This window comes from Nostoc sp. (genome assembly GCF_036919595.1).
Lineage (GTDB): Bacteria > Cyanobacteriota > Cyanobacteriia > Cyanobacteriales > Nostocaceae > Nostoc.
This window is the reverse complement of sequence record NZ_JBALCO010000064.1, coordinates 57672-115342: the sequence shown is the minus strand read 5'-3', so window position 1 is coordinate 115342 and position 57671 is coordinate 57672. Positions and strand designations below refer to the sequence as shown.

General features: G+C 41.3%; 45 protein-coding genes and 6 pseudogenes (2 of these 51 cut by a window edge). 23 read left to right on the top strand and 28 right to left on the bottom strand.

Annotated elements, in window-relative coordinates:
- From V7K21_RS08755 to V7K21_RS08740, 4 genes and pseudogenes are all read right to left on the bottom strand, one after another.
- Window positions 1-159, bottom strand: partial view of a CVNH domain-containing protein gene (locus V7K21_RS08755; protein WP_335173381.1) — the beginning only. It extends 240 nt beyond the left edge of the window; 159 of the gene's 399 nt are visible here — the first part of the coding sequence; the start codon lies at window positions 157-159; the stop codon falls past the left edge of the window.
- A gap of 278 nt (window positions 160-437) precedes the next feature.
- Window positions 438-736: pseudogene (locus tag V7K21_RS08750) on the bottom strand (actin-binding WH2 domain-containing protein); the annotation flags it as partial.
- Window positions 737-760: 24 nt separating this feature from the next.
- The gene (locus V7K21_RS08745) at window positions 761-1465 is read right to left on the bottom strand and encodes an actin-binding WH2 domain-containing protein (protein ID WP_335173379.1); all 705 of its coding nucleotides are present in this window, start codon (window positions 1463-1465) and stop codon (window positions 761-763) included.
- A 23-nt stretch (window positions 1466-1488) separates the two neighbouring features.
- Window positions 1489-3036 (bottom strand): FAD-binding oxidoreductase, encoded by a 1548-nt coding sequence (locus V7K21_RS08740; protein ID WP_335173377.1) that lies wholly within the window; start codon window positions 3034-3036, stop codon window positions 1489-1491.
- A gap of 83 nt (window positions 3037-3119) precedes the next feature.
- On the opposite strand from V7K21_RS08740, the gene V7K21_RS08735 reads away from it, so the two are divergent.
- Both V7K21_RS08735 and V7K21_RS08730 read left to right on the top strand, forming a co-directional pair.
- On the top strand, window positions 3120-3434 hold the full coding sequence (locus V7K21_RS08735) for a hypothetical protein (RefSeq protein ID WP_335173375.1): 315 nt from the start codon (window positions 3120-3122) through the stop codon (window positions 3432-3434).
- On the top strand, window positions 3435-3896 hold the full coding sequence (locus tag V7K21_RS08730; RefSeq protein ID WP_335173373.1) for a type II toxin-antitoxin system VapC family toxin: 462 nt from the start codon (window positions 3435-3437) through the stop codon (window positions 3894-3896).
- Between the two features lie 108 nt (window positions 3897-4004).
- Here V7K21_RS08730 and V7K21_RS08725 read toward each other — a convergent pair whose 3' ends face one another.
- The 3 genes from V7K21_RS08725 to V7K21_RS08715 form a co-directional block, all read right to left on the bottom strand.
- On the bottom strand, window positions 4005-4439 hold the full coding sequence (locus V7K21_RS08725; protein ID WP_335173371.1) for a hypothetical protein: 435 nt from the start codon (window positions 4437-4439) through the stop codon (window positions 4005-4007).
- Window positions 4440-4652: 213 nt separating this feature from the next.
- Window positions 4653-5090: a hypothetical protein gene (locus tag V7K21_RS08720; RefSeq protein ID WP_335173369.1), complete on the bottom strand. Its 438-nt coding sequence runs from the start codon at window positions 5088-5090 to the stop codon at window positions 4653-4655.
- Window positions 5091-5478: 388 nt separating this feature from the next.
- A complete protein-coding gene (locus V7K21_RS08715; RefSeq protein ID WP_335173368.1) occupies window positions 5479-7695 on the bottom strand; it encodes a hypothetical protein in 2217 nt (738 codons plus the stop codon).
- Between the two features lie 550 nt (window positions 7696-8245).
- Here V7K21_RS08715 and V7K21_RS08710 point away from each other — a divergent pair.
- From V7K21_RS08710 to V7K21_RS08700, 3 genes are all read left to right on the top strand, one after another.
- A complete protein-coding gene (locus tag V7K21_RS08710) occupies window positions 8246-9418 on the top strand; it encodes a glycosyltransferase family 4 protein (RefSeq protein ID WP_335173366.1) in 1173 nt (390 codons plus the stop codon).
- A gap of 63 nt (window positions 9419-9481) precedes the next feature.
- The gene (locus V7K21_RS08705; RefSeq protein ID WP_335173364.1) at window positions 9482-10627 is read left to right on the top strand and encodes a glycosyltransferase family 4 protein; all 1146 of its coding nucleotides are present in this window, start codon (window positions 9482-9484) and stop codon (window positions 10625-10627) included.
- Between the two features lie 389 nt (window positions 10628-11016).
- The gene (locus V7K21_RS08700) at window positions 11017-13155 is read left to right on the top strand and encodes a bluetail domain-containing putative surface protein (RefSeq protein WP_335173362.1); all 2139 of its coding nucleotides are present in this window, start codon (window positions 11017-11019) and stop codon (window positions 13153-13155) included.
- A gap of 22 nt (window positions 13156-13177) precedes the next feature.
- Here the strand turns inward: V7K21_RS08700 and V7K21_RS08695 are convergent, their stop codons facing one another.
- Entirely contained in the window at window positions 13178-13549 is a 372-nt protein-coding gene (locus V7K21_RS08695) for a hypothetical protein (protein ID WP_335173361.1), read from the bottom strand.
- A 605-nt stretch (window positions 13550-14154) separates the two neighbouring features.
- Here V7K21_RS08695 and V7K21_RS08690 point away from each other — a divergent pair.
- Window positions 14155-14778, top strand: coding sequence for a M10 family metallopeptidase C-terminal domain-containing protein (locus tag V7K21_RS08690; protein WP_335173359.1), 624 nt, complete (start codon window positions 14155-14157; stop codon window positions 14776-14778).
- A 199-nt stretch (window positions 14779-14977) separates the two neighbouring features.
- Here the strand turns inward: V7K21_RS08690 and V7K21_RS08685 are convergent, their stop codons facing one another.
- Window positions 14978-15247: a hypothetical protein gene (locus V7K21_RS08685; RefSeq protein WP_335173357.1), complete on the bottom strand. Its 270-nt coding sequence runs from the start codon at window positions 15245-15247 to the stop codon at window positions 14978-14980.
- 425 nt (window positions 15248-15672) lie between these two features.
- On the opposite strand from V7K21_RS08685, the gene V7K21_RS08680 reads away from it, so the two are divergent.
- A complete protein-coding gene (locus tag V7K21_RS08680; protein ID WP_335173355.1) occupies window positions 15673-16971 on the top strand; it encodes a cation:proton antiporter in 1299 nt (432 codons plus the stop codon).
- A gap of 180 nt (window positions 16972-17151) precedes the next feature.
- Here the strand turns inward: V7K21_RS08680 and V7K21_RS08675 are convergent, their stop codons facing one another.
- Window positions 17152-17541, bottom strand: coding sequence for a hypothetical protein (locus V7K21_RS08675; RefSeq protein WP_335173353.1), 390 nt, complete (start codon window positions 17539-17541; stop codon window positions 17152-17154).
- Between the two features lie 274 nt (window positions 17542-17815).
- Between V7K21_RS08675 and V7K21_RS08670 the strand changes: the two genes are divergently transcribed.
- The gene (locus V7K21_RS08670; protein ID WP_335173351.1) at window positions 17816-18130 is read left to right on the top strand and encodes a cupin domain-containing protein; all 315 of its coding nucleotides are present in this window, start codon (window positions 17816-17818) and stop codon (window positions 18128-18130) included.
- Between the two features lie 243 nt (window positions 18131-18373).
- Here the strand turns inward: V7K21_RS08670 and V7K21_RS08665 are convergent, their stop codons facing one another.
- The 3 genes from V7K21_RS08665 to V7K21_RS08655 all read right to left on the bottom strand — a co-directional run bounded on the left by V7K21_RS08665 (window position 18374) and on the right by V7K21_RS08655 (window position 23550).
- Window positions 18374-19480 carry a saccharopine dehydrogenase family protein gene (locus V7K21_RS08665; RefSeq protein WP_335173349.1) on the bottom strand — a complete coding sequence of 369 codons (1107 nt, stop codon included), beginning with the start codon at window positions 19478-19480 and terminating at the stop codon, window positions 18374-18376.
- Between the two features lie 176 nt (window positions 19481-19656).
- The gene (gene crtD, locus V7K21_RS08660) at window positions 19657-21168 is read right to left on the bottom strand and encodes a C-3',4' desaturase CrtD (protein WP_335173347.1); all 1512 of its coding nucleotides are present in this window, start codon (window positions 21166-21168) and stop codon (window positions 19657-19659) included.
- Window positions 21169-21672: 504 nt separating this feature from the next.
- A complete protein-coding gene (locus tag V7K21_RS08655) occupies window positions 21673-23550 on the bottom strand; it encodes a pentapeptide repeat-containing protein (protein WP_335173345.1) in 1878 nt (625 codons plus the stop codon).
- Between the two features lie 725 nt (window positions 23551-24275).
- Between V7K21_RS08655 and V7K21_RS08650 the strand changes: the two genes are divergently transcribed.
- Together V7K21_RS08650 and aspS are read left to right on the top strand one after the other, a co-directional pair.
- The gene (locus V7K21_RS08650; RefSeq protein WP_335173343.1) at window positions 24276-24749 is read left to right on the top strand and encodes a DUF29 domain-containing protein; all 474 of its coding nucleotides are present in this window, start codon (window positions 24276-24278) and stop codon (window positions 24747-24749) included.
- 292 nt (window positions 24750-25041) lie between these two features.
- Window positions 25042-26829, top strand: a complete 1788-nt coding sequence (gene aspS, locus V7K21_RS08645) for an aspartate--tRNA ligase (RefSeq protein WP_335173341.1) — start codon at window positions 25042-25044, stop codon at window positions 26827-26829.
- Window positions 26830-26854: 25 nt separating this feature from the next.
- Here aspS and V7K21_RS08640 read toward each other — a convergent pair whose 3' ends face one another.
- Window positions 26855-27211 carry a hypothetical protein gene (locus tag V7K21_RS08640; protein WP_335173339.1) on the bottom strand — a complete coding sequence of 119 codons (357 nt, stop codon included), beginning with the start codon at window positions 27209-27211 and terminating at the stop codon, window positions 26855-26857.
- A gap of 32 nt (window positions 27212-27243) precedes the next feature.
- On the opposite strand from V7K21_RS08640, the pseudogene V7K21_RS08635 reads away from it, so the two are divergent.
- Window positions 27244-27627: pseudogene (locus V7K21_RS08635) on the top strand (Uma2 family endonuclease); the annotation flags it as partial.
- A 167-nt stretch (window positions 27628-27794) separates the two neighbouring features.
- On the opposite strand, the gene pirA reads toward V7K21_RS08635, so the two are convergent.
- Window positions 27795-27950 carry an arginine synthesis PII-interacting regulator PirA gene (pirA, locus tag V7K21_RS08630; RefSeq protein WP_335173337.1) on the bottom strand — a complete coding sequence of 52 codons (156 nt, stop codon included), beginning with the start codon at window positions 27948-27950 and terminating at the stop codon, window positions 27795-27797.
- A gap of 111 nt (window positions 27951-28061) precedes the next feature.
- Between pirA and V7K21_RS08625 the strand changes: the two genes are divergently transcribed.
- The gene (locus V7K21_RS08625; RefSeq protein ID WP_335173335.1) at window positions 28062-28865 is read left to right on the top strand and encodes an SAM hydrolase/SAM-dependent halogenase family protein; all 804 of its coding nucleotides are present in this window, start codon (window positions 28062-28064) and stop codon (window positions 28863-28865) included.
- A gap of 315 nt (window positions 28866-29180) precedes the next feature.
- Here V7K21_RS08625 and V7K21_RS08620 read toward each other — a convergent pair.
- Window positions 29181-30153: pseudogene (locus V7K21_RS08620) on the bottom strand (ATP-binding protein); the annotation flags it as partial.
- Window positions 30154-30185: 32 nt separating this feature from the next.
- Window positions 30186-31457, bottom strand: coding sequence for a DUF4255 domain-containing protein (locus V7K21_RS08615; protein ID WP_335173331.1), 1272 nt, complete (start codon window positions 31455-31457; stop codon window positions 30186-30188).
- A 570-nt stretch (window positions 31458-32027) separates the two neighbouring features.
- On the opposite strand from V7K21_RS08615, the gene V7K21_RS08610 reads away from it, so the two are divergent.
- Window positions 32028-33941 carry a protein kinase domain-containing protein gene (locus tag V7K21_RS08610; RefSeq protein WP_335173329.1) on the top strand — a complete coding sequence of 638 codons (1914 nt, stop codon included), beginning with the start codon at window positions 32028-32030 and terminating at the stop codon, window positions 33939-33941.
- Between the two features lie 749 nt (window positions 33942-34690).
- Here V7K21_RS08610 and V7K21_RS08605 read toward each other — a convergent pair.
- Window positions 34691-36292, bottom strand: a complete 1602-nt coding sequence (locus V7K21_RS08605; protein ID WP_335173319.1) for a peptide ligase PGM1-related protein — start codon at window positions 36290-36292, stop codon at window positions 34691-34693.
- A 730-nt stretch (window positions 36293-37022) separates the two neighbouring features.
- Between V7K21_RS08605 and V7K21_RS08600 the strand changes: the two genes are divergently transcribed.
- On the top strand, window positions 37023-37886 hold the full coding sequence (locus tag V7K21_RS08600) for an SDR family oxidoreductase (RefSeq protein ID WP_335173317.1): 864 nt from the start codon (window positions 37023-37025) through the stop codon (window positions 37884-37886).
- Between the two features lie 432 nt (window positions 37887-38318).
- Complete coding sequence (locus V7K21_RS08595) at window positions 38319-38576, top strand: hypothetical protein (RefSeq protein WP_273768621.1); 258 nt, start codon at window positions 38319-38321, stop codon at window positions 38574-38576.
- A 69-nt stretch (window positions 38577-38645) separates the two neighbouring features.
- Here the strand turns inward: V7K21_RS08595 and mgtE are convergent.
- A pseudogene (mgtE, locus tag V7K21_RS08590) lies at window positions 38646-39968 on the bottom strand (magnesium transporter).
- A gap of 1175 nt (window positions 39969-41143) precedes the next feature.
- Between mgtE and V7K21_RS08585 the strand changes: the two are divergent.
- Complete coding sequence (locus tag V7K21_RS08585) at window positions 41144-44170, top strand: PA14 domain-containing protein (RefSeq protein WP_335173315.1); 3027 nt, start codon at window positions 41144-41146, stop codon at window positions 44168-44170.
- 46 nt (window positions 44171-44216) lie between these two features.
- Here the strand turns inward: V7K21_RS08585 and V7K21_RS08580 are convergent, their stop codons facing one another.
- The 3 genes and pseudogenes from V7K21_RS08580 to V7K21_RS08570 form a co-directional block, all read right to left on the bottom strand.
- Window positions 44217-45770, bottom strand: a complete 1554-nt coding sequence (locus tag V7K21_RS08580) for a mercuric reductase (protein ID WP_335173313.1) — start codon at window positions 45768-45770, stop codon at window positions 44217-44219.
- Window positions 45771-46130: 360 nt separating this feature from the next.
- Window positions 46131-46367 (bottom strand): annotated as a pseudogene (locus V7K21_RS08575) (glycosyltransferase); the annotation flags it as partial.
- Window positions 46364-46762, bottom strand: coding sequence for a CU044_2847 family protein (locus V7K21_RS08570; protein ID WP_335173311.1), 399 nt, complete (start codon window positions 46760-46762; stop codon window positions 46364-46366). The gene V7K21_RS08570 and the pseudogene V7K21_RS08575, both read right to left, overlap by 4 nt.
- A gap of 134 nt (window positions 46763-46896) precedes the next feature.
- On the opposite strand from V7K21_RS08570, the gene V7K21_RS08565 reads away from it, so the two are divergent.
- From V7K21_RS08565 to V7K21_RS08550, 5 genes and pseudogenes are all read left to right on the top strand, one after another.
- On the top strand, window positions 46897-48099 hold the full coding sequence (locus tag V7K21_RS08565) for an nSTAND1 domain-containing NTPase (protein WP_335173309.1): 1203 nt from the start codon (window positions 46897-46899) through the stop codon (window positions 48097-48099).
- A pseudogene (locus V7K21_RS30620) lies at window positions 48032-48190 on the top strand (pentapeptide repeat-containing protein); the annotation flags it as partial. The gene V7K21_RS08565 and the pseudogene V7K21_RS30620, both read left to right, overlap by 68 nt.
- A gap of 370 nt (window positions 48191-48560) precedes the next feature.
- The gene (locus V7K21_RS08560) at window positions 48561-48896 is read left to right on the top strand and encodes a hypothetical protein (protein ID WP_335173307.1); all 336 of its coding nucleotides are present in this window, start codon (window positions 48561-48563) and stop codon (window positions 48894-48896) included.
- Between the two features lie 24 nt (window positions 48897-48920).
- Window positions 48921-49382 (top strand): cupin domain-containing protein, encoded by a 462-nt coding sequence (locus V7K21_RS08555; protein ID WP_335173305.1) that lies wholly within the window; start codon window positions 48921-48923, stop codon window positions 49380-49382.
- 249 nt (window positions 49383-49631) lie between these two features.
- Complete coding sequence (locus V7K21_RS08550) at window positions 49632-50210, top strand: Uma2 family endonuclease (RefSeq protein ID WP_335173304.1); 579 nt, start codon at window positions 49632-49634, stop codon at window positions 50208-50210.
- Window positions 50211-50385: 175 nt separating this feature from the next.
- On the opposite strand, the gene V7K21_RS08545 is transcribed toward V7K21_RS08550, so the two are convergent.
- The 3 genes from V7K21_RS08545 to V7K21_RS08535 form a co-directional block, all read right to left on the bottom strand.
- A complete protein-coding gene (locus V7K21_RS08545) occupies window positions 50386-50805 on the bottom strand; it encodes a Uma2 family endonuclease (protein ID WP_335173303.1) in 420 nt (139 codons plus the stop codon).
- Window positions 50806-50965: 160 nt separating this feature from the next.
- A complete protein-coding gene (locus tag V7K21_RS08540) occupies window positions 50966-51532 on the bottom strand; it encodes a DUF2808 domain-containing protein (RefSeq protein WP_335173302.1) in 567 nt (188 codons plus the stop codon).
- Between the two features lie 22 nt (window positions 51533-51554).
- Window positions 51555-51992, bottom strand: coding sequence for a DoxX family protein (locus V7K21_RS08535; protein WP_335173300.1), 438 nt, complete (start codon window positions 51990-51992; stop codon window positions 51555-51557).
- A gap of 204 nt (window positions 51993-52196) precedes the next feature.
- Between V7K21_RS08535 and V7K21_RS08530 the strand changes: the two genes are divergently transcribed.
- On the top strand, window positions 52197-54371 hold the full coding sequence (locus V7K21_RS08530; protein WP_335173298.1) for a DEAD/DEAH box helicase: 2175 nt from the start codon (window positions 52197-52199) through the stop codon (window positions 54369-54371).
- A 34-nt stretch (window positions 54372-54405) separates the two neighbouring features.
- Here V7K21_RS08530 and V7K21_RS08525 read toward each other — a convergent pair whose 3' ends face one another.
- From V7K21_RS08525 to V7K21_RS08515, 3 genes are all read right to left on the bottom strand, one after another.
- Window positions 54406-55311 carry an SMP-30/gluconolactonase/LRE family protein gene (locus V7K21_RS08525; RefSeq protein WP_335173296.1) on the bottom strand — a complete coding sequence of 302 codons (906 nt, stop codon included), beginning with the start codon at window positions 55309-55311 and terminating at the stop codon, window positions 54406-54408.
- Between the two features lie 204 nt (window positions 55312-55515).
- On the bottom strand, window positions 55516-56454 hold the full coding sequence (locus tag V7K21_RS08520; protein WP_335173294.1) for an NAD-dependent epimerase/dehydratase family protein: 939 nt from the start codon (window positions 56452-56454) through the stop codon (window positions 55516-55518).
- Between the two features lie 18 nt (window positions 56455-56472).
- A complete protein-coding gene (locus V7K21_RS08515) occupies window positions 56473-56607 on the bottom strand; it encodes a hypothetical protein (RefSeq protein ID WP_335173293.1) in 135 nt (44 codons plus the stop codon).
- Between the two features lie 136 nt (window positions 56608-56743).
- Here V7K21_RS08515 and V7K21_RS08510 point away from each other — a divergent pair, with 136 nt between their 5' ends.
- Window positions 56744-57671 carry the 5' portion of a glycosyltransferase gene (locus tag V7K21_RS08510; protein ID WP_335173291.1) on the top strand. It continues 227 nt past the right edge of the window, so only the first 928 of its 1155 coding nucleotides appear in the window; it begins with the start codon at window positions 56744-56746; its stop codon lies off the right edge, out of view.

Genomic DNA, 57671 nt, shown 5'->3' with positions numbered 1-57671 from the left:
ATTGCTTCGGCTACAACTAGCAGAGAGAACATTGCCATAAACTGAGATGTGGTTACAGCTTTTCTGATAACTGCTAGGTGTAGCATTAGCAGGGGTATTAATCCCAACTAAAGTAGATGTTGCAAAAAGAGCAATTACACTAAATAAATTTCGCTTCATGATTTTGTTTCTCTATGCCGACAAATTGTTCTACATCTTTGAATAAGCCGATTTCGGATGCAATCCCATAATTTTTTACTTTAGATGGGGTAAGTTCACGCCCAAACACTGTTGGCGAAAGTGTTACAAGTCATCAGAGAAACTTTTTACTAACGCTCTCTAATAAATGCAGTATTACCCAAGTCACTTATGATATCCTCTGTTAATGGCGCTCCTAGTTTTCGCGCTCAAATGTCAAAAATATCACTAACACCAAGCGTATTGGTATAAATCTTAAATTAGCGCAAACCTAAAATTTCGGAAATTGCCGCTACAATATCCAGATAGAAGTTGCCTTTGACTGTGCGAAACAATTCAAATTTAGAGTCAGGGGCACCAAAAAACAGTCTGAGAAACCATCCTAACTGTATACCAACAAAGGCATAAAGCAATAACCAGGATCTTAAAATAGAGGTGCGGGTTTTTTGCCAATTTCATCTTGTTGAGAAAGTAATTGCATTCCTTCATAAAGGAATTTAACGCCAAAGATGCCTGTAATCCCAAAAATTCACACATTCAAGAGTTTATGTTTTCTATATTTTGTTAAATTTCTAATAACTAATTAACGGATTCCCAAAAGATAACTAATAGCTTGAATTACACTTAAATAGAAATTACCTTCTCTTTCACGGAATAGTTCAAAGGCAGAACCAGGTGTGCCAAAAAATGGTCTGAGAGTCCATCCTAGCTGACTGCCTACGAAAGCGTAAAGAAATAGCCAAAATTGTAAAATCTTCTGGCGTGTCTTGCTACCTTCATTATCTTGTTCTAAAACCAAACTCGTGGCGTGATATAAAGACGAAACACCAATAAATCCAGTTATGGCAAAGATGAAGACATTTAACAGAATTAAAAATTGGTAATTATTGGTGGTAATCAAGAAAAACAGCGTGATTGGGGCAAAGCTAAATAAAAGTACACTTGTAACTGAAACAGCAGTTAAAACTAATGCTAAATGCTGTGCAAAAGTCCGCTTTGAACCAAAAATAATATTAGCAAAGTACAAGGTTGGGATACAAATCAGGAGTGTGATTAAATAAAGGGCTGGGAGTTTAATCGCGGAAGACAAAGCTTGCATCCAACTATGGTATGCACCAATGATTCCGCCATAAGCAGCGATAAATAAGGAACTACAAACCAGCAGAGAAATGATTTTATTTGGTAATCTCGTACCTTGGCGAACTTCCTCTAGAAATCCTTGGCGATCGCGCAGAAAACCAATCAACACCGCAAAGTATTTTATTCCTAAAGATTTCCGTTCAATCATATTCTCCTCACACAGGTAAAATTCTAAGTTTCATCTGAGTAATCACCGCCAGAACCATACTTCCAGGCATCAACCAAACGATACCAATAATATTGTTGTTCATTTGATTGATTCTTAATCCATGTTTCTAGCATTGGACTTAACCAAAACAAGGCAGTGTATACACCCAAATTACTGTAATGTAACAACCAATCTAACAAACTTCCTAAACCTACTTGGGGAATTATTTTGGCAACTAATCCCGGATGGTATAAACCAGTTTTTAACAGTGTTTGCGTTAGTGCCGAAAACTGCACTATATCCTGTAAAAATGGTTTTAGCACTGGTGTACCCAACTGTTGCATTTCCTGAAATACCGCTGAGAGGAGTTGGTTAATTTGATCTGGGGCAATTTTCTGATTTATACCAACACTCATCGCCCTTTGAAACAACCAGGTAACAGTCAAACTTGGCTGATAGGGTTGCAGCAGTGCGATCGCTTGTGCAGATAATTGTTCTGTTTCCAGCGCTTCATAAATGCCATAAGTTAAACGCTTCAGGTGACGCACCATTGCCCCAAAACCACCAAAACTCAAGGGAGATTGACTACCACTGCTATCTCCGGCTGGTAGAATGCGGCTCCAAGGGGTTTTTAGAGGACTTTGGCGATAGGTAGGAAAGAAGCCAAATAGCGCTCGTTGAAATTTCAGCTTGCTCAATTCCACTCCCTGATATTCTGGTAAAAGACGCAGATATTCTTCAAATAGAGCTTCTAAACTCAAGCGTTGGGGATGTGCATCCATGTAAGTAAACAAGTAAGTGGTTCTGCCATCCCTGGCTGGGAAGGCTTCCCAGAAGTACTGACATTGATTCTGCAAAGATGTAAATGATAATAACAAATCGCCTGAGTTATTTTCCGGAAAACCTTGGGCGCAACTTCCCACAACTAAGCAAAGGGCATCTGGTTTTTTTCCTTGGCGTGCTTGTTGGGTGATGGGTGAAAGATGTCCCATCGCGTCGATTAATAACCGAGTTTTGAATTGGTTATTTACCATCACCCCATCTGAATGAACCACCGCTTCAGTAAAAGGTGTATTTTCTAACAACTTTCCCCCAGCGGCGAGAAATCGCGTTTTCAAAGTAGCTAGTAGATAAACCGGATCTACGCCGATATTCAAGACATCCTCTACCCAAACTTCTGTACCGCCAGCAAAACTAACTCGTGCTGGGTTATATTTAGTAGCGATCGCAGTTTCTAATTCTTCCTCAGTTAGCAAGTTCAATTCCACAAACACATATAATTCTTTACGAGAGATATTCCACTCTTGATCCCTCCCCCGCAAAATTCCCCGTTCCATCAACGCCACCCGCAATCCTTTCACCGCCAAGGCGCAACCAATTAAAATGCCTAAAGTGCCACCGCAGATAACTACATCGAAGTCTACAACGCCTAAAAGCTGTGGACTTTCTTTAACTAACGTTGGGATAGGTGCGGTGTTTTCTCGCACAGATGTGAGGATGCGATCGCCTTGGCGCAATCCTCTTAAAACATCGCCGGGTAATTCGGAAAGGATTTCTTCAGTTAAAGACATTTTGGAAAAATTCAACTCTACATTCCAAAACTACCTGAGAATGAAGAAAGTAGATACGATATTATTTATGGAGAGCTACAAGCGTGGTCAACAATAACAATCAAATACTACCATTACCCCCCGAGGCTGACAGAGAAGAGTTAGAAGGCGTTGTGCAGGTGTTAGCAAACGTAACTAAGCTCCCTGCTGAAGTGGTTAAGCCACATTTAGATGCATTGCTTGAGCAGTTGATAAAATCAAAGCAGGAGCAACCATTTTACAAAACTGCAACGGCTCTTGAGTGGGTAACAGCTTTTCGGGAATGGGCAGAGAGCCATAGGCGAGATACGCCCTTACTATCAGAGTATGCTTTAAGTCGGGCAGGAATATACGATGATGAGGAGTCGGAAGATATTTAAGTGACTTATCTTGTCGATACCAACTTATTGCTACTAAGCGTACAGCCACACCACCCAATGTATGCAGATACACTGAACGCAATTTCAACTTTACGAGGAGCAGAGTTAGAGCTTTTTATTACCTCGCAAAACCTCATAGAGTTTTGGCGAAGTGCAACACGACCTGCCCAAAGGAACGGCTTAGGCTTAACCATAGCTGAAGCTAGGACGGAACTGGAGCGCTTAGAAGGTTTCTTCTTGGTACTGCCAGATGTACCTGAGATTTATCCAGAGTGGAAGCGATTAATTTTACAGTATGGGGTAATGGGGGTAAATGTCCACGATGCCAGGCTTGTAGCCTCAATGTTAGTCAACAAACTAACCCATATCTTAACTTTCAACGTTAGGGACTTTAACCGCTACGCTTCTGAAGTCACTCCTGTGAACCCAACTAGCTTTACACCACCATCTTCTGAGAGCTAATTGGGTTGTCACCTTGCACTCTTTCTTCTATTCTTTAATGTCTGGTTTCTCGGAATCCGGTGAATCAGGTAACTGATTTATTTCAAGCGTTGGAACAGATGGAGTAAATCAGTTCACTTTTTTCAAAGTAACAGTAACTACTGCATTTTTAGCGGTTGACAAAAGAAAGATTTCCTTCCCATTATCAACAATGACACCGCTAAAAGTATCACCACTTATTACTATCTGCACCGTACAATCTTGTTTAACACTATAGGTTCCTGACCCTGGGGTGTTTATAGATAGAGTACCGTTATAGCTATCAGAAGCTATTCCTTGAAGATTTCCCGTTCCATTAAACTTGAATAAACCAACTTGAGCTAGAGGGTATCCTAAGACCGTCCCAGTCAATATACTTCCATAGCTACCTTTTATGGTTGCATTATTACAAGAAGGCGTAGCTTGGGCGTTCACCTTTTGAGAGATAGCGTCTGAAATGGTCAATACTGACACAGTACCAATTATTAACGTCGTAAAAAAGCCTTGGATTTTAAAGTTCATCATATTCATGAAATCAAGACACCTTTGCATAAATATTGACATTAGAAGATTACTATTGAATAACTTAACTTGTAAATCCTAGTAGAAAGTAAAATTTTTTATACAAAATTTATTTGCACCCACAAAGTCTTGTCTACCTTTGAAGTTGCGTCCTCGGAGATTTTGACCGGAGAAGTATAAAGTAATGTTCAACTTTACGGAGGTGAGCAAATTTTACTACACGCTCACCCCTGTACATTCAGGAATGGTTAGATATTTTTCATTAATGGAGTTAAAAGACTCGTTCACGAGTATAAAAGACTCATTAACGGAGTTCAAAGACTCATTCACGAGTATAAAAGACTCATTAACGGAGTTCAAAGACTCATTCACGAGTATAAAAGACTCATTAACGGAGTTCAAAAACTCATTCACGAGTATCAAAGACTCGTTAACGGAGTTCAAAGACTCATTCACGAGTATCAAAGACTCGTTGACGGAGTTCAAAGACTCGTTTACGAGTATCAAAGGCTCATTAAGAGTAATCCAAGTAAAAAAATGCCCAATTATCATTGCGAATGGAGCAAAGCGGAATGAAGCAATCTCTTCATCTTTGTGATTGCAACTTTTGGAGACGCTGCGCGTAGCTTGCTTCCACAAAGTGGTATGCTCCACTGCGTTGCACTCGCAATGACAGACTTTGGATCATTTATTTATTGGAACACTCTAATGGAGTAAATCTTAAGTAGGGTGCGTTATAGCTTCTCTCTAGATAATTTAGATTATGTGTATTGTGCCTGTCCCATTGCAGACGGCACAAATTTTCTTTCTAACCTTCCCCATTTCCCAACATTTGAGGCACGTAAAAAGGCTTGCTCTAATTCCCTCGTTATTACTGTAAATACTCACCACGCCAGGGAGCATCCCAATTTTGTTTAACTCTCTTCCCTCACCCCCAGCCCCTCTCCCAAACATGGGAGAGGGGAGAAATTCCTCTTCTCCCATGCTTGGGAGAAGGGGTTAGGGGATGAGGGCTATCAAGGGAATGGCACATTTGGGATGTTCACCCCGCCAGCCGATACATAATCACTTTTCCTTTCCAATTTTCTTCCACAAATACTAGATACTCACCATTGGAACGCCGAAAAGCGCGGATACCGTAGGGGATATCAATCCAGCCACTTTCGCTACCAACTTCTGGGCCTGGTTTTAACTGTTGTACTTGCACTCCCGTCTTGGCATTGTAGACATATACCTCTGCGGTTTTAACTGTCACGGCGAATACATGATCTCCCGCCACACTCATTGCAGCCGTAGACACTTCATGTTTGCCAGTGGTGTCGTAGGGAATTACAATCCGCCAACGGGGAGTACGATTACCTTGACTCCAATTGTCAAAACGGGCAATCTCAGAACCAACAACTCCAGTATCGTCACCGAATGCAGGGTGATCTACTGTGAAGCCTGACAAATACATAGTATCTGTTTCCGGGAAATATTCGATCCGCCGCAAGTCGTTAAATATCTTGGGAGTAGTTTGCTTCTGCATCAAACTATACTTGTAGATGGGGTTGCCTTTAGCATCTATTCCCTGTAAAGGATAGTGGCGAATGCCATCTTGGGTTCGCAAAGCTTTCCAAACATCTCCTTTGCTGTCTACCCACCATCCGCCGATATAGGGATAATCTTTGCTGGTATCATATTCGTTCTTTTCAAATTTGCCATTACCGTTGCGATCGCGCCAGATCCATTCCCCTTTTTCTGGTTGATGCGGTGGCCAATTCCCGGTGAGAAATGGTTTATCTCCGCTATTGGTACCGACGAACATTCCGGCTGGTATGGCAATTTTGCCATCTGTGGCTGGATTAAAACGATATATTTGCAGAAAGCTGCTATACATATCTGTGAGGTACAAAAACGGCTTCCCTTGGATGCGGCGAACAAAGGTTCCATCTGGCGATGTATGCAGACGTGGATCTTGAGGATATTTGAAACCATTTAAAGTGTAGGCTTTGTAAGTCCATTGCTTACCAGCAGGCTTACTGTAGTCCATCAAATAGTGTTCTTGTTTGGTGAATAAATCTACACCATCACTTTTAGGATCGGCATCTGCATTATCGACGAATATCAATCCCAGCGATCGCCAGATTAGTTTTCCCGATGGCGAAAATTTCCGCAAATCTGTTCCTGATTTGTTGAAACCATCACTATTTATATAGATATTCCCTGAAGTATCTGTACCGACTCCGGTAAGTCCGTAAAGTTTCAAATCTTGAACTTCACCAGCAACTCCTGCATAGATACCACCTTTAGAGCCAAAACTACCCACCTGCACGGGCTTATCTTTGACATCATAAATCAACATTTGCTGACGCGGCCCATTCTCTGCCACCAATAGCTTACCTTGATGATCAATTGCGATCGCTGTTGGTTCAACAATATCTCCAATCTGTTGGGGCAATTGCTTTCCAGTTTGGGAATAATGGAGAATCTTGGCAGGATTACTACCATTTTTGCTTTGAACAATCCAGAGATTTTTCTGTGGATCAATAGTTATTGCTCCCGGATTAGCAACGGTAAAGCTGCGGAGTTCCTTCATCGTATCAGGATCATAGACACGAATCTGATTAGCAGCAAAATCACTCACATACAACTCGCTTTCCCCAGTTGCTAATCCAGTAACTTCATTTTTAGTGCTAGTAATTAACATACTTTTATCCCAGCCACGCCCATTGGGAAACGGCGCAGGTTTTCCCGACAAGTCATAGCGTCTAACGCAATGCCAAGTTGTTCCTTCAGGTGGGTAATCTTCATCTGTTTTGCCCCTCGAACCCTGAGTCATGGCAATGTAAATATATTTACTATTTGCTGTTACAGCTTTCCCACCTCCACGACTCCAGCCGTGAGTATCCCCAATAGCCCCAATAACTTTACCATCCTTATATATGGCTGCCTCCATTCCCGCCTCATCCCAATGACTGTTTGTATAAACTGTGCCATCAGGGGCAACATACATTGCCTCAATATTGTTTTGTACCCGCAGATTTCCACTGCCAAAAGTATTACCTATCCACGATGTTTTGTACGTGAGTGTGGGTGTTCCAGTTATCGCCCAGTCTGTTGTAATTCCAATGGTAGTAACAATTACTCCAGCAGTCAGACTGAGTAAAAAATTGAAAGTTTTACTTTTTTGTAAATATCTAATATTAGAGAATTTTTTGATGTACTGATTGAGTTTAATCCGAAATTTGACTAACCGCATCAATAATTTATTTATCATATAATTTTTAAGCTTTTAATTATTTATATACAATCACTATTTATAAAATCCGCACAAAATTTTACTGCTTTTAACTGGGTACAATAAAAATTATTTATGAATACGATATTTTAATTAATTATCAATAATCAATAATTTAAAAATGCTATTCATAGAAACTTTATCAAAAAAACATTATTTCAGCTAATATTTTTAAATGTATCAATTTTTACTTTTACCAATGCAAAAATTGTAGATATTAATACAAAATTATTTATTAATAAATTAATTTGTATTGGTTTTTTCCTTTCCCTGTCTACCACTCAGCTTGTTTTGTGGCAGGAATCATATATATCATCCTCAGTGTTATTTAGTTAATAAAAACACAGGTTTGAATTCATTGTTGACGTTCGCATATAAATAGTTTATAAATTGGTGTTCTATAAAAAACTCTTATTTTTAATGTGTATTCGTAAATTATAGTAATTCAGGTTGGGATATAACAAACACGCTGTTAGGGTAATTCATGAATTGACCCTACTATTTTAATACATTTATAGGAGACACATTGATGGAAGGTAATAAAGAAACAAGTTTTGCTTCATCATCTGCATCTATTCTCACCCTTGGATTAGGCTGGTTTCCCAAAAGCCCTGGAGGATTAGAAAGGTATATTTATGAATTAACTCATAAATTAGCAGCAAATAAAGACGAGGTTGAATTATGTGGAGTCGGTCTACCAGAAGCTGAAATAAATTCACCGATTAAGCTGACTAACTTGGCTTCTGTTGATAGTGCTATTTGGCAAAGATTATGGTCAATTCGTAATAACTTTCAAAAAACAAGAACAAGCAAACCAGATGCTATTAATTTGCACTTTGCATTATACAGCTTTCCTATTTTAGATATTTTACCAAAGGGAGTACCAGTTACTTTTAACTTTCATGGCCCTTGGGCTTCTGAGAGTCAGCAAGAGGTAGTTAATAAAAATCTCAGTCTTTTGATCAAACACTGGCTAATAGAACAAAACACTTATAATCGCTGCGATCGCTTCATTGTTTTGAGCAAAGCATTTGGTAAAATTTTACATGATAAATATCAAGTCCCGTGGAGCAAAATTAATATTATTCCTGGTGGAGTTGATATTAACTGGTTTCAACCAAATTTATCACCCCAGGAAGCTTGTACAAAGCTAGGCTGGCCTAGTAATCGCCGGATCATATTTACATCCCGCCGCTTAGTACATCGAACCGGAGTTGACAAATTATTGCAGGCACTGGCTATAATTAAGCCCAGAATACCAGATGTTTGGCTAGCGATCGCAGGTCGTGGTCACATCCAAGCTGCACTACAACAACAGGCTAGAGAATTAGGACTAGACGACAACGTTAAATTTTTAGGTTTTCTCCCTGATGAGCAATTACCTATAGCTTACCAAGCTGCCGAACTAACTATCATGCCTAGTCAATCTTTTGAAGGATTTGGATTAGTAATAATCGAGTCTCTAGCCTGTGGTACTCCCGTTTTATGTACTCCCGTTGGGGGAATGCCAGAAATTTTATCAGAATTTTCACCTGATTTAATTACTACTTCAACAGAAGCATTAGCCATTGCTGAAAAATTAGAACAAGCACTATTGGGAAATATCCCCATACCTTCACGATCAGCCTGTCGCCAGTATGCCACTACACACTATGACTGGAATCAAATCACCCAACAAGTACGGAATATTTTATTAGCTTAAACAAGTGATTGTAATAGATGTTAAAGGTGCTGCGTGAGTCAAATTAGATAAAATAGAGGTTTTATGAGAATTCTTTTCTTAGACCAAAGTGGTAAACCAGGCGGTGCAGAATTATGTTTAATAGATATTGCTAAACCATATGGCGATCGCGCTTTGGTAGGTTTATTTGCAGATGGCCCATTTAAACATCTACTACAGCAAAATCATATCCCAGTAGAAGTTTTTGCAACTCAAGCAATCGAAGTTCACAAAGAAAGCAGTTTGGTACAAGGATTAAAGAGTCTGGGACAACTTGTACCTTTGATTACTAAGGTAGTTAAAAAAGCGCGTGAATACGATTTAATCTATGCTAATACCCAAAAAGCATTAGTTGTAGGGGCATTAGCAAGTTTTTTCAGTCGTCGCCCTCTAGTTTATCATTTACATGATATTCTTTCTACAGAACATTTTAGCCAAACTAATCTTCGTATTGCTGTTAATTTAGCTAATCGTTTTGCATCATTAATAATTGCTAATTCACAAGCTAGTCAAACAGCCTTTGTGCAAGCAAAAGGACGCCCAGACATCATAGAAGTTGTCTATAACGGCTTTGATCCAAAAATTTATCAAACTGATGAGTTTGACATTAATAGATTACAACAACAGTTAGGATTGTCAGGAAAATTTGTAGTTGGACACTTTAGCCGTCTTGCACCTTGGAAAGGGCAGCATATTTTAATTGATGCCCTTGCCAAATGTCCGCAAGAGGTGACAGCAATTTTAGTGGGTGATGCATTGTTTGGCGAACAAGATTACGTCCAACAGTTACACCAACAAGTTAGCCAACTGGGATTAGAAAACCGCGTCAAATTTTTAGGATTTCGTTCTGATATTCCTCAGTTAATGGCAGCTTGTGATTTGGTAGCACATACCTCTACTTCCCCAGAACCCTTTGGTAGAGTGATTGTAGAGGCAATGCTATCTGGAAAACCTGTAGTTGCAGCAAAAGCTGGGGGTGTAATGGAATTAGTAGAACATGGACTTAATGGTTTTCTAGTGACACCAGGAGAACCCCAGGAACTTGCACAAGTAATTATCACCTGTTTTCAGGAGATGGAAATAACTGCAACTATAGCCAAGAATGCCAGGATTATTGCTAGTGAGCGTTTTGATATCGCAATTATTAATCAGCAAATTGCTCAACTGCTGTCTCATATCACGTCTGCTTAAATAGACATATAGCGGTTTTAAATTGCGTGGAGTACAGACAATTCGTAGGGGCGCACAGCTAGCTGTAATCGTGTGCCCCTACTAGGTTTCAAAGCCTCTCCACCCGTGGGGGATAAGTTTCCAGCGAATGCAATTTAAAAACTTTGCGTTTCCCTGGGAATGAGTATACCAAGTTGGTTAAGTTAGCAATAATGTATGTCATATAAATAATGTGATTAATAAGATTGACTTAAAAAATTCGTATAGTATCATCATTGTGACTGATGTAGCAAAAATACATTTAACTACCCAGACTTGGTAGATAAAAAGATTTTGCAGAACATAGCGATGTGTGATGAAAACACATCGCAGTACACAAGTGGAATCAAACAGATAAAAAACACCAATTTATGACATCAACCACAACTTACACTTACGATGTCGATGGCAAAGTGATATCTGAGAGGACAGACAACAACAGTGATGGGATAATAGACTCAGTTATTACCTACCGCTATGATCTGACATCCGATAGCTTTGACACCAACGGCGACGGCAAAGTTGATATTGTCCAAACCTATACTTATAATGCCAAGGGCAACCTGACATCCATAAGCACTGACAACAACGGCGACGGCAAAGTTGATTCTGTCCAAACCTATACTTATGATGCTAAGGGCAACCAGACATCCATAAGCACTGACAACAACGGCGACGGTAAAGTTGATTCTGTCCAAACCTCTACTTATGATGCCAAGGGCAACCTGACATCCAATAGCCGTGACGACAACGGCGACGGCAAAGTTGATTTTGTCCAAACCCTTACTTATGATGCCAAAGGCAACCAGACATCCATAAGCACTGACAACAACGGCGACGGTAAAGTTGATTCTGTCGCAACCTATACTTATGATGCCAAGGGCAACCAGACATCCAACAGCAGTGACAACAACGGCGACGGTAAAGTTGATTCTGTCGCAACCTATACTTATGATGCCAAGGGCAACCTGACATCCAATAGCCGTGACGACAACGGCGACGGCAAAGTTGATTTTGTCCAAACCCTTACTTATGATACCAAAGGCAACCAGACATCCAACAGCAGTGACAACAACGGCGACGGCAAAGTTGATATTGTCCAAACCTATACTTATGATGCCAAGGGCAACCAGACATCCAACAGCAGTGACAACAACGGCGACGGCAAAGTTGATTTTGTCCAAACCTATACTTATGATGCCAAGGGCAACCAGACATCCAACAGCAGTGACAACAACGGCGACGGCAAAGTTGATTCTGTCCAAACCTCTACTTATGATGCCAAGGGCAACCGGACATCCTATAGCGCTGACGACAACGGCGACGGCAAAGTTGATTCTGTCGAAACCTCTACTTATGATGCCAAGGGCAACCAAACATCCGATAGCAGTTACGACAACGGCGACGGCAAAGTTGATTCTGTCCAAACCTTTACTTATGATGCCAAGGGCAACCGGACATCCTATAGCACTGACAACAACGGCGACGGCAAAGTTGATTCTGTCCAAACCTTTACCTTTACTTATGATGCCAAGGGCAACCAGACATCCACGAGCAGTGATTACAACGGCGACGGCAAACTTGATTATGTCCAAACCTCTACTTATGGACGCGCATCCGCCAGTTATGACTTCAACAATGATGGTGTAATTGATGCTGTTGGCATCTACAGCTACGATTTTAACGGCAAGCTGACATCACAAAAAATTGACAAAAATAATGATGGCATCTTTGATGAAGTCACCGCTTATAGTTATGACGCTAACGGCAAACAGACTGCACAGGTAGCTGACAAAAATAATGATGGCATCCCTGATGAAATTACCACTTTCAACTACGATCGCAACGGCAAACTAATTTCCGCAGATATTGACAACAATAGTGATGGCATTACTGATGCAGTTGCCACTTATCTGTATGATACCAATGGTCAATTAATCAGCAAAACCACCACAGACGGAAATGTGCCAAAGATTACTTTAAACGGTGGTAACGGTGCAGATGAACTCAGTGGTGGGGCTGGTAATGATCAAATTTCCGGCAAAAATGGCAACGATAAACTCTTTGGATTAGCCGGAAATGACAAACTAGTTGGTGGTAATGGTAATGACATCCTCAATGGTGGTGCTGGGCGTGATACCCTCACAGGCGGTTGTGGCGCTGATAAATTTGTGTTCAGTAGTCTGAGTGATTCGCTGCTGTCTAGCTTTGATAAAATAACTGACTTGAATATTTCTCAAGATAAAATTGATGGGCTATATGCAGTTAGCGCTGCTAATCTAGTTCAACTTGGCACTGTTGCGAGTCTAAATCTCTCAGATGTACAACAGATATTGACTGCAACTGCTTTTGTAGCTAAAGGTGCGGCAACTTTTACCCTTGGTACAGGCAATCATCAGCAGACTTTTCTGGCACTCAACGATAACACTAATGGATTCTCTGCCCTCACGGATGCCGTGATTGAGATTAGTGGCTACAAGGGTAACTTAGCCTCCTTAGCAGTTGTATAATCAGACTACGGTTCAGATGTGACTATAAACCGACTAATTCTTTAGATTCAAAATCGGTAAGTTGTTGAGCGATCGCTAATCTTGCTTCCAACTTAGCTACACTAAACTGATTACGCAGATATTCCAAATGAGCGATGGCATTTGCTTTATCGAGAGTTAATCGAATCTGGGTGTCTATTGACTTTTGATATTCCTGATTCACAAGCAGCACCTCAAAGCGACGAGCCTTGCGTTGAGCATCATTTTTTAAATCTATCTCAAAAGCGGCGGTGCGGTCTGCATTGCCTTCAAATCGGTTAACTTGGTGCTGCACTGCCATCAACTGAGAGTCTATTTCATTAGCCCGTTGGGCAGCTTGGGCGATCGCAGCTGGATAATGACTCAGTTGCATCATTTAATAATTTTCCTCTCATGTCAAGAATCTAGTGTTTAAGCATAAGACCAACCCTGGAATCCATTTTCCAAAAGGCTGTCACAGAGCAGTTTTACACTTAACCAAGTTGGGTGGACGCTATATATCTATTATAGTCCAAATGTACTAAATTAGGGGAGAAAAGGCAATGTCTGAGGTGCAGATATAGCGATCGCTATTCACCAAAAACTTACAGTAACTTTACTGGATCACAGCAAAAATGAAGTTCAAATTAACTCTCAGTAAATTTTCAATTAGAATCTCCTATTTGTATATAATATTTGCTAAACAACTGTTTTGAATTTAAGTATATTTTCAAAACCCTCTAGAGTTTGAGAGGGTAATTCCTTAGAGATTTGGCTTTGAGAATCAATAGTTTTGGTTGAGTAGTCGCAAAACCCAATTCTATTTTGGGCAACGTACCTCACCAAATCCTGTGACTGATTTCTTGCACACTTGACACAGCGCTGTTTCCGGCAGTGTAGTGGTTTTTAGTGGTTCCTAAAATACTCGAACCGCTACAAGTGCGAGTTTTTAGCGGCATCTTTTAATTCCCCAAAGAATGAAAAAAAATCGGAGTAACATCAATGTCTACATTTACCGTCACTAACACCAGCAGCAGCGGTGCTGGTTCACTACAACGGGCAATACTAAATGCGAATGCTCTAACAAGGAAAGGACATCATTTTAATACCACAGATCAGGATGGTGACGGCAACATCACTGAACAAGTACCATTTGACCAACGTGGTTCTGGCTTCGCTCGCATCTCTGGCGGTAAGGTAGACATTGGTGCATTTGAGGCAAAAGTCAATGTCATCAATGGCAACTGTGGAAGCAATACTCTCGATAATACTGCTGGCGATGACATTATCACTAGCTACCACGGGAAAAATACCATCACAGGTGGTGCAGGCGCAGACTCGTTCGTTTATACAAATATCCAGGATGCGGGTGATACGATCGCTGACTTTAAAACAAGTACTGACAAGATTGTCCTACGGCAACTTTTCCAAAATTCTGGTCTAGCCAACCTGAATTTTGTCAGTGCGATCGCCAACGGCTATTTGCACTTTGAGACTAAGGGAACTAGTGCGATCGTTTTAATTGATCCAGATGGTTCATCTGGAAAAGGTTATGCTGTCAACTTTATTACCTTCAGCAATGTGTCTACCGCTGCTTTGAACAATGCCATTAATTTTGCCTTCTAAGATTAAGTCCACTCATACACCCCAATACGGTTGGGTTAAGGAAATTTATCTGTTTAGGCAGGGGGAGAGAAAAAGGCTTATCCCAAGTGTATTGTCATACACCCATGATTTCGTTAGCCGTCAGACTCAAGTCTGCGGCTACACGAAGTAAGCCTGCTTATACAGGCTAATTATTCTCTACTAAACTCTGCACTATAGCTCAAGCCGCTTCCCGCAGTTGTGGTTGTGAGGGCACATTCACCTCTGGAAATGAAAGCGAGAGTTGTTCTGCTTGAGGTACCGCCGCTTGCTGCAAAACTTGAACTTCGATATTCACGCTCACCAAATAACTGCCTGTATCAGCACCAACCGCTTCAGCAATTAATTTGGCAATGTCTGGGCGTTTTGCAGTCAGAGGGTCACGTAAAATACACCGATCCCATTCATGCTTGGCAGTCGGATTGAGGTTGAGAATGTAATGCTTCATCATCGAACTAACCCTTGAATCCATCTTCCAGAAGGTTTTCACAAAACCGTTATCCATTTGGCTAGGCTTTGTGGACGCTATCTATATTATAGTATATTTGTACTAAAGAGGGGCGATTCTGAGTGAGAAAGTAGAGAATATAGACCATTCATAGGAGCGCACGCTGTGCATTAACGATATTCTTGTGCTATTGTCATTGTTTTAATCCAGACGCGAATAATCAAAGTCTAATGCCATTCGCGTAGCGTCTCGTAGAGAAAGCAGGCAAAGCCAACGCCAAATTTATCTATTCCTTTCTTTTGCAATTTGGTAACCTGTTTGAATCGCCAATCCCTAATCCAAAAAAATCTGTCCATAGGTAACTTCTAATACAAAGCTATTGCAACTAAGCTTATAAAGCAACACCTAATTCTTATATAAATCGCTATATGGTAGATACCTATATTATTGACCTATTTGTGGTTGGTCTACTTTTGCTAATGGTCACATTAGGGTCAGGTTGGATTGCTCGTTTACCTCTTTCTTTTGCCCTTATCTACTTACTAGTTGGTATATTTCTAGGGCCTTATGGCTTAAAACTTGTTCAATTACGTCAAAATGAAGTTTTCAACGCCGAACTGCTGGAGAAAATAACAGAACTTGTAGTAATTATTTCTGTGTTTGGCTGCGGCTTAAGAATTATTCGTCCTTTAAAGTTGGGGGTTTGGGATATTACGGTGCGATTGATTGTATTTCTGATGCCAATTTCAATTTTTGCTCTGGCTGTTGTGGGTAAATTGTTTTTAGGGATGAATTGGGGAGAAGCGATTTTATTAGGAGCAATTCTTGCACCCACAGATCCAGTATTAGCATCAGAAGTACAACTGACCGATACAAATGACCAAGATGAATTGAGATTTGGTTTAACTTCTGAAGGTGGTTTAAATGATGCTTTAGCTTTTCCCTTCGTTTATTTTGGTATTCATGCATTAGAAAATGATAACTGGGGCAACTGGTTTAAACAGTGGATTGCAGTTGATTTAATTTGGGCGATCGCAGTTGGCATTATTATGGGAATTATTGTTGCCAAATCTATAGTTTGGATTGAGCAAAAAATTCAAAAACGCCGTGCTGCCAATGAGTTAATGGAAGATTTTATTGCTATCAGCACAATTCTACTAACTTATTCCTTAACAGAAATGTTGAATGGCTATGGATTTCTGGCAGTATTTGTTGCTGGGTTAGTTGTCCAACGCAGTTACATAAATCCTGAAAAACCGTTAGCAGAATTGGAATTTGTTGAGCAGATTGAAAAACTGCTGGAAGTTGGGACAATTTTACTATTAGGGTCAATATTATTATTAAAGCCAATGCTCAATTATGCTGGGCAATCTTTGATAGTGATAATTTTATTATTCTTGATAATTAGACCTGTAGGAGTTTGGATTAGCACAATAGGTAAACGTCCTCTAGAGTCACATCGCCGTACCTTGCACCCAGGAACTCGGTTACTATTTGGATGGTTTGGTATTCGCGGTGTTGGTTCTTTATATTATCTTGCCTATGCGTTTGGTCATGGCTTAAAAGGTGAATCAGGCGAACAAATTGCTTGGATAACTTACACTACTATCATCGCTTCTGTGATTATACATGGCATTAGTTCAACTCCATTAATGAAGTGGTATGAGCGCAATCTTGCTAATCAGAGAAAGACTACCCCTCCTGCCACAATAGATGAATTTGAGTAAAAGTTATTTTTGTAGAATAGGCACTACTACTTACACTTCTACGTTAACAGTGCCCATCTTACTGCTTGGGTATAATACAGTTTTTCCCTAACTCCAGACCTCTCTCCTAAAAGGAGAGAGGCTTTGAGTCTTACTTTGCATTCCTTGTGGGGAAAGAGTTAGTAATTAGGTCTATATTTCCTATTTACCTGTCACCTTTTCAATAACTTCTTTTGCTTTTTCACCGAAACTTTCTGGGGGATTTTGTTCTCTCTCAGCCTTCAAATTCCTTTCGTAAGCCTCCTCCATAGTAGTAAGGCTTCCTGCATCTTTTACTGCTTTTTCATAAGCTTCTTCTCGTTCTTCCTCTTGAGCGCCAACGCCTAGGTCATATTCGTTAGCGCGATTAATTTTTTCTTCAGAATTTGGCTTATATTCTGGAGGTACTAGCTTCAATTCTTCAAGAGTAGTTGCATAAGTAGCTTGTTGAATGAAAATAAACGAACCTGACAGGCTGATGGAAATCATCAAGGCAAGAACCAAAAAGCTGGAACGTAATGCTTGCTTTAAAGTTAATAAAATTTTTTGCATGAAAAAATCTCCTCTTTTTACTTTATGAGCCTTAATCATGTATAAATATATTCAATATTTAAGGCTCACAGGCATCCTAAGTGTTTAAGTACAGTTCTTCCTTCTACCGCAGGGTATATTAATTTTTACCTATAGTTCAGTTAATGCTATCTGAACCTTTTAAGTTTTAACACTATATACATTTTTGTAATAGTCAAATTATCGTGCTTACTCACATCCTCTCCAGAAATAAATTTCAGCACCTCATAGCTAAAGTCCACTCAAGTGGACTGATATGATTGACAAAATTCCACTTCTGGCTCAAGGGAAAGATACAGGCGGAAGATATGGGTTAGCAGAGGTTTTAATGCAACCGCAAAGTATTGCACCACCCCATATTCACGAGCAAGCGGACGAAGCACACTATGTTCTTGAGGGAGAGGTTGAGTACCAGCATGACGAGCAGACTATCGTTGCAACTGCCGGAACTTTCATGCATTTTACTAGGGGTCAGTACCACGGTTATAAAAACATCGGGTCAAAGCCTGCCAAAATCCTGATGTGGGTGACACCAGCAGGGGGTGAGCAGTTTTTTGCAGAGGTAGGATAGCCTGTAAACTTACCATTGAATGAGGAAGAACGCAATCTTTTGGGAGTCATTAATCCCGCCGACCTCGAAAAAGCGATCGCACTTGCTTCAACAAAATATGATCTGCAATTTCAACAGTGATTGCAACATATGAATCGGTTGTAGGGACGTACAGCAGTACGTCCCCACCTATGTATCTGTATCTGATATTTGGTGAAATCAGATGAAATTTTCACCCGGTGTGCTTAACTCAAGCGTATTAAGCTATAACCAACTTTGATTAATTTTAATTCCTCGGCTTTGCATTACCTCTTCAAATAAATTTGTTGGTAGTGCTTCTTCCACAGCAAAAACACCTGGTTTATTGAGTTTACCTTCTAGCAATAATTGGGCAATACTACCTGTGCCGCAACCAGAAGCCACCGCTGTATTTTCATGCACTACAGTTGAACAATAAACGGCTGTTTCACCATTTTTTTGCCCTGTAACTTCTGAACGAACTGCTACCCCAATTCCACTAAAATTATTAGTGACATCTGTCATCGAATGGCTGACATGGGACAGAAATTCAATCATGTAACGACGCTGCATTAACCACTTGGGAAAAACGTGTGCTGCAATCCAAGTTAGGTGATTGTAAAAATCGGGAACAGAGCCAAACTTAGTAATTACAGTTTTTACAGATGGGAAAGCTTTGGGCAGTGTAAAGGTTTCTGGCATATCAAACCAGTAAACTCCGCTGCCTCCATAGGGAGGTGGAAACTCAACTACTTCTCTTTCACTATAAGGCTTGATTACCTGCCATTTTCCATCTATCCAAGTCTCAAAAGGATACTGCAACCCCAGAAAAGTTGTCCGCATCACTGTAATGCCAGCACCACCAGAACCCGAAACCAAATAACTTAAATGAATCTTTTCTGCTTGATCAAATTGTTCAACACCTTGACGTACCATGCTGTTAGAAATACCAGGAAAAATGCCAGTATTAATAATTGCGGTCACACCAGCAGCAGCAGCTTGTTCATTATACTTGAGAGCTTTGCTGGTATAGGAACGATGGTCGCTGACATCTACATAATTAACGCTTAGAGCAATACAGGTTTCGAGAACATTAGTATCGCGATAGTGAAATGGGCCAGCACAGTGGATGACTAAGTTAGAGTTTGCGATCGCATCTCGCAGCTTGTCAACTTCTGCCAAGTCCAATACCAAAAACTGCACTTGTCCTCCCGAAGACAAGCTAACAGCCTTCCCAAACTCCGCAGAACGTCCAGTAATCGTAATTTGTGCCTGCGTATGGGTAGCTAGATCCTGAGCAACAGTGCTACCAATCCGCCCCCGTCCACCAAGAATTAAAACGCTGTCTGTCATTACTCCAGATTAGCAATACTAATCTTATTTCACCAGTTTTCTGTCCTTTTTGTCATCGGTTACAAGTATGACTTGCCTGCCAAGGAAGAAGGACTTTTCAAGGAAGAGGCAGGGGGCAGGGGTCATTTCCCCCTGCCCCCTGCTCCCTTGCCTGTTGTTCAATTATTGGTAGTTGATCAGTTTTGCGCCTCAATTTGTCTGACTACCGTTAGCGCCGAATAACTCACCCCAGCAGTACCTTCGCCGGGATGGGTAGAATCACCAACTAACCACAGATGCTGGATTGGTGTACGATTGGCAAATCCAAAAGGGCCAAAGGTGGGTATTCTTTGACCAATGCCACCAACTATACCGCGATCGCGAGCTGTGAAATGAGCAAAAGTCCGCGGTGTTGCTGCTTCTTGATAAATAATCGTTTCTGGTTTGAGATAGAAGTATTGGGCAAGACGAGCGATCGCTTCTTGGGTAAACTTTTCTTTTAGTCCTTCATAATCTTCAGTCTCCCACCACTGTGCAGGATCGACAAATGAAGAAGCGATAATTGTGGCTTTACCATTTGGGGCGCGGCCGTCTCCAGGATGACTGACGGAAACAAATAGGGAATTATTCTCGCCAATCGGGCCATCAGCATCATACAGAAATTGTAAGTGGGGAGGGCATCCAGGCGGAATCGCGCTGGCATCTACACCCAAATAAATCACAAAGGCACTCGATGCTTGGGGCAGTTTTTCCACCCGGTTTTTATAACCAGATGGCGCTTGTCCCAATAACTGCACCAAGTTTTGCACGGTGACGTTAGTAACTATGTGGTCGGCTGCTTCTGTCCAGACTTCGCCAGTTTTCTGATTTCTAATCGCTACAGCAGTAGCTTTACCGTCTTCTACTTTGATTTCTTCTACAGTGTGGCGCATCAACAATTTGCCGCCATCTCTTTCTAAGGATTGTACCAGGCGATCGCTTAGTACTTGCATACTTCCCTGGAGGTGAAACAATCCTTGGGGCAGTTGGGATACACTCAATGCTGTGGCGGCATAAAGTAATGCCGTCTTCTCTGCATCCACCTGGGAGTATAGCTTCAGTTGCAAATCTAAAAAAGTCCTCAGTCGTTGGTCATTTCCCAGTCCACATAAGCGTAAAGCATCTCCTACCGTAAACAAAGTGAAGGGTACAGTAATTAATGTATTGGGACGCACCGCTTGCATTAGCTGCCACAAATCCCATAAATTACGTGGTGGTAGCACCGGATCACGTCCTTGAAATTCCCAACTGGCATTAAATAAAGTTGCCATCAACTGCCAGAACGGTTCGCTACCGGGGAACTGTTTTTGTCGTTCCTCTTGCCATTTCTCTTGGTCGCGCCAGACATTAATCGGTGTGCTTTCCCCAGGTAAATACACCGCACAAGCAGGATCACAAGGCGTTGCTGGCGGTAAATCTATTGACAATTCTGAGAAAATGCGGTGGTGAATTCCCCCTGGTTCCAACCCCGCCACCTGAGTTGCTCCCACATCGAAGGTAAATCCCTGCCGTTTAAACGTCGAAGCACAGCCTCCTGGGACAAGAGCCTGATCCAAAATTAAGACGCTGTAACCTCTATGAGCTAATAAAGCTCCGGTAGTCAATCCACCTATTCCTGCACCGATAACGACGACATGAGAGTTACTTTTGTCAAGAGAAATACTGGACATTGATTAGTTTCTTTAAAATTCTTAATACTTTTACTTATAATTTTACCTTAATCTTTGAGTTGAATGGGGTCGAAGGGTGCTGGTGTACACAAGTCATCGAATTACCCCCCTTAATCCCCCCTTATAAAGGGGGGAAACCGGAAAATCTGGTTCCCTCCCCCTTATAAAGGGGGGAAACCGGAAAATCTGGTTCCCTCCCCCTTATAAAGGGGGAAACCGGAAAATCTGGTTCCCTCCCCTTTATAAGGGGAGGGTTAGGGTGGGGTAAATTTACGCCTAAATGCAAGTGAGTAGACTGTTTCAGACTTGTGTATACACCATAGCCTTACTAAGGAGAGGGACAGGTTTTGCGTAGCATAACCTTTCTTAAGGTATCTCAGGGGTTGCACGATAAATCTTAAATGGCCTCATCAAAAATTTGTATGTACACGGGGGTTAAGGGGGATCTAAAAGTGCCTAAATTCACAGCGAAACACTTTTTAAACAACCTCTTAATTTGACACGCTACCCTAAACCCAAAAAATTTGAAATCAACGGCAATAGATTGCTGCACTGTTCAACCAACTTTGCGGCACTGGGTAAACTAGAAATTGTCCCTTTTAAAATCTTTATAGCCGTTTTCCCCGCCTTTTGCATCGCCCCTTCTTGGGGACTTTTCCCTGCTTCTGCTAAAGCTTTCACTTGTTCTAATGCCTCAGCTTTATCTTCTTGAAGTAAGTTTGTATCATCCTCAATTGCTGCTTGCAATTGCGTCAATAATTCTTTAATTCCTGGTTTATCTGGTTCGGGAGATTTTGGTAACTCGTTAATAGTATTTGTGACTGCACCACTGATGTCACCCAAACTAAAAGCTTGTCCGCTAGCATTAAAATCTCTGCCAACATTAATATTGCGGCTGGAATCATTACTGTTAGTCATATTTTTATTCTCTACTTTATTTTCAACTTGAACATTAATCGGTTTATTAGCTAATAATTTTACAATCTCTGCCATCTCTCCACTTTGTTGGCGATAAACGACTATTTGCTCATCTTTAGCTTGTAATTGTGCTTTATATTTTTCTTCTACAGCTTGCAATGCCAATTGATAATTTTGCGTAAAATTACTATGAATCTTTTCTTTATCAGCACCATCAGGTACACCAACCTTAACGACAACAACCCCATCACCTTTATTTTCAATACTCTGTAGAGCTAATTCTGTGTCTGCATTTTGGTCTTGCACTGTTTGGAAGGCATTAACAAAAGCTTTCCAGTCTATGCCGTCGCGGAAAATTAAATCAACAGTATTTAAAACCTCTTCAAATAGCTTAGTAAATTCTCCTGGTTGAAAGTCGCCACTACTAGGACGGCGTTCGCGGTCGTCTGTTTCAGGCTTGGGATGTTCTAAAAGATAGATAAAGCGACAATCTATATTATTTAATTTGGTTGTACTTTCAATATTCCACGCTTCCACACAAGCACCTGTCATTTGGGCGCTGGTGAAGTTAGTACCTACAGCTTGAGCTAAAGTTAGGTTTGCCCGTTCTAAACAAGCGCCTTGGAAGGTGGCTTCTGTAATATCAACATCTTTTAAATTCGCTTCTTTTAAATCTGCACCTATCAGGTTAGCGCCTTTCAGGTTTTCACCAGCATAAGATTTTCCTCGACCATTACCAGTGACGAGTAATTTTATAACAGCTAATTTAGTTAATATGGTGTCGTCAACTCTGGCAAAGTCAAGTTTTTTTGCTTCATAAAAACGGGTGCGTGTTAGGTTTGCTTTTCTAAAATCTGTGTTTTTCAGGGTTGCATCAGTAAAATCAGCATCGGTTAAATCGGCATTGCGGAAGCTAGTTCCACCTGTCGCAGCAAAGGCGAGAGCAAATGAGCGAATCGAAGCATCTTTTTCATCTCCCGTTAAACTACGCCAGCCAATGTAAGCGCTAAATAATGTAAAGGCTCCGGCTACGGCGAAGGTTTCGGCTCCGGCTCCGGCTTCGGCTACGGCTGCGGCTCCGGCTGCGGCTCCGGCTCCGGCTACTAAACCTGCTGTTAGACTCTTACGAATGGTAATAATAAAAAAAACCAGTATCACAATTAATGAAACTATCCCGATGATGACGCTTTGAGTGCTTTTGGTGTCAAAAATATATGCGACCAGTACACCAACTAAGATTGACAAAAACCCTGATATTCCCGATAGGAGCCATGAGGCTATAAGCAATCCAATTGTCCAAGGTCGCTGTAGTCCAGCCTTAACACCTGTGAAGTCAGCATCTTTAAGAATCGCGTTGGTAAAGTTTGCTCCTCTAATATCTGCCTTGCTAAAATTTGCCCCAGTCAAGTTTTGACCTTTAAAAGAGCGACCTCGAAGATTTTGACCGGAGTAGTCTGGCGGCATAATCACTAATTCTTAGAGGTTGTTTGAAAATTTCTATGTTGTGATACTAATCGAATGATTACCCCCTTTATAAGGGGGGAAACAATAAAATCCGGTTCCCTCTCCTTTATAAGGGAGGGTTAGGGTGGGGTAAAAGAATATTTAATACATTGTTAAGAAAGTCAGATTAAATCTGGGTTTGGGGGTTGGAATTTTGTGACAGATTTTTGAGAACTAGTGTTACTGAGATTTTATACAAGTTTGCTGTGCAATATTTCGGATTTTGGCAAAATAAAGAAAATACAAAAATTGTTGATGTAATACGCGGTATAAGAGCATAACTGTGCCCTGTTATGTTTAAATGCTTAAAGTGTCATCAGCAATATTGAAGTTGGTGTCACCATATTTAAGCTGTAGTTATTAATATTGCAACGGGAGCGGTCTCCCTCGTGACGGGAGCGGTCTCCCTCGTGACGGGAGCGGTCTCCCTCGTGACGGGAGCGGTCTCCCTCGTGACGGGAGCGGTCTCCCTCGCGACGGGAGCGGTCTCCCTCGCGACGGGAGCGGTCTCCCTCGTGACGTTACTCACTAACACCCAGTTTATGTATGCTATTAGAAGGTTTGAACTCTAGAACTGTAACTGAAATGACTGCTCAAGATTAAGACGATGTTTGTCAGGCTGTGCGCTCAAGAATTGTTAAACCTCAAGAGCAAAATCACCGTTTCCTTTTTGAAGATTGCTGTATATGAACAATCAACTGTACGAACAAGATTTTAATCTGTGGCGAGAAAGCATTATTGAGCAGATTAAAGAACATCGTTTTAATGATATAGATTGGGAGCATTTGCTTATAGAATTAGAAGATATGGGAAAGTTAGAGAAACGGTCATTTATTAGTAATTTAACAATCTTGATTGCTCATTTACTCAAGTTAACCGTTCAATCTGATGCTCCTGAGATGATGAAAACAAGCTGGTATAGTTCTGTGACAGAACATCGTTTCCGAGTCAACAAGGATTTAGAAGAAAATCCTTCTTTTAAAAACTATATTACTGAAGTTATTTCCCAAGCTCATGCTGATGCTCGTAAACTGGCAATCAAAGAAAGTAAAAAAGCTAAATTAGGAGTGAGAAAACCAACGGACGCAGAATATCTTCTTGATTGTCCTTTTCTGATAGAACAGTTATTAGATGAAGATTTTTATGGAGACACTGATTAACAGTTATCAGTGGTGTTCCATAGTTAAGTTACACAAAAAATATTGTAATAATGGGAACATTGTATTATGGAAAACATGGTGCTGCTGAGACACGGTGAGAGGATGTGATAATTTCTTAGCCCGATCGCGTCTTCTTTCACCTTTTGCGTCTCACCCACTTCCCCAATCGACCTTTGCCAAATTGGCGTGAGATTATTGTATGTTTATTACTACAATTACTATTGATGCTAGATAATGGGAAGGCTTTGACATTTTCTTGCCAATCTAGCCCAGACAAACAGAACTAACACTTATGCGAACTCACTATTGCGGCGAACTCCGAAAAGAACATATTGGAGAGACAGTTACCTTTTACGGATGGGTAGACCGTCGCCGCGATCACGGTGGTGTGATATTTTTAGATTTACGCGATCGCTCTGGAATTGTCCAAATCGTCAGCGATCCGCAACGCACCCCAGATTCATACGAACAGGCGAACGCCCTACGAAATGAATATGTTGTCGAAATCACTGGTAGGGTAACGCACCGTCCCGAAGAATCCCTAAATCCCCGCATCCCAACAGGCGAGGTAGAAATCTACGCTGATAAAATTCAACTCCTCAATGCTGTTCGCAAACAGTTGCCTTTCCAAGTTTCCGCAGCTGACACCGAGACAGTGCGCGAAGACTTGCGGCTGAAATATCGTTATTTAGATTTGCGACGCGAACGGATGGCGCAAAATTTGCAATTGCGTCATCAAATTGTTAAAGCTATGCGTCGTTATCTGGAAGATTTGGAAGGTTTTATCGAAGTCGAAACCCCAATACTTACCCGTTCTACCCCAGAAGGGGCGCGGGATTATGTTCTACCCAGTCGCGTCAATCCTGGTGAGTGGTATGCTTTGCCGCAATCACCCCAGCTATTTAAACAATTGCTGATGGTATCCGGCTTAGACAGATATTATCAAATTGCCCGTTGCTTTCGTGATGAAGATTTACGCGCCGACAGACAACCGGAATTCACCCAGTTGGACATGGAAATGAGCTTCATGTCCCAAGAAGAAATTATCGAACTAAACGAAAAGTTAGTTTGTCATATCTTCAAAACAGTTAAAGGAATTGAGTTACAGCGCCCTTTTCCCCGTCTCACTTATGTCCAAGGGATAGAACGCTACGGTAGTGATAAACCAGATACCCGCTATGGTTTGGAATTAGTTGACGTCTCAGATATTGTGAAAAACTCTAGTTTCAAAGTTTTTCGGGATACTGTTACCAATGGTGGTATCGTCAAAATTCTGCCCATTCCCAACGGTAACGATGTAATTTCTAATGTCCGCATTAAACCAGGCGGTGACTTATTTAAAGAAGCCAGCGAAGCCGGTGCTAAAGGTTTAGCTTACATCCGCGTCAGGGATGATGGCGAAATTGACACCATTGGGGCGATAAAAGACAACCTCAGCGTTGAACAAAAACAAGAAATTTTACGCCGCACAGATGCAAAAGCTGGACATTTGCTGTTGTTTGGGGCTGGTGATGCTGCTACAGTTAATAAAACATTAGATAGATTACGGCAAGCGATCGCAAGAGAATTTGAGTTAATTGATCCAGAAAAAATCAACTTGCTGTGGATTACAGATTTCCCGATGTTCGAGTGGAATGCTGACGAAAAGCGCCTAGAAGCACTACACCACCCGTTTACAGCACCACATCCTGATGATTTGAGCGACTTAAAAACTGCACGCGCCCAAGCTTACGACTTGGTACTCAACGGCGTAGAAGTTGGCGGCGGAAGTCTACGGATTTATCAGCGAGAAATTCAACAGCAAGTCTTTGAAGCGATCGGTTTATCTCCTGAAGAAGCACAAAATAAATTTGGCTTTCTGTTAGAAGCATTTGAATATGGTACACCGCCGCATGGTGGCATCGCCTACGGTTTAGATCGTTTAGTGATGTTGCTAGCTGGAGAAGAATCTATTCGAGATGTAATTGCTTTTCCGAAGACACAACAAGCGCGTTGTTTGTTAACAGATGCACCTTCGAGTGTAGATGCTAAACAGTTGAAAGAATTGCACGTTGCTTCGACTTTTAAACCAAAGTCTTAAAAAAGCGCAAGGGGAGTACAGAAAGTTAAAATAAGCCTTTATAGCTCAGTTCCTCTCTAACTCTTCTGTTATGTTTATTATGCTCCCTTTGCCTTTCATCAATTGCTGGGCTGTATTCTAAGGGAGGCTCTAAAGACTTTAAGTGTTCTTTTTCTCCATTTTCATAAATTATGATGTGACGATCATTAGTCATTCTATGCATAGCGTAATATTCAAAGTACTTAGCATCATCTTTGATCCCAAAAATAAAATTTATTTTCCAACCAGCTTGAAAAATTGAACCTTTCCGACGTTTTTGTATATTCTCTTCTGGCAAGGTAATTTTCCATTTAGAAAAATATCTATTAAATTCATTCGTAATTACGTCCATGTTTCTACTCATTAGCTAAAGTCCCAGTGGAACTCCAGTATAATCTGCCATCTGAACAACAACGCTTACTAACAGAAACCCTTTACAGTTCTTGGAACGGGGCAAGTAATACCCAAGGGTTTCTAGTCGTTGCCAATGTGGGCTTGTTTTCCAGTAACAAGCAACCGCCAATTGTACCTGATGTATTTTTGAGCCTGGATGTACAAGTAGCTGAAAACTGGTGGGAAAAACGGCATCGCTCTTATTTCTTTTGGGAGTTTGGCAAACCGCCAGAGGTGGTGATTGAAATTGTTTCAAATCGAGAAGGCAATGAAACAGGACGAAAAATCTTAGAGTATGCCAGGATGCGGGTAATGTACTACATTATCTTTGACCCAACTCGGCAACTTGGTGGTGAAGTTCTCCAGATGTACGAGTTGCGTGGGCGGTAATACACAGTTACGAGCCTTAGGTGTTGAACCAGAAGTGTGAGGATGGAGAGTGATGTAGTCCAATTAATTGAAAAATGCTCTGAAAGTAAAATTGCCAGGAAACCCCCTAAAAAAAACCCGCCGTAGCGGGTTACACAACAAACTAAGAACATTGAAAACTTGATTTAGCTGGAATACCTCATCTCAGCTTCCAGTTGACGAATCAGTTGTTCGTCGCCTTTTGCTCTGGCTACTTGCAAGCGATGCTCTAGGCTTCTTTGAATATTCGCTCTGTGAGCTTCTCGTGATTTTCTGGCATTTTGTAGTCTATTTTGACTCATAGTGATTACCCTGTTTAATTTTTTGTTTATATGTCTTGTATTCTTAATATAACACAGATTTTGTAGCTTTTGCTACAGAAAGTTCTATTCAATATATATTTTATCAAAAACATGTCTAAGAACCAGATAGGTCAACAACCACTCCTAACTTTTTTAAGCGATTTTGGCGATCGCGATGTTTATGTAGGCATAATCAAGGGAGTCATCGCTCAACTCAACCCCAGACTGAGGGTGGTAGACTTAACGCACCAAATTCCGCCGCAAGACATCGCCGCAGCTAGGTTTTGCTTGATGAATGCTTATCCCTATTTTCCAGTTGGGACAGTGCATGTGGCAGTAGTAGATCCGGGTGTGGGAAGCAAGCGACGGGCGATCGCAGTAGAATTTGCTCAAGGGTTTCTGGTAGGCCCAGATAATGGTATCTTCAGTGGGGTACTTAGTCAAAGTCCAGCGATCGCAGCCGTCGAACTCACAAATCTTAACTATTGGCGAACTCGTCAACCAAGCAAGACTTTTCACGGTAGAGATATCTTTGCACCAGTGGGAGCTAATCTTGCTAGTGGTGTTTCCCTCAAACAGCTAGGACAAGAAATTGATCCAGCAAGTTTGGTAAAGCTAGATATAGGCAAGTGCAAGCAGACAACCACTGGCATAGTGGGTTGCATTCAATATATTGACAATTTTGGCAACTTAGTGAGTAACATTGCAGGGAGTTACGTACAAGGTAAAACTTGGTATGTGCAAGCCGCCCTTTTGAGTATACCAGGCTGTGAAACGTATAATGATGTCAACGTAGGAGAGATAATAGCTTTAGTTGGCAGTCACGGCTGGGTAGAAATTGCCATTAATAGCGGCAATGCTCACTCGCAGTTACAGTTAGATTTGCAAGAAACGCTTCAAGTTGTGCTAACTTAAATACCGCACCTTGTGAGTGCCGCATCAAGATAAACATTAAAGTTATATCCTTTTTCCACAGTTGGCAGATGTCCTTACGGAACATTCACCCTTGATTTTGATTTGTAACGCTAATTCAGCAGTTAGTACTCAAGAAAAAAAGCTAATTAACCCAAGTTGCGGGTTATCAGACAGAGGAATGCTTTTCATCCCAAGGTTCGTGTGATTAATGCTAAGTTACAGTAGAATTCAAGTATTTGAACCACATGTGTCGTAGGGGCACAGCATTGCTGTGCCCGTAGAGCGTGGTCTATTTACCTGAAAATAGCTGTAAAATCACATCCACCCCCCAACTTCCGCGTCAGTTAAAGGTTTCTCTAACTTGGTATATTCTGCCTGAGCAGCCCGCAACACATGTTTCATCTGCACTGGTTCCCCAGCATCGGCAGCTATAAAAGCTGCATGTTAAGGCTATGTTACGGATATTACCCCCAGCGACATTTAGCCGTGCCAGTTTCAGAGCATCTAAGTCTGCGGTTGGGGTGTTGGCTGGAAAGACGCGTCGCCAAATCTCGGCTCGTTGCGTTGTATCCGGGAAGGGGAACTGCACTACAAAGCGAATCCGCCGCAGAAAGGCTGTATCAATTGAACTCTTCAGGTTAGTAGTCAGGACTGCTAAACCTGAGTAGCTTTCCATGCGTTGCAATAGATAGCTGACTTCGATGTTTGCATAGTGATCGCGGGGATCTTTGACCTCACTGCGTTTGCCAAATAAGGCATCAGCTTCATCAAATAACAAAATCACGCCGCCTTGTTCTGCTGCATCAAACACCCGGCGCAAATTCTTCTCTGTCTCCCCAATATATTTGCTGACTACCGATGATAAGTCAATACGATAACGGTCGAGGCGCAATTTCTGGGCTAGCACTTCTGCCCCCAAAGTTTTACCTGTGCCGCTAGCACTTGCAAATAGAGCGCTGATTCCCAACCCCCGCCCATTCATTTGCGGTGCAATCGCACCTAGTGCATCTTGCCAAACTGCACCTTGTTCTTTGATAGTTGGTTGATGCACGTCAAAGTTAACTACCAGGCGTTGTGATAAGCCTATCCGTTCCTGACTCGTAACGATTAAAAAGCCCTTTGTGCATTCCATGAAACGAGCGATCGCATTCAGCCGCGCCGGATCATTGGTGTCCAGTTCTTTGCAGTCTAGAAGTAGGGCACTGTTACTTAAAATCGTCTCGCGAGTCCATAGGCGGATGAGATTATCCAACTCGCTAGATGCTAGTGGAATGACTTGTGCAGGCATTACCTACAGGCTTAAGCCCTAGAGTTGACAATTCATAGAATTGTCACCTGTGGCAAATCATATTCTCCAGACTGATTCTTGTGCAGTGGACTTTGGGCTCCGTCTACCTGCACCCGGACAATATAAGTTCCTGGTTTGACATTTTTGACAGGAATCGTGATTGCATCAGTATCTTCGGTGCGTGATGCAACCAAAAATGAGTAAGTTACCGGACTATTACCTGACACTTCATTGAGTAGCAAAACTACCCGCTGTGCCTTACCAACTTTGGGCTGAAATTTAACGGTAATTTCTGCTGCGCGTAAATTATCGCCGCTATTTTCCACTTGAGTGACGAATGCTGTAATTGTTGGATGGAGGACAAAAGCCGCAACGTTTGATTCAACTAAATGGTCCGTTTGCCCTGCATTGCCCATTGTTAGATGTACAACTTGGACACTCTGCACACTTGCGTATAAATTTGGCGGGACTAACAGGCTGATCTGTGTTTCTTTGACTTCCTGAGGTACTATTAATGTCTCTGTATTACCCAAACGAACTTGTGTGATCTTACCGCGTAACCGCTTGCCACGAATTACTAATGTTGTGCCTGCAACAATTATTTGATCGGTCTTTGCCGGAGCCATAACTTGCTCTATATTCGGTTGAGACAAGGGCATCATGTAAAAACTTTCAGACTTGTCATTATTACTCTCAATCACTATCATTGACGCCAAATAGGTAGCTGAAGGTCGATAGTGCGTTTGGAAAGCAGACCATAACTTAGAAGTTTCTTCCATGTTAAAAAACTCTGGAGTCAGTTTGATCTGCCCAATTTCTTCAGCTAAATCAGATACAGATGCACCTGCCATAGCTTGCGAAAAAGCACTTGAGGTATTGGTTGTAGATGCATTTATCAGAGTATTCTTAATAATATCAGATGTAATAACTGGTGTTTTGTGTAATAAATGCATTGCATAGCCAAGTAAAAGCTCCATCTGAAAATCCTTGGCTCCGTAAGCTGTTATTAAGTAATGCAGATCAAGAGCTAGTGGTGGAGTCAAAGAGCGCGGTTTTCCATTAATCTGTGAGTGTCTGCTCCGAAATTCTTGAGATACCCAATCGACATTGCGATTCTGCGTCACTTGGTAGAGAAAGAGGTTCAGTTGAGCACGTGCGTCAGCTTCAACTGAAATTCGATCAGGCGGTAGGGCAGTTACAATTACATCACCAACACTAGCAGTGATCGGATCACTGACTAAACCATTTTCCAGCAAAACTTTTAGTACTGCTGTCACGGCGGCTATAGAGAGCACATTACTCATTCTCATTCCTCATGGCAATAGCACGTATCAATCATGTATGTCAGAGCAAATTGACAAAATATATTTTGCAAAACTTGAAATATTCTGTAACGGAGACTATCTGCACGGCATACAAAAGCACATTAATAACTACTAGTCTGTCAAGCTTGACTTGCTAGGTTCGTAGTTTGCGTTTTAGTGATAAACTGCAAACTACGAACAATCCCACCTCTCAATTACTTCTTGATCCACTACTACTTCGTAGCAGATAAGCAGATAAAAAGAACCTTAATTCGATGAGTAGAGTCTGCTATAGCTCAAAATGATTAAAAAAGAGTCACGCTGACGACCCTCGTCGAATTTGCGTTAAGTTAACATCAGGAACAAATTTCAACTGTCATCGGTCTTAATTTTAAACATTTTATCAAATTGCTAGCATTACTTTTATGTTAATCTAAGTATAATCAAAAATACTTGTAGTATAAATTACGAATATTTATTTAGTTTACGAAGCAAGCACTTATATTTGTAATACTAGTACTATCTCTGACTAAAGCTAACACTTTAAAGTAACTAGGATGGGTTGCCCAGATGAAATCCCCACCTTCTTCAAATTCTTGGATTGGTCGTTTCGTAGGTGATAATCAGCGATATCGTTTAGACCGACGGTTAGGCGGGGGTGGCATGGGAGAAGTCTTCCTGGCAATGGACACCCGTGTAGGTCAGCAGGTAGCGTTGAAGTTGCTCAAAGATACGCTGGTGGCATCACAAGAAATGAGAAAGCGTTTTGAGCGTGAGGTGGCAGTTTGTGCTGCTTTGCAAAGTGACCACATTGTTAAGATTAGTGACTGTGGAGTCACCTCGGAAGGTTTTCCATTTTACGTAATGGAATATTTGCAGGGGCAAACGCTCGGACAACTACTGCTGCGCGAAAAGCGGCTATCTGTTGAACGGACGGTGAAGATTATGGCGCAGGTTTGCAAGGGTCTACAGCTTGCCCATCAAGGAGTTACTCTCCGACGGGATGGCGGAAAAACCACTGAACATATTCAGGTAATTCATCGTGACCTCAAACCAGACAATATATTTTTAGTGCCTACAGATTTGGGAGAGTGGGTAAAGGTTTTGGATTTTGGTGTTGCCAAAATTCGGAGTGAATCTTTAGAAAATTCCAACATTACAAATATAACTAGTACATTTATCGGGACATTTCGTTACGCACCTCCTGAACAAATTCAAAGCGATAAAAACCTGGACGCTAGAGGTGATATTTACAGCTTAGGGATTATTCTTTATGAAATGCTGAGTGCAGCCGATCCATTTGGAATCAGCATTAAAGGTAGTCATATCAGTGAAGCTTCTTGGGTATTAGCTCATGCTTATGAGCCACCGAAACCACTGCGATCGCAATCAGGGTGTGAGAATTTACCCGTACAAATAGAAGCGGTGGTGATGAAATGCCTCCAGAAGAACCCAGCTAACCGATTTGCAACAGTAGAAGAACTGAATCAGGCTTTGCAAGCTACTGCCAAATTTGTCACAGGGACTACTGTACCGCAACAGATTACTGGGCAATCGCAACCTCCCTACAATCAAGGTTCAAATCACGAAACTGTTCCGAGACAATCGAACGACGACACCATTATTCGTCCTCCATCTGCTTACAATCAAGGTTCAAATCACGAAACTGTTCCGAGACAATCAAACGACGACACCATTATTCGTCCTCCATCTGCACACAATCAAGGTTCAAATCACGAAACTGTTCCAAGACAATCGAACGACGACACCATTATTCGTCCTCCATCTGCACACAATCAAGATTCAAATAACGAAACCGTTCCAAGACAGTTTAACCCGATTGAACAAAACCGACCTGAGTCAAGCGTTCCTCCCCTTCAGGCTGGGTACAATCAAGGTTCAAATAACGAAACCATTCCGAGACAGTTTAACCCAGTTGAACAAAGTCAACAGAGTCCTGTGAATAATCCGAACGCTAGCAAACCTGATGTAACGTTGTATCAACCGCGACCTGCGTCTAATCAAGGCAGACCACAAGTACCGCCAGATAAGACGTTGTATCAACCGCGACCTGCGTCTAATCAAGGTGGGCAACAAGTACCACCAGATCAAACGTTGTATCAACCGCGACCTGCATCTAATCAAGGCAGACCACAAGTACCGCCAGATAAGACGTTGTATCAACCGCGACCTGCATCTAATCAAGGCAGACCACAAGTGCCGCCAGATGTGACGTTGTATCAACCACGACCTGCATCTAATCAAGGCAGACCACAAGTGCGAACGGATGACACTATTTACCAACCAAAGCTAAATGAGCAGTTAGCTACGAGAATTACTCCCAATTTCTTGCGAATCCTGGGAGTAGTCTTAGCCATTGGGCTGACTTTAGCATTAGTAACCTATATATATACTCAATTTCAATCTCGTAAACAGCCAAGCAACCAGCAAGGTTTACCTAATAACGAACGGATTCAGAACTAATTATCTAATTAGGATTCAAGTGAAAAGAGCGGTTAGAAACTGTACACCAGTTGCTTTTCCTGTTCAAAGACGCTTATCTACGAGAGGCTTTGCTAACGCGAACAAGTCGGCACCGACGCCAGTCGCTTATGCGGGAAACCCCCAGACGCTCTCTACGAGACGCTGCGCGGCTTCTCTAAGAGTTGCTATGCCGTTGGCGAACGCGAACAGCGTTGTCGCAAGACTTGCCCAAGAGACGCGAACAGCGTCTCCCCAAGGGGAGACGCTAGCGCTAAGGGAGAAAACCGCGCTCATTGGTGTCAACTTAACGTAAAAACCAGTCTAGATAAGTCTTTCAGAGATTGTCTTATCAAAAGTCTCTGACTGTGAATGCCTGAATGAGAGACTCTGCCTCAAGACTAGCGGCACCGCAATTGAAGAGTATTTCCAGCCTGTGGCTCTTAACGAGGTTTTAAAAGGGTTTGAGTTTAAGTTGATACCAATGGACTACACTGGCTCCCCAACACGAGGCAAAACCCACAGAGGTGGGTTTCAATCCCTGAATTTTTCCTTAGTCCGCGCAGGCTAACTACCCTGCGAGAAGGCTTTGACTACCTTTGTATAGCCAAGCCAGTGCGATGGTCGCGAAGCGAACCGCCTTCTCTACGAGACGCTTTGCGAACGGCATCGCAATACAGTTCGGTTAAGATTTCCTCTCCTATGGCGATCCCCTTAAAAAGGGGGTAAAAAAATGTTGCAAACGACATTTATTAACTATATTCATCCCAAGCCACGGGAAAGGAATAATCTGAAAACGCCGAGAAATTCTGATTGTTGCTGCGGGTTTCTTCATCCAGAACTTTAATAACTTTGTTATAAATGTCTTGTGCCTGCTGCGGGGAATCACCGATGCTGGTTAATCCCAACTTGCCAAACTGCGAAAGACAACCTATAAGATGAAACACTGTGCCTGTTTCACTACAACTGTCAAAGTGCAATCTGTGTTCAGCGATGATATCCATCAAATTATTCGGTAATAATCCCTGATAGCGCTCTTTTTGCAGATTATCGGTGGCGATGTAGTATTTAGGACGACCTTGCTGGGTATAAAATAAACCTGTGGAAAGGTCATAGCGACCGTTTGTTAATAATTTCAGGGTCATGAATGGATGAGTAGTGCCGCCTTTACGCAGGTTTATTTCGATCGCCTGAATATCCCAGTCTTCGTTACCCTTGTCAACGGCGATAAAATCTAATCCAAACCGCTCTAAAGTACCTTTCTCTGCTAGTTTTCTGCCAACTTGCAATCCCAATTGCTGTAATTGCAACCGATAGCTTTCATCCGCTGGGAAGCGACAACCAAGATAAATCTGACCGTCTGGACCTCCGAGAATTTGGTCGTGGGTTGAAAGGATTTCCACTTCGCCATTGGGTGTGATCCTTCCTTGGACGCTGGGCGATCGCTTAATTTCCCCTTCCACAAATGCTTCAGCGAGCGCCCCTAACTCAGGCATTTTTCCCGAAAAACTATCCCAAGTCTCTTGTTTTGCTTGAAAGCGCATTGTTGAGAAGCGATCGCTAATTGCTGCTACCCTTTCGGCACGAGTCCCTTTGCCTGGTGCTACATTCTCAATTGGTCTAAAGTCTAGCAGCGCATTTCCTTCTCCAGAAATGCCTTCGTTAAGTTTCACCACTACCCGTTTTAATGTCGGTTGGCGTTCCCACAAATCACTAGTAGCTTCTGCCAAATCTGTGTGGTTCCAAACTTTTTCGGTGCCATCTGGATAAGGTACTCCACTTTCGGCAAAGATTTGCCGACTGCCACTTTTTGTCCCCCAAATCTGTAAATCTGGTGCGGCTGCATACAGTGGTACACCTAATTTTACAGACAATTCGCCTTCCCACTCTGTAGAGTTGTAGCAGATCATAAACGATTTGTCTAGCCTTAAAGCTTGATGAATCCGCTCTAGCAGGCGGGGGCGTTCTAAAATCTTTTGGCTCAGAGGCTTAAGGGAGGAATCGTAAGTAGAAAGTAGCAGCAAGCGATTGCGAGCATGAGAAAAGGGAATTCCTGGCAAAAGTTGCAAGTAATAATCAATGATACTAGGATGCAGTGGTACTGATGTCACATAGATCAGCCGAGTCCGGGGATTCTGCAACCGGATCAAGGAAAATAGTAATCTTTCTTCATAATGCTCGCAGCCTTCGATCTTTTGGAGTTCCCCCTGGTCGATACTCAGAGAGGGAATAATTAAAATATCTGCTTCACTATTATCAAATAGTTCGCTGGTTTTCCAGCGACCGCGTAGAGTTAATTGTAAGTTGCGAAACTTTTCAACTTGTTCTAACTCGGAAATATTTTCTATTGCCATAACCCCTGCCCTCAAATGATTTCAATGTAGCGCACCATGCAGGCTTTTGGATTATTAGTTTCAGGACTAGTCGTCAGATACTTTTGTAAGGAGTTTAGTCTGTAAGAAGATAGCTATACAGATATCAGCCAAAATAAATATTAAGATTAAGAAATATCGATGGCATTATGGTAAGTACTTTTGCAAACACGAAGTGATAAAGTATAAAATTTTATTTTCATTGAAATCTTTATTTTTATTTTTCGAAAATGGCACGATTATTGAGCCGATAGAGAGGATTCTAGATTAAGTAACTATCATTTAATTAATTGAGTCTCCGTCTTAAGATTGAGTTAAATTCAGTTATTTTACCTCTTAAGAGCGATAAATTAGAGCAATATAATAGTTAACTTGAAAGCAGGTGAAAACGAGAAACCCTTCATATGATGAAAGTTGTGTACTAATTTTTCGTTATCAGCTTTCTAGCGTGTATTAACTGTGAAGATAAATGATGTAAGCCGTGTTTAGTTGCTAGCAATAAGTACGTTTGCCAACTATTTGGGTGTATAAACGCCTAAAATTGTAAATGGCGGGAGCCAAAGCAAAAAACAAACCTTGGATCGAAAATTATATCCGAGGTTTACTTTTGGAATGAAAATTGTTGGAATCAGGGAAACAAGGAGAACACGGGGAATAACCAATGCCCCACATCTAATTCAATATTCAATATTCAATTACCAAGACAAAACCTATGCCTAAATCAAAAGAGAAAAAATTACAACCACCACAGCAACAGGAAACACCAGGTGTTGAATCAGAAATGACACCAAAACCCAAAGCAGATGATGACCAGTATCGGGGTAGTGGCAAGTTACAAGATAAAGTAGCATTAATTACGGGTGCAGATAGTGGTATTGGTCGTGCTGTAGCGATCGCATTTGCTAAAGAAGGTGCAGATGTGGCGATCTTTTACCTGAATGAACATGACGATGCCAAAGAAACAAAACATTTAGTAGAAAAACAAGGGCGTCGTGCAGTAACTATCGCAGGCGATATTGGCGATGAAACTTTTTGTCAGCAAGCTATACAACAAACAGTTGGTGAATTTGGCAAACTCGATATTCTGATCAACAACGCCGCAGAACAACATCCTCAAGAAAGTATCGAGGAAATCACCAAAGAGCAACTAGAGCGCACTTTCCGCACTAATATATTCTCGATGTTTTTCATGACTAAAGCTGCACTCAAGCACTTACAAGCAGGTAGTTCTATCATCAATACCACATCGGTAACAGCTTATAAAGGTAACCCACAACTACTAGATTATTCTTCCACAAAAGGTGCGATCGTTGCCTTTACTCGTTCTTTATCACAAAATTTGATATCAAAGAAAATTCGCGTTAATGCTGTTGCACCAGGACCTATTTGGACACCTTTAATACCCTCAACTTTTCCCAAAGATAAAGTTGAGAGTTTTGGAAAACAAGTACCAATGGAACGAGCCGGACAACCAGAAGAAGTTGCTCCTAGCTACGTATTTTTAGCCTCTGATGATAGTTCTTATATGTCTGGACAAGTGTTACATGTTAATGGTGGAGAAGTTGTCAATGGCTAAGTAAAATAGTTAGGAGTCATTCAATTTGGGATTTTAGGTTTTTCCTTCAATCCCAAATTAAAAAATCTAAGTTGGTATTTGAAATCTAGAGTTATAAAGTTTCAGCTTTTAACTCCTAACTCTACCGAATTTACAATGTTTAAATTTTGGATAATGGAATTGAATATTCTTGCGCTCCATTACTTAATATATGTTTGTTAGCGCAGCATCTCTAAGAGTTGCCCCTAAATGAAAACACAAGAATAATTATATCATCCCAAATCCAAAATTACTTGACTTGCCCCTGACTTGATTGCTAGGGTCAATCTAAAACCTAAAATACCAAATCCAAAATTGATTGACCCTAATTGTCTTCCATTGGAGGGATGAGTCAATATGGAAATATTGATAATCTGTCTAGCAGTAAACATTTAAGAAATTATAACTACGTCTATGGCATCTCCTACACCCCTGCATGGCACGGAACTAGTAGATTGTGCTAGAGCAAATGCCAAGGAAGGAATTGAAACTGCTGCTTATCAATGTGGCTATGGTCAAGACCTTAACAAATTTGCACGAGAACTGAGACAAGCTTGTGAAGAAATGAATTTACAAGTGAAGGAACTCAGCGGATTGATTACTGACCAGGATGCGATATTACAATTGGGTACTGGCGAAATTGTTGCTCCAGATACGGAATCAGAATTGTAAAAGTTAAGAGTCAGCGGTGAGGAGTTAGGAGTTTTGAATTAAAAAAATATTTAACTCATAACTCATAATTCATAATTTTAAAATTACCCGCACCAAATTGAAGTAAATCAAAACGCCAACAACATCAACTGCTGTGGTGATAAATGATGCTGACATTAATGCCGGATCTAAACGAAGGTAGCGAAATAGAAACGGCAATGCTGAACCAGAAATAGAAGCTAAAATAGAAATCGCTACCAGACTAGCGTCTACAGCGATCGCTACTTCTAATCGTCCTTGGAGAAAATAAGCCCAGACAGTAGTGATCGTACCTAACATTCCTCCCAATAATACCCCAGCGATCACCTCCGGGTCGATTACCTGCAATGGGCACCCACATTACCACCAGTACCAGTCAGCAATGGCATAAACGCTGTCAGTGTTACCACCTTTACCAATAGATCTTCTTGCGACTTAACAATTGTTCCTGTGATGGTATTGGTTACAAGTAAGACCAATAACCACACAACCCTTTTCCGAGCAATTTATAGTAAATTCATCTGAAAATAATTGTCGCCCCCCGACTGCACACCACCCAAGGCATATATATCCTCGGTGGTTTCCTGTTGCAGAATATCAATTATATCATCCACGGTAACAATACCTATTAGACGCTGTTCCCGATCTACCACAGGTACAGCCAGAAAGTCATATCTTCAGATTAATCTTGCAACTTCTTCCTGGTCTGTATCAGTGTGGACAAACACCACATCACGGGTCATAATTTCGCCAATAATTTGCTCAGGCTCAGACGTGACCAACTCCCGTAACGAGACAATCCCTGTTAAGCACCTTTCTGCATCAGTGACATAAAGATAATAAATCATCTCATTAGCATTAGCAAAGTGCGGATTTGCTCTAGGGCTTGAGATACTGTAAAGTTTTCTTTCAGCAAGATTAACTCTAGCGTCATGATTCGCCCAGCAGTATCAGCTTCATAACCCAATAGTTGGGCTGTAACGTTCTGCTGGGCTGAGTTGTTCTAGCAGGCGATCGACGACTTTTGCGGGTAATTCATCAAATAACCTAGCTCGGTCATCTGGCGACATTTGATCGACAATATCGTGGACTTCCTGGCTTTTAAGTTCCTCAATTAACCGTTCTTGAACACTGTAGTCGAGATATTCATAAACTTTGATCGCCTCATCCTTGAAAAGCAAGCGAAAAGCCAAAGCGTGCATTGCTTTTGGTAAACCCTCAATCGGGCAATATCCGCAGCACAGGTACGAGAATAGCTTTTGCTCCCTGCAAGCCCCCGCTTCTAGGAGCATTTGCAGCTGAGTCCGCACTAAATCTCGCAATTCCCTGCGTGAGAGATTCTAGATGGTAGATTAAATTGTTTGTCTCAGTCAAAGTCCACTTTCCTCAGCCAGTTTGAACAAGGTTGCTGCCCCTAGCCTAAGAGAAAGTGGGAATGTACAACGTCAAACTTGTAATTTTTCCGACTTTGAGTAAATTGAAACCTTTTATAACTTAACGAAATAATCAGGGTTTCGGACGCTGGTATAGTTCACCTACAACAGGGAGAGGAGAAAAGTACGATCATCGGCTAATTCCAGCAGATTGTATTCCCTAACTTAAATGCACGATTGGTGAGGCTTTTGCAAAACTTTTCGCTCCAGTGACTTTAGGTTAGTACTATATGGTTCTTGTAACAAAGATATAAATTTACAGTTAATATCAAGTAAAGATAAATACTTTTTCAAATCTTTAAATATAAAAAAGTCTTCTTTATACAACTTTTATATAATTTTTATTTATCTGCATAAAAAACATGGGATTATTTCGATAGGTTGACAAGTTTATTTAAAGATCATCAAAAATTTGATATTACTTTAAAAAGGTATATATCAATGTGAATTTTTAAATAAAGTTTCACACAAAAGATAGACATAACATTGTGATCTAGTGTCAAATGTGTAGTTGATTAATCTAAAAACAATACTTAAACTAAAATATGTAAATTTCTCATTTTTAACTACTTAAGTATGTATCCGCCCTGATTGGGTGTTGCTTCACTCAAACTTAATGCACCTGCATATCAGTAAGATTAGAAGCTTTCAATAATGGTGATTTCTAATTTTTCTTTGATTAAATTCACCAAATTGAATTTATATGTATCAAAAACTCAGAAATTTGTTGAAACAAAACAAAGATTCATAAGGACTAATACGCCCTTCAAGTAATCTCTAATATTTTTGGTCATATACATTTTTCTATATATCTGCTTTCAGAGAAGATATAGGAAAATATGTCACGTCATGCTCTCTTATTTTTATGTTTATCCAAATAAACAGCACAGTAGTAAAGCAGATGAGGAAAGGAAAATACATCAAAGGAAGAATTTGTATCAGTAATTAAGTGAAATAGGATAAGCATTCATTAATAAGCTAATAAATATTAGCTTATTAATATATTTAAACCTAGCATTATTACGCATTTAAACCTTGAAAATATCAAACAGAAACCTAATCCTAAAGCATTGATTATGGTATTAGTTTTAGCTCTTTTTTGAGGCATATATTTCAATGAATTCACAGAATCAACAATTGTCAACATCTGCAAGTCCAACAATTGCTGCTCCATCATCTGGTCTAGATAAGGCACAACTCAGTATTTCCGGGTCTAGCAGCAGCGTGCTCTCTCAAGGAGATGGACTCCGAGCCGAGTACTACGACAACAAAGACTTCACCAACCTGAAGGTAACTCGCACAGATCCGACGGTGAACTTTAACTGGGGCCAAGGTTCTCCAAATCCATCCATAGGTGCTGATACCTTCTCAGCGCGTTGGACAGGTCAGGTGCAAGCCAAGTACAGCGAGACTTACAAGTTTTACACTACTGCTGATGATGGTGTGCGACTGTGGGTCAATGGTCAGCAAATCATCAATCAGTTTGTCGATCAATCTGCCACAGAATCTAGTGGCTCGATCGCACTGGTTGCAGGTCAGAAGTACGATATTAAACTTGAGTACTACGAAAATACCAACTATGCCGTTTCCAAACTGGCTTGGTCAAGTTCCTCTCAGGCAAAGGAAATCATTCCTCAGTCCCAACTGTATAGTAATGTCAACACACCTGCTAATGGCAACGGACTCCAAGCCGAGTACTACGACAACAAAGACTTCACCAACCTGAAGGTAACTCGCACAGATCCGACGGTGAACTTTAACTGGGGCCAAGGTTCTCCAAATCCATCCATAGGTGCTGATACCTTCTCAGCGCGTTGGACAGGTCAGGTGCAAGCCAAGTACAGCGAGACTTACAAGTTTTACACTACTGCTGATGATGGTGTGCGACTGTGGGTCAATGGTCAGCAAATCATCAATCAGTTTGTCGATCAATCTGCCACAGAATCTAGTGGCTCGATCGCACTGGTTGCAGGTCAGAAGTACGATATTAAACTTGAGTACTACGAAAATACCAACTATGCCGTTTCCAAACTGGCTTGGTCAAGTTCCTCTCAGGCAAAGGAAATCATTCCTCAGTCCCAACTATATTCACCAGTCCTTCAGCCCAGTATCACCTTAGGATCATCTTCTACAACTGTGAACGAAGGCAGTGGTAGTGTTACCATAACTTTGCTGAGAACTGGTGATTTAAGCAGCACATCTTCAATCAAGTATGCAACCATAGCTGGTACTGCCACAGCAGGAATTGACTACGGAAGTGAAGGCACCGAAAGTGCTGGAACACTTATTTTTGCAGCGGGACAAAGCAGCAGACAGATATCCATTCCGATCAATGACGATTCATTAGCAGAACCAGATGAAACTTTTAATTTTGTGATTGATCAGCCAGGGGGGGCAACATTAGGACTCCAAAGAACTATCGGAATTACGATTCAAGATAATGATCGCTCTAGCCTCGATTTTACTCAGCCAGTAATTAATGAGGATGCGGGTACTGCTACGGTGACAGTTACACGAGGTAATGCCTTGGGGGCTGCTAGTCTGGACTACATAACCGTGGATGGGACTGCTAAAGCTGGATCTGACTACAAGCCTGTATCTGGAACCTTAGCCTTTGCAGCAGGACAAGCCAGTAAGAATATTCTTATCCCCATTATTAATGACACCGTTGGGGAGCAAAATGAAACGTTTACTTTGAAGTTCAGTAAGGCAGTTGGAGTGCAACTAAATACTCAACAAACAACTGTCACTATTATTGATAATGACTCTGGTAACTTTGCTTTCGATACGGTAGCTTCTGGTTTGACTCAACCCACAGCTTTTGACTGGACATCTGACGGTAAGCGCATGTTCATTGCCCAGAAAGATGGAGTAGTGCGAGTTTTGGACAACGGCACCTTATTATCAACACCATTTATTGATATTTCTGGACAAGTTAATGATACGCGCGATCGCGGTTTGTTAGGCATTGCCGTACATCCAGATTTTGGCAAAAATCCAAACGGCAACAACTATGTTTACCTTTTGTATACCTACGATCCACCAGAAACCGATCCAAACAATTCTAAGAACAATCCCAATAGTACATTGGACAATCCCGATCAGAATGGGAATCGGACTGCACAGCTAATTCGGGTAACAGCTGACCCCAAGACTAATTACACTACTGCCATTACTGGTAGCCAAGTTGTGCTGCTGGGTACTAATGCCACTTGGGATAATATCAGCCACCCAGATGGAAATAGTACAAATGTCTCACTTGGCTACGCACCATCAGGAATTATCAACAAAGATACTGGCAAGCGGTTTACCAGCTTGCAAGATTATCTGAATAATCTCGATAAAGTCGAAAATGTTCAGAATTTTATAGCCAACGATAGTGAATCTCACTCAGTTGGTTCTGTGCGCTTTGGTACTGATGGTTCTCTGTTTGTGAGTATAGGAGATGGGACTTCCTACAATGGGATAGACCCCCGAGCAATCCGTGTCCAGGATGTCAATAGTCTGTCTGGCAAGATCCTGCACATTGATGCGATTACTGGTAAAGGCCTATCAAGTAATCCTTTCTACAACGGTGATCCCAATAGCAATCGTTCCAAAGTTTATGACTTAGGTTTGCGTAACCCCTTCCGTTTCACAATTGATAAGAAGACTAATACCCCTGTTATTGGTGATGTTGGTTACTATCTTTACGAAGAGGTCAATGTCGGAAAACCAGGAGCTGATTTTGGCTGGCCGTTTTTTGAAGGTGGCCTTGATGCGAATGGCAATATCGTCAGCCTGAAACAACCAAACTATGATGACCTAGATGCAGCGAAAGCCTTCTATAGTAGTGGCAAAGCTGTTACAGCACCAGTTTACACCTACAAGCATTTTAGTTCCAATTCGATTGTTTTGGGTGACTTTTACACAGGCAATACTTTCCCCTCAATTTATCAAGGTGCCTTATTTGTTGGTGATTTCAGTCAAGGAACTATCGATGCTTTGACATTCGATAGTCAGGGCAAATTTGTCTCAGTTAAGCGGTTTGCTACCCTGACAGAAAAACAAGGAGTGGCTGTACAAATCACTACTGGGCAGGATGGCAATCTGTATTACGCAGACATCGTAAACGGCAACATTGATCGCTTCCGACCTGTTTAGAGATAACATAACAGTGAACAGTCAGATGACTGTTCACTGATTTTGGTCAAGATAACTTTGCCAAAAATCCTAACAATTTTTTGGTATTTGATGTCAAAAGTGTATCACGATAAGCATCAGCTGCTTTTTTAATAGCTTCGGCTTGAGTGGGATAAGGATGAATTACACTGCTTAACTTACTCAAACCGATCTTATTCACAATTGCCGTAGTTACAACTGATATCATCTCACCCGCGTGACTGGCGACAATAGTTGCACCGATAATTTTATCAGACCCCTTTTTATGGTGGATTTTGAGAAATCCTGACTCTTCACCATCTGCGATCGCTCGGTCTACACTACTAAAAGGTATCTTAATTGTCGTCACCTCAATACCCAATTTCTGCGCCTCGGGTTCAGACAACCCTACATGGGCAATTTCTGGGTCAGTATAAGTTACCCAAGGCATCACCAAACTACTAAGTTTGGAGCGTCCTAAGCCAAAGGGAGAAAACAGCATATTTTTAATCACAATCTGCGCCGCTGCATCAGCAGCATGGGTAAACTTCCAGTTCATGCAAATATCGCCAGCTGCATAAATTTTGGGATTCGTCGTCTGGAGATAATCGTTTACCTTCACACCTTGGCGCTGATCATATTTTATCCCCACTGCTTCTAAATTCAGACCTTCCACATTTGGCGATCGCCCCGCACAGATTAAAATTTCATCTACTGTTACCGAATCTCGATGACCATTGGAGGAAAAGTAAAGCCGTTTCCCCTGAGTAACTGTTACCACTTCTTCCAACTTGGAATTTAGTACCACGCGAATTCCTTCGCTAATCAAAACCTTTTGGAGAATTTCAGCAGCCTCAGCATCTTCTTTATTCAGAAGATGAGAACCGCTATGGAAAAGTACCACCTCAGAACCCAAACGCCGGAAAGCTTGTGCCAATTCGCAACCAATGGGGCCGCCACCAATCACCGCCAAACGTTCCGGTCGTTGAATCAGGGAAAAAACCGTCTCATTAGTTAGATAACCCGCCTTTTCAATTCCCGGAATCGACAGTTGTGCAGTTCTAGTGCCAGTAGCAATTACAGCTTTTTTAAATCGGAGGGTTTTGTCGCCAACTTCCACGGAATTTTTACTTGCAAATCGACCGCTACCCAAAAAGACATCAACACCCAAGAATGAGAAGCGTTCCGCCGAGTCGTTATGGCTGATACTAGCCCTTATCCGCCGCATCCTTGCCATGACTTTGGGAAAATCAACATCAATATTATTATGTTGGGGAATATTAACTCCCAAATCTTTAGCATCCCAGATTTCACCAACAACGCGGGCAGACCGAATAATAGTTTTAGATGGTACGCAACCAACATTTAAGCAATCCCCACCCATGAGATGCTTTTCAATTAACGCCACTTTTAAACCCAAATCCAGACCTGCCGCCTCCGCCGCCACCACTAATCCCGCCGTACCAGCACCAATTACTACCAAGTCGTAAACATCTGCCGGTTGAGGATTAACCCAATTTGGCGGATGGACGTGAGACACCAACTTTTGGTTATACTCATCCATTGGGCGAACTGTGACTCTCTCTAAATCTGAATTGGACATTGGTGGAACCTCATTTGAGAATTAAAAATGCTCAAGTCAACGCCTTTGCGGTATTCAAAATTAAGAATTCCGATAAATTTAGGCGGCTCAATCTTTTATTGTTAATGGTTGTTTAACAACGAATACAGCCTTTCAACTGTTTTGTCCGTCTGGAATTGACAGATTCTATTGAAGCTTTCCTGTATAAAGGTTTCAGCAATGGATAATTTATCCTTAGCTGATTAGATATTGGTGTAGAGACGGGTTAAAAGCGGCACGAAGTGTAATTTCGTGTCTCTAGAAGGTTTTTGAAATCAGGCAAAATCATTTTCATCGCTGAATTCAGCAACGCCTGAACTTTTAATTGCTACTCACTTCCTGGTTCATTTGCACAGCCCGACCGGGAGACGATGAGATAACTTTGACACTTAAAGACTGAGCAATTTCTACTGTGCCATCCTCTGAGCCAGAATCTATTATGATTACTTCTATATCTTTACTGGGTTGAGTAGTTGCGTTGGCGTAGCCCACCGTAGGTATCGCTTCTTTGATATTCCCCGCTTCATTGAGTACCGGAATAATAATAAAAATTTTGGCAGCACCAATATTCTGACTCATGATTGCTGAGTTTTCTTTTCCAGTTGGTCAGGAAATGAACACTCTACTGTTACCTTAAGATTGCTCTCAGCCGTGCCTTTCGTTACGTAAGGTATACCTGCTTCACCACCAACTTTGATGCCAAATTCAAGAGTGACTTTATTAATATTAGCAATAGGAATTTTCTTAAAAGCATTGAGTGTATAAACAGTGTAAGCCCGGATTGTACCTTCAATTGCTTGGAAATTTTGCACTATCTGTTTTTGTGCAACATCAGCATCCCATCCCTTATCAATTAGCGCTTCTTCCTCTCCCTGTGGGGATTTGATGCTAACTGGTGGTACATCTACATTATCTGTGGCTTCAATGTAAATAATCGTGCCATCTTCTAACTGGATAGGTGTGAGTTGAGTCATGGGTAAATCTTGGATAAAAGAATTGCGTGTAAGGTAGCACAGCTGTAGTAACCTACAAATTTTTACGGAAAATGCGGTAAATTTCTTGTATAAGCCGGAAATAATTCGGCACAACTATCATAGGGCTTTCCAGGATGAGTCGAGACGCTTTGGTAATGGGAATTAATACGTATGACCGCTTAAAATGTCTCAACGCACCAGCTGCGGATGCTGAAGCGATCGCTCAAATCTTACAACAATATGGGGAATTTCAGGTAACGCGGCTCCCAGCAGTCAAAGATAAGGAAAATGAGACGATTCGCATTGGTAAACAAACCAAAGTTGCTTTAACTCAGTTAGAAAAAGCCATAGTCCAATTATTTAAACCAGATGGGAAGCCGCCAGATACAGCGCTACTGTATTTTTCTGGTCATGGATTGCGGAAAAATTTAGGAATTCAGGAAGGTTATTTACCGACGAGTGAAGTCAATCCTGACACAGGTAATTGGGGATTATCTTTACAATGGCTGCGACGACTGCTGCAAGAAAGTGAAGTCAGACAACAAATTGTGATTTTGGATTGCTGCTTTAGCGGGGAAGTGCTAAATTTTGCTGAGGCAGATCCAGGCGATCGGGGTAAAGGTAGAGACAGGTGTTTTATTGCTGCTTCTCGTGATTTTGAAGTAGCTTTTGAAGAAATTAACAGCCAACACAGCGTTCTCACCGCCGCACTGCTGAAAGGTTTGGAACCAAAACAAGACCGTTGGGTGAGTAACTACACCTTAGTAGACTTGCTCAATCAAGAACATCACTCCTTCCCCCAGCGTCCCATTTTTGCTAACTCTGGTGAAGCAATTAATTTCACCCACAAATGGAATTCCTCTCTTGTTAACTCCACAATACAGATATCAGCTATTTGTCCTTACAAAGGGTTGTCTTATTTTGATTGCACAGAAGCAGATGCCAACTTATTTTATGGCAGAACAGCTTTAACCGACGAATTATTAGAAAAAGTGCGATCGGGTAATTTCCTCGCTGTGTTGGGAGCATCAGGAAGTGGCAAGTCTAGTGTTGTCAGAGCGGGTTTACTTTATCAATTAAAGTTAGGACACAGGTTATCGGGTAGTGAAACTTGGCAGTTGAAAATATTTCGACCAGGGATTAACCCCTTACAAAATTTAGCACTGGCATTTATAGAATTAGAATTATCAGATATTGAACGCGCATCACAGTTAGCAAAAGCTGAAGAATTGATTACCAAAGGCCGACCTCAGCGGTGCCGACCTCAGCTATGCCAACCTCAGCGGTGCCAAAGTCAGTTTTGCCGACCTCAGCTATGCCAGAAACCTTACTTCTAAGCAAGTTCAATCTGCTAAAAATTGGGAGGAGGTAAAATACGAAAACGATTTTCGTGCCAAGCTCGGTTTACCACCAGAACCAGCTAAGTGAATACTTTGGGGTTGCGTTTTTACTTTTACCCAATCCTGCAATGCAACTTTCTGCAAACTTTTTCTACATTATTATTCGACTAAAAGTAGTTGTTTTGCGGTCTTATTTGCATCTATGGGCTAAACAAAAAGATTTATTTGTCAGAGCGAGTAAAGCTCACAAGACTTAGAGATTGCTTTGCTGGCAATGAGTTTTTATAATTAAGCGATCGCTCTTTTCAGAGATTGCTTCGCTCACAATGAGTTTTTATAATTAAGCGAGCGCAGCAAACAAAAACTAACCCTGCATCTAGTCTTAAAAAATGGTGTTCAAGAGCGATCGCTCTTTTCGGAGATTGCTTTGCTCGCAATGAGTTTTTATAATTAAGCGATTGCAGCAAACAAAAACTAACCCTGAAGTAACTTCCGTCAACTCTGAAGCAGCTTTTGCGAACCCTAAAGTAGCTTTTGCGAACCCTGAAGCAGCCTTTGCGAACCCTGAAGCAGCTTTTGCGAACCCTGAAGCAGCTTTTGCGAACCCTGAAGCAGCTTTTGCGAACCCTGAAGCAGCTTTTGCAAACCCTGAAGCAGCTTTTGCGAACCCTGAAGCAGCTTTTGCGAACCCTGAAGCAGCTTTTGCGAACCTTGAAGCAACTTCCGCGAACTCTGCATCTCATCTGAAAAAATGGCATCAAAGAGCAATTATTAAGTGCAATAATTCACAATAAATCTGTTTCTCAATTGGTAATTTAATGATTATTAATCCCCAAGAAGTACCTAGTGAAATACGCACAAATCACCCTGATGAGTTCAAGCCAATGGTTGCAGGAAGAATACGGCAACAGTTAGGTAACTTTGCAGGATTGCAGAACTTTGGAGTAAATCTGGTAAAGTTAGAGCCTGGAAGCTATTCTTCTATAAGACACTGGCATTCTCATCAAGATGAGTTTATCTATGTCTTGGAAGGTGAACTGACATTAGTCACAGATAGAGGTGCAGAAATTCTCACACCGGGAATAGCAGCAGGATTTCCCGCAGGTAAGGCAAATGGACATCATTTCGTAAATCGCTCATCGGTGGTTGCTATTTATTTAGAGGTAGGAGATCGTACTCCCAATGACAAAGTTACTTACCCTGATGAAAATTTGATGACAACAGCTAGCCCTGATGGTAAGTCTAGAAAACTTATTCGTAACGATGGCACACCCTATTAAATTTAGTCTTAATTTAGTCTATTGGTTCTCAATCAGGTGATCTGTGATTGAAAAGCGATACCTACTACAGCGCGGCGGAAATAAACAACCCATTCCAAATCAACGAAACGCTTACGCTGTATTCATTTTGACTTTTGACTTTTGACTTTTGACTTCCGCCTTGCGGTACTACGGTGGGCTACGCCAACGCTACCTACAAGTTCGCTTACAATTTAGCTAATATTTGATGTCATTCCCAGGATAATCCCCATGAGTGCGATCGCCATTAACCTAAACCCGATCATTCAACTCACCGACAACCAATTTTATCAACTTTGTCGGGAAAACCCTGAAGTCAAATTTGAACGGAATGCAGAGGGAAAATTACTAATAATGCCACCTACAGGCGGAGAGACTGGAAATCGTAACTCAGAAGTTAATGCTGATTTTGTGATTTGGAATCGCCAAACTAAACTAGGAATTTGCTTCGATTCTTCTACCTGCTTTAAACTGCCCAATGGTGCAAACCGTTCTCCTGATATAGCTTGGATAAGAAAAGAGAGATGGAATGCACTCACACCTGAAGAACAAGAAAAGTTTCCGCCGCTCGCACCAGATTTCGTTTTAGAGTTAATGTCACCAAGCGATCGCTTGCAGGATACGCAAGCCAAAATGCAGGAATATATCGATAACGGAGTTAAATTAGGTTGGTTAATTAATCCGAAAATGCGTCAGGTAGAAATTTCTCGTCTTGGTCAACCAGTAGAAATATTAGCATATCCACAAGAATTATCAGGAGAAGATGTTTTCCCAAGGTTTATTTTAAATTTACAAATAATCTGGGGATAAATATTTATTGATTTGGGATCGCCTGCTCAAATTCAACAACAGCATCGTACTGGTCAGACATGGCGATATAATGCAGCAGTAAAGCTGGGTCTAAATCTGGAAAAAATCCACTCCGGTTTACTTGTTCATATTCACCCTGTTCGTTAAGACGGAATATTTTGATAAAGTTAGATTTTCAAAACCAGACTTCAGGCACTTTTTTAGGTTTGTATAACTCCTTCCTGTTAATGCTTCCACTAATAACAATAATTTCAATCACAATGTCAGGAACTTCCCTTTCTGTTGCAATGCTGTAAGATTCATCTGGCGTACCATAAGCATAACCAGGTTCTTCCAAAGTGAAACCACCACGTCTGTAAAACCGGATGCCCAACTCTTTCATGTAAGCTTCTAGTAGCAAGCCAACAGTACTTTTCACTTTTTCATGTTTATCTCCAATGGGTGAGATAATTTCTAAGATTCCTAACAAATAAGAGAGTCTAACATTGCGGTTGTCTTGAAGTTGTGCCTCAATTCCTTTAAATTGCTCCCAAGAAACATCCTTGAGAGTTACCATTTTTTCTTCTGTGGGCTGGTCTATAAGTGGGATGCTCATAAAAACACTTTCCTTATATGCACATTAATTCTACTGTTTAGATATAGAGTTATTCCAAAGTTTTGCAAGCGATCGCTCACTTGCCGGATTGGTTCTCAATCAGATTAAGCTGTCCCGATTCCACAAACTTGCCTTATTCATAGGATTGACGGAATGCACCCTATGGAAACCCCCAGCCTCTACCATTGCTGTAAAACTGAAACCGTCCAAAGCCGAGAAATTGTCCGTGGGATTTTTCACCCACTGGGAACGCTGTCACACCTAGTAAATAGACACCAGAAAAGCTCGGATTCTTCACAGGGCGGAGGGCGATTGTGACTGTCTGTCCTGGAGTCACAGGTGGAGAGAAGTTCACAGTAACTGTTCGTGTCTTGCGTTCCCTGATGACTGCGCCTAGTGTAAGTCGCGTTTCTTTGCGATCGCTTTTTCCGACAAAGGCGTAAGTATCATTAAGATCGTAGCGGATGTTTTCTGATCCCTCCCTCTGGGCGATCGTTACCTTCTGGAGGGATTCTCCAGCATTATCTGGCAGGTTAATAGTAAAATAATAAGTTGCGCCCCAAACATTCACATCTTTGTAAGTAGTTGTCGCGTTAACGAGTTTCGGCGGTTGGACAAAGTAGACTATGCCATCTCTAAGCTGCACAGCTTGAGTCACCGGAACGGTCACTCCTGCAATGCTTATTCCTAACGAGAGTGTTATCCCAAACAAAGTTGCAACACGCATGATTCAGATATAAAAAACGCACTCATTTCAATTTTAGTTCTTTGGGAATGAGTGACTTAGGAATGATAGAAGCTTGTTTTTCCGAATAAGAAGATTTCGTGTACCACCAAGCCCAAGCAATTAAAACTGCTTGAAGGGGAAGCCTGATTACATGTACCCAAGGTGAATTTGGTATATGTTCTAACTTAATATGATTAACCGCCATATTGATATTGGCGGGGTAAACCGCAATAAAAAGAGCAATAAGTCCCCATGCAGCAGCTTGACTTACAGGCGGGACTAATAAGCCGATACCACCCAAAATTTCATAAAAGCCACTGAGATAAACTAATCCTAAAGGGTAAGGAAGTTGCGGCGGCATAATTTTGACATATGGTTCTGGAATAATAAAGTGTGTTACTCCAACCACAATGATGCATATTGCAAGGACGACACGTAATATTTCCTTATACTTATTCATCGGTTTTGTCTGATTATATACTTGTTTCTATTACTTAAGTTTGGTTTATGAATCTTAATCTGTCTTGAGTCAATAGGAGTAAAAATCGGCAAAATTTTCCAAAATACCACTTACTTCAGAGATTCATCTAATTGTCCATCACATCTTACAGCGATGTGAGCGATTCTTTAACGCTCACATCGCTAACAATTATTCATAAAAAATATGAGCGATGCCTTTAGCCGACTTGCACCCTTTATCCAAGAATATATTTATCATCACCAGTGGACTGAATTGCGGCCAGTTCAAATTGCCGCTTGTCAAGTTATATTTGACACTGATGCTCATTTGCTAGTTACTGCTGCAACTGCTGCGGGTAAAACAGAAGCAGCCTTTCTGCCAGTTTTGACTTTATTACATGCTAACCCTGCTGCAACTGTCGGAGCACTATATATTAGTCCAATAAAAGCTTTAATTAATGATCAATTTGAGCGTCTCAACGACTTACTCAAAGAAGCAGGTATTCCAGTTTGGCGCTGGCATGGTGATGTTTCTCAAAGTCGAAAAAACAAGCTTTTAAAGAATCCTCAAGGCATTCTCCAAATTACACCAGAATCTCTAGAAAGTTTGTTAATCAACAAAAATAACGACCTACTTCACTTATTTGGTGATTTAAGATTTGTAATCATTGATGAAATTCATGCCTTTATGGGTTCAGAACGCGGTTGTCAAATTATTTGCCAATTACAACGTTTAGCAAAATTGACGCAAAAACAACCGCGCCGTATTGGTTTATCGGCAACTCTTGGTGATTACTCAATAGCTGAAGAGTGGTTGCGTTCTGGGACAGAGAAGCCAGTAATTACACCGCAAATTGACGGGATAAAACGCCAAATCAAATTAGCTGTAGAACATTTTTATATTACTGATGAAGTATATGAATCAGAAACAACAGCTTATGAACAATATATTTTCAACCTCAGCAAATCTCGCAAATGTCTGATATTTGCTAATAATCGGACACAAACCGAATCTGTAATCGCATCTTTGCGACAAATTGCCACAGAACAAAAACTACCAGATATATATCACGTGCATCATGGGAGTATATCTGCTAGCTTGCGGCAAGCAGCTGAAAATGCGATGCGTGAACCCAACAATCCAGCTGTTACTGCCGCCACTCTGACTTTAGAATTAGGCATAGATATCGGTCATTTAGAGCGAATTATTCAGTTAGAATCACCCTTGTCTGTAGCTAGCTTTTTACAGCGCTTAGGACGTAGTGGCAGAAGAGGTGAAGCTGCCGATATGCACTTTATCTGTGCTGAAGAGAAACCATTATCAGAAGCTTCTCTACCAGAGCAAATACCGTGGCAACTTTTGCAGTCTATCGCTATCATTCAACTTTATTTAGAGGAGCAATGGATTGAACCAATTAGACCGATTAAATACCCTTTGAGTTTGCTTTATCACCAAACAATGAGTATTTTAACAGCAGCAGGGGAAATTTCACCTAATGCCCTAGCTAAACAAATTTTTAGTCTGTCAAGCTTTGCTGCTATTTCCAAAGAAAACTTCCAATTATTGCTCCGCTATTTAATTGATATTGGTCATATTCAGCATACTGAACAAGGTAAATTAATCCTGGGTTTGGCAGGAGAAAAGGTTGTGAGAAAATTTCAGTTTTATGCTGTCTTTGCTGAACAGCAAGAATATATTGTTAAGCAAGGTGCAACAGAAATTGGTAGTATCGTCACGCCGCCTGCTGTTGGCAATCAATTTGCTTTAGCTGGGAGAACTTGGGAAGTCGTAGAACTTGACTTTAAAAAGAAGGCTATTTTTGTTAAACAAGCCGAGGGGAAAGCTAGAATTTATTGGCGTGGTAGTGGTGGCACTATTCATACCAAAATTTTACAACGAATGCAGCAAGTTCTATTTGAAAATGTCGAGTACAGCTATTTGCAAAAAAATGCTTTGCAACGTTTAGGTAAAGTTCGCCAATTAATGCAGCAAGTTGGATTAGATAAACAAAATATATTGCAATTGGAAAAAGGTAAATGCTGCATTTTTCCCTGGATGGGTACAGTTGCTTATCGCACCTTAGAAAGATTACTCAACTCTTACTGTCGAGAATCGTTGGAAATTATCACTATTGGCGGAGTAAATCCTTATTATTTGACAATTAAGTTAGGTAAGGATAAATTTAAATATCTTTATCGTGAAATTGCTTCCTTGTGTGAGCAAAGAATTAGCCCAGAAGATTTACTCAGTACTTCAGAAGCACCGGAAATTCAAAAGTATGATCAATTTATTCCTCATCCACTTTTACGAAAAGCTTTTGCTAGCGATTATTTAGATATGAGAGAACTCAAACAGCAAGTGGCACTGTGGAGAGAATAAACAATAGTACAATGCTTTAATTAACTGAAAATTGCTATAATTCTTGAAAACCATAAGTAGGTAATCCAGTAACATCAGTTTGGAGAGCAAACAAATCACCAGAGGAAAAACTTTTTTCAATCTCTGCTTGGCTGAGTCCAACTGAAGCAGTGGTAATGTAAAGTGTTTGCAAATCCTTGCCGCCAAAAGTACAGCTGGTTGGCAATTGCACAGGTAAATTGAGCCGCAACATTTCTTCACCTTTGGTGTTGAAACGAATCACACACCATCCATCCCACATAGCTGACCAGATATGTCCTTCACTGTCTATTGTCAACCCATCCGGGTAGAAGGATTCATTAGTTAAATCAACACAAATACGGCGATTACTAATATTTCCTGTTACTGAATTAAAGTCGTAAGCGTATATTTTATGGTGGGGAGAATCTGTCAAGTAAAACGTCTTTTCGTCAGGACTCCACCCCAGACCATTAGAGACAGTCAATCCCGTTTCCATCACATGCAATGAACCATCATTGTCATAGCGGTAGAGGCTAGCATGAGGTTTTTCCAAAGAAGACATTGAGCCAAACCAAAAGCGGCCTTGAGAGTCGCATTTGCCATCATTAAAGCGATTATTTGGCAGATTTCCTTCAATTTCCAAAATAGGGGTAACTACACCTGTATGGGTGTTGAGGAATACCAGATGATCACGCAGCGCCATAATTAATCTATCTGCACCTGCTGTTGCGATCGCACCGACGACATCTCCGACATCAAAAAAGCTGTTTTTTCCCGTGGCAGGATGAAACTGATGCACCCGATGGTTATAAACATCGACCCAGTACAGTAGGTTTTGGCTAGAGTCCCAGATGGGGCCTTCACCTAAGCGGGCACGGGCTTCTAGAACATTCTGGAGTGGATATTGCAACTCGTTCATTTTATCAACTAATAATACCATTTACAGAAAATAATTTCAGTGGCATTGACGCAATGTGTTAAAAAAGGTTTGCCGACTAATAGACAACAAGAAAAAATTTTCCTTCCTATTCAAGTAAAAACTAAAGACGTGATGAATTGCATTTTTCCAAAAGGAAAGAAAAGATTCTTGATTTTGACTAAGGCTCAGATTCCCGACTTTTTAGAGAAGTCGGGAATCTTGTTGTTAAACAGCTTGTAAAATCTCCTCATCTACAGAGAAATCTACTTCGGCTTTGTCTTTTGCATTACCTAAATAATCATTTTCCAGAGAGTCTTGTAACCCAGAAATTAAATCATATTCAGGATGCCAGTTTAATTCTGTTTGCGCTTTGTTCACCGAAGCAAAGAAATGCTGCACCCGCATCGGAAAAGCTTTGCGCTTGCCGAAATCAAACTTTTTTGGGTCGTAATGGACGATTTTTACAGCATCAGGTGATTTACCAGCAGCTACAGCGCTAGCACGGGCTAAACCATTAAAAGTGACAAAGCGATCGCCAGAGATATTATAAATCTGTCCTATGGCCTGTTCATTACCCAAAACCTGAGTCAAAGCTTTTGCCAAGTCTTTTACATGACCTAGCTGCGTGATATGCAAGCCATTTCCGGGGATAGGAATGGGGCGATCACGCACAATTCTGTCAAAAAACCAGCCTTCCAACTCATTATAATTACTAGGACCGTAAATATAAGTAGGACGAATAGAGGTAAAGGGCAATCCCAATTGAGTCAGATAAGCTTCTGTTTCATGTTTACCCTTGTGGCGACTTTTGGGATCTACTGGATCACCTTCTACATGGGGCAGTTGGTCAGATTTGAGATACACTCCCGCAGAACTCATATACACAAAATGTTGCACTCGGTATTGAAAAATTTCTGCTAATGGTTGAGTATCAGTAAGTTCCCGTCCGTTATTGTCAAAAATGACATCAAAATTTTCTTGTGATAATTTTGCTTTTAATTGGGTAGCATCCGTGCGATCGCCTATAATTTGTCCTACTCCCTCTAAAGAAGGTGCTGGCCGATTCCCACGATTGAATAGCACCACCTCGTGTCCTTGTTCTACTAGTAGTTGAGTCAAATAGACACCAATGAACCGAGTACCACCCATAATTAGAATTCGCATAAATTCCCCATTCCTATGTCAGTTGTCGTCAAAGGATTGGGAACTGGTGACTGGGGAAAAGGCAGAAGGGCAAAAGAAGAATAAAAATTCCCAATCCCCAATCCCCAATCCCCAATGCCCAATCCCCAATTTGAGGTTATCAGGTTGCAGCATCCATCTGGAACCCTAAGGGAAAAATTGCGTCTTATGTGCTAATCTGGGGCGCCTCCCGTTAATTAATCGCAAGGGAAAACTTTTCAGTTAACCTGATCAAGTTGACCTTCGTATTTTCCATTTATTCAAGTTAGCTGTGCCCTTGAAATATGCTCTGGTTCATGAGTGGCTGACACCCAAAGCCACCGGTGGTTCAGAACTCGTTGTCCGAGAAATTTTGAATCATATTGATGCTGATTTGTATGCCCTCATCGATTTTGAATCCAGCAATAGAGAAAGTTATTTATATAAGCGTCAGATTGGCAAGACGTTTCTCCAGAACTTTCCCTATGCCCGCAACGGTATACAAAAATACTTGCCAATGTGGCCTTTGGCAATTGAACAACTTGATTTGCGGCATTATGACATAATTTTGTCTTCATCCCACGCTGTCGCCAAAGGAATCCTTACCACTCCTGAACAGGTGCATATTTGCTACTGTCACAGCCCTATGCGGTATGCCTGGGACTTGACCTTTGATTATCTGCGCCATAGCAAAGTGGGTAGTGGTTTGCCTGGGTGGGTGACACGATATTTATTACATCGTTTGCGTCAGTGGGATGTATTGAGTGCGAATCGAGTTGATTACTTCATTGCCAACTCGCAGCATACAGCTCGGCGGATTTGGCGTTGCTATCGGCGAGAAGCAACAGTCATTTACCCACCAGTAAATATTGCGGAATTTCCATTTCTGTCTGAAAAAGAGGACTTTTACCTGACAGTTTCCCGATTAGTGAGTTACAAGCAAGTATCGTTGATTGTCAAGGCTTTTAATCAACTAAAACGACCGTTAGTAGTCATTGGTACAGGAGATGAAATGAAAAAAATTCGCAAGATGGCAAACTCTAATATCCAAATACTGGGATGGCAACCCGATAATGTGGTAAAAAAATATATGTCTAGGGCTAAGGCTTTTGTGTATGCAGCTTGTGAAGATTTTGGTATTGCCTTAGTGGAAGCACAGGCCTGTGGCACACCAGTGATTGCCTACGGTGCAGGAGGTGCTTTAGAAACAGTGCGAGATA

Bases quoted from the DNA above. Each gene is read 5' to 3' on its own strand.
- V7K21_RS08745 (WP_335173379.1), bottom strand. From the start codon at position 1,465: ATGATTGAACGGAAATCTTTAGGAATAAAATACTTTGCGGTGTTGATT.
- V7K21_RS08740 (WP_335173377.1), bottom strand. From the start codon at position 3,036: ATGTCTTTAACTGAAGAAATCCTTTCCGAATTACCCGGCGATGTTTTA.
- V7K21_RS08725 (WP_335173371.1), bottom strand. From the start codon at position 4,439: ATGATGAACTTTAAAATCCAAGGCTTTTTTACGACGTTAATAATTGGT.
- V7K21_RS08715 (WP_335173368.1), bottom strand. From the start codon at position 7,695: ATGATAAATAAATTATTGATGCGGTTAGTCAAATTTCGGATTAAACTC.
- V7K21_RS08710 (WP_335173366.1), top strand. From the start codon at position 8,246: ATGGAAGGTAATAAAGAAACAAGTTTTGCTTCATCATCTGCATCTATT.
- V7K21_RS08705 (WP_335173364.1), top strand. From the start codon at position 9,482: ATGAGAATTCTTTTCTTAGACCAAAGTGGTAAACCAGGCGGTGCAGAA.
- V7K21_RS08700 (WP_335173362.1), top strand. From the start codon at position 11,017: ATGACATCAACCACAACTTACACTTACGATGTCGATGGCAAAGTGATA.
- V7K21_RS08695 (WP_335173361.1), bottom strand. From the start codon at position 13,549: ATGATGCAACTGAGTCATTATCCAGCTGCGATCGCCCAAGCTGCCCAA.
- V7K21_RS08690 (WP_335173359.1), top strand. From the start codon at position 14,155: ATGTCTACATTTACCGTCACTAACACCAGCAGCAGCGGTGCTGGTTCA.
- V7K21_RS08685 (WP_335173357.1), bottom strand. From the start codon at position 15,247: ATGATGAAGCATTACATTCTCAACCTCAATCCGACTGCCAAGCATGAA.
- V7K21_RS08680 (WP_335173355.1), top strand. From the start codon at position 15,673: ATGGTAGATACCTATATTATTGACCTATTTGTGGTTGGTCTACTTTTG.
- V7K21_RS08675 (WP_335173353.1), bottom strand. From the start codon at position 17,541: ATGCAAAAAATTTTATTAACTTTAAAGCAAGCATTACGTTCCAGCTTT.
- V7K21_RS08670 (WP_335173351.1), top strand. From the start codon at position 17,816: ATGATTGACAAAATTCCACTTCTGGCTCAAGGGAAAGATACAGGCGGA.
- V7K21_RS08665 (WP_335173349.1), bottom strand. From the start codon at position 19,480: ATGACAGACAGCGTTTTAATTCTTGGTGGACGGGGGCGGATTGGTAGC.
- crtD (WP_335173347.1), bottom strand. From the start codon at position 21,168: ATGTCCAGTATTTCTCTTGACAAAAGTAACTCTCATGTCGTCGTTATC.
- V7K21_RS08655 (WP_335173345.1), bottom strand. From the start codon at position 23,550: ATGCCGCCAGACTACTCCGGTCAAAATCTTCGAGGTCGCTCTTTTAAA.
- V7K21_RS08650 (WP_335173343.1), top strand. From the start codon at position 24,276: ATGAACAATCAACTGTACGAACAAGATTTTAATCTGTGGCGAGAAAGC.
- aspS (WP_335173341.1), top strand. From the start codon at position 25,042: ATGCGAACTCACTATTGCGGCGAACTCCGAAAAGAACATATTGGAGAG.
- V7K21_RS08640 (WP_335173339.1), bottom strand. From the start codon at position 27,211: ATGAGTAGAAACATGGACGTAATTACGAATGAATTTAATAGATATTTT.
- pirA (WP_335173337.1), bottom strand. From the start codon at position 27,950: ATGAGTCAAAATAGACTACAAAATGCCAGAAAATCACGAGAAGCTCAC.
- V7K21_RS08625 (WP_335173335.1), top strand. From the start codon at position 28,062: ATGTCTAAGAACCAGATAGGTCAACAACCACTCCTAACTTTTTTAAGC.
- V7K21_RS08615 (WP_335173331.1), bottom strand. From the start codon at position 31,457: ATGAGTAATGTGCTCTCTATAGCCGCCGTGACAGCAGTACTAAAAGTT.
- V7K21_RS08610 (WP_335173329.1), top strand. From the start codon at position 32,028: ATGAAATCCCCACCTTCTTCAAATTCTTGGATTGGTCGTTTCGTAGGT.
- V7K21_RS08605 (WP_335173319.1), bottom strand. From the start codon at position 36,292: ATGGCAATAGAAAATATTTCCGAGTTAGAACAAGTTGAAAAGTTTCGC.
- V7K21_RS08600 (WP_335173317.1), top strand. From the start codon at position 37,023: ATGCCTAAATCAAAAGAGAAAAAATTACAACCACCACAGCAACAGGAA.
- V7K21_RS08595 (WP_273768621.1), top strand. From the start codon at position 38,319: ATGGCATCTCCTACACCCCTGCATGGCACGGAACTAGTAGATTGTGCT.
- V7K21_RS08585 (WP_335173315.1), top strand. From the start codon at position 41,144: ATGAATTCACAGAATCAACAATTGTCAACATCTGCAAGTCCAACAATT.
- V7K21_RS08580 (WP_335173313.1), bottom strand. From the start codon at position 45,770: ATGTCCAATTCAGATTTAGAGAGAGTCACAGTTCGCCCAATGGATGAG.
- V7K21_RS08570 (WP_335173311.1), bottom strand. From the start codon at position 46,762: ATGACTCAACTCACACCTATCCAGTTAGAAGATGGCACGATTATTTAC.
- V7K21_RS08565 (WP_335173309.1), top strand. From the start codon at position 46,897: ATGAGTCGAGACGCTTTGGTAATGGGAATTAATACGTATGACCGCTTA.
- V7K21_RS08555 (WP_335173305.1), top strand. From the start codon at position 48,921: ATGATTATTAATCCCCAAGAAGTACCTAGTGAAATACGCACAAATCAC.
- V7K21_RS08550 (WP_335173304.1), top strand. From the start codon at position 49,632: ATGAGTGCGATCGCCATTAACCTAAACCCGATCATTCAACTCACCGAC.
- V7K21_RS08545 (WP_335173303.1), bottom strand. From the start codon at position 50,805: ATGAGCATCCCACTTATAGACCAGCCCACAGAAGAAAAAATGGTAACT.
- V7K21_RS08540 (WP_335173302.1), bottom strand. From the start codon at position 51,532: ATGCGTGTTGCAACTTTGTTTGGGATAACACTCTCGTTAGGAATAAGC.
- V7K21_RS08535 (WP_335173300.1), bottom strand. From the start codon at position 51,992: ATGAATAAGTATAAGGAAATATTACGTGTCGTCCTTGCAATATGCATC.
- V7K21_RS08530 (WP_335173298.1), top strand. From the start codon at position 52,197: ATGAGCGATGCCTTTAGCCGACTTGCACCCTTTATCCAAGAATATATT.
- V7K21_RS08525 (WP_335173296.1), bottom strand. From the start codon at position 55,311: ATGGTATTATTAGTTGATAAAATGAACGAGTTGCAATATCCACTCCAG.
- V7K21_RS08520 (WP_335173294.1), bottom strand. From the start codon at position 56,454: ATGCGAATTCTAATTATGGGTGGTACTCGGTTCATTGGTGTCTATTTG.
- V7K21_RS08515 (WP_335173293.1), bottom strand. From the start codon at position 56,607: ATGCTGCAACCTGATAACCTCAAATTGGGGATTGGGCATTGGGGATTG.